Source organism: Microseira sp. BLCC-F43, assembly GCF_041929235.1.
GTDB lineage: Bacteria > Cyanobacteriota > Cyanobacteriia > Cyanobacteriales > Aerosakkonemataceae > Microseira.
The window spans coordinates 1-49,646 of sequence record NZ_JBHFNP010000296.1 but is presented as its reverse complement, the minus strand read 5'-3'; the positions used below and the strand labels follow the sequence as shown (position 1 = coordinate 49,646).

50 protein-coding genes and 2 pseudogenes are annotated in these 49,646 nt (G+C 44.7%); 29 read left to right on the top strand and 23 right to left on the bottom strand.

Annotated elements, in window-relative coordinates; all coding sequences use genetic code 11:
• From ACE1CM_RS39525 to ACE1CM_RS39460, 14 genes are all read left to right on the top strand, one after another.
• The coding region (locus ACE1CM_RS39525) for a zinc ribbon domain-containing protein (RefSeq protein ID WP_374884488.1) at positions 1-534 on the top strand (534 nt) is incomplete at its 5' end.
• A 467-nt stretch (positions 535-1,001) separates the two neighbouring features.
• Entirely contained in the window at positions 1,002-2,078 is a 1,077-nt protein-coding gene (gene hrcA, locus ACE1CM_RS39520) for a heat-inducible transcriptional repressor HrcA (protein ID WP_374884486.1), read from the top strand.
• Between the two features lie 44 nt (positions 2,079-2,122).
• Complete coding sequence (locus ACE1CM_RS39515) at positions 2,123-2,803, top strand: DUF2834 domain-containing protein (protein ID WP_374884484.1); 681 nt, start codon at positions 2,123-2,125, stop codon at positions 2,801-2,803.
• Positions 2,804-3,232: 429 nt separating this feature from the next.
• Positions 3,233-3,901, top strand: coding sequence for a DUF2834 domain-containing protein (locus ACE1CM_RS39510; protein ID WP_374884483.1), 669 nt, complete (start codon positions 3,233-3,235; stop codon positions 3,899-3,901).
• Between the two features lie 6 nt (positions 3,902-3,907).
• Positions 3,908-4,609, top strand: coding sequence for a DUF2834 domain-containing protein (locus ACE1CM_RS39505; RefSeq protein WP_374884481.1), 702 nt, complete (start codon positions 3,908-3,910; stop codon positions 4,607-4,609).
• Positions 4,610-4,872: 263 nt separating this feature from the next.
• Complete coding sequence (locus ACE1CM_RS39500) at positions 4,873-5,790, top strand: heme A synthase (protein ID WP_374884480.1); 918 nt, start codon at positions 4,873-4,875, stop codon at positions 5,788-5,790.
• 109 nt (positions 5,791-5,899) lie between these two features.
• Positions 5,900-6,874, top strand: coding sequence for a heme o synthase (locus ACE1CM_RS39495; RefSeq protein WP_374884479.1), 975 nt, complete (start codon positions 5,900-5,902; stop codon positions 6,872-6,874).
• A 340-nt stretch (positions 6,875-7,214) separates the two neighbouring features.
• Positions 7,215-7,733, top strand: a complete 519-nt coding sequence (locus ACE1CM_RS39490; protein WP_374884478.1) for a hypothetical protein — start codon at positions 7,215-7,217, stop codon at positions 7,731-7,733.
• Between the two features lie 142 nt (positions 7,734-7,875).
• Complete coding sequence (locus ACE1CM_RS39485; RefSeq protein WP_374884476.1) at positions 7,876-8,736, top strand: bifunctional class I SAM-dependent methyltransferase/HIT family protein; 861 nt, start codon at positions 7,876-7,878, stop codon at positions 8,734-8,736.
• Between the two features lie 240 nt (positions 8,737-8,976).
• Positions 8,977-11,871 carry a class I SAM-dependent DNA methyltransferase gene (locus ACE1CM_RS39480; protein ID WP_374884475.1) on the top strand — a complete coding sequence of 965 codons (2,895 nt, stop codon included), beginning with the start codon at positions 8,977-8,979 and terminating at the stop codon, positions 11,869-11,871.
• Positions 11,872-12,036: 165 nt separating this feature from the next.
• On the top strand, positions 12,037-12,597 hold the full coding sequence (locus tag ACE1CM_RS39475) for a Uma2 family endonuclease (RefSeq protein ID WP_374884474.1): 561 nt from the start codon (positions 12,037-12,039) through the stop codon (positions 12,595-12,597).
• Positions 12,598-12,684: 87 nt separating this feature from the next.
• Complete coding sequence (locus tag ACE1CM_RS39470) at positions 12,685-13,320, top strand: Uma2 family endonuclease (RefSeq protein WP_374884473.1); 636 nt, start codon at positions 12,685-12,687, stop codon at positions 13,318-13,320.
• Between the two features lie 290 nt (positions 13,321-13,610).
• Entirely contained in the window at positions 13,611-14,720 is a 1,110-nt protein-coding gene (locus tag ACE1CM_RS39465; protein ID WP_374884471.1) for an AAA family ATPase, read from the top strand.
• Positions 14,711-15,556, top strand: a complete 846-nt coding sequence (locus tag ACE1CM_RS39460; RefSeq protein ID WP_374884470.1) for a hypothetical protein — start codon at positions 14,711-14,713, stop codon at positions 15,554-15,556. Before ACE1CM_RS39465 ends, ACE1CM_RS39460 begins: the two co-directional genes overlap by 10 nt.
• A 183-nt stretch (positions 15,557-15,739) precedes the next feature.
• On the opposite strand, the gene ACE1CM_RS39455 is transcribed toward ACE1CM_RS39460, so the two are convergent.
• A complete protein-coding gene (locus ACE1CM_RS39455) occupies positions 15,740-16,330 on the bottom strand; it encodes a TetR family transcriptional regulator (protein WP_374884469.1) in 591 nt (196 codons plus the stop codon).
• A 192-nt stretch (positions 16,331-16,522) separates the two neighbouring features.
• Here ACE1CM_RS39455 and ACE1CM_RS39450 point away from each other — a divergent pair, with 192 nt between their 5' ends.
• Both ACE1CM_RS39450 and ACE1CM_RS39445 read left to right on the top strand, forming a co-directional pair.
• Entirely contained in the window at positions 16,523-17,512 is a 990-nt protein-coding gene (locus tag ACE1CM_RS39450; RefSeq protein WP_374884467.1) for a Rieske 2Fe-2S domain-containing protein, read from the top strand.
• Positions 17,513-17,956: 444 nt separating this feature from the next.
• Positions 17,957-18,754, top strand: a complete 798-nt coding sequence (locus ACE1CM_RS39445) for a DUF1838 family protein (protein ID WP_374884466.1) — start codon at positions 17,957-17,959, stop codon at positions 18,752-18,754.
• 92 nt (positions 18,755-18,846) lie between these two features.
• Here the strand turns inward: ACE1CM_RS39445 and ACE1CM_RS39440 are convergent, their stop codons facing one another.
• From ACE1CM_RS39440 to ACE1CM_RS39425, 4 genes and pseudogenes are all read right to left on the bottom strand, one after another.
• Positions 18,847-19,071: a type II toxin-antitoxin system HicA family toxin gene (locus ACE1CM_RS39440; protein ID WP_374884464.1), complete on the bottom strand. Its 225-nt coding sequence runs from the start codon at positions 19,069-19,071 to the stop codon at positions 18,847-18,849.
• Complete coding sequence (locus ACE1CM_RS39435; protein WP_374884463.1) at positions 19,071-19,271, bottom strand: type II toxin-antitoxin system HicB family antitoxin; 201 nt, start codon at positions 19,269-19,271, stop codon at positions 19,071-19,073. Before ACE1CM_RS39435 ends, ACE1CM_RS39440 begins: the two co-directional genes overlap by 1 nt.
• Positions 19,272-19,376: 105 nt before the next feature.
• Positions 19,377-19,925, bottom strand: coding sequence for a hypothetical protein (locus ACE1CM_RS39430; RefSeq protein ID WP_374884461.1), 549 nt, complete (start codon positions 19,923-19,925; stop codon positions 19,377-19,379).
• A gap of 15 nt (positions 19,926-19,940) precedes the next feature.
• A pseudogene (locus ACE1CM_RS39425) lies at positions 19,941-21,311 on the bottom strand (NB-ARC domain-containing protein).
• A 193-nt stretch (positions 21,312-21,504) separates the two neighbouring features.
• Between ACE1CM_RS39425 and ACE1CM_RS39420 the strand changes: the two are divergent.
• From ACE1CM_RS39420 to ACE1CM_RS39405, 4 genes and pseudogenes are all read left to right on the top strand, one after another.
• Complete coding sequence (locus tag ACE1CM_RS39420) at positions 21,505-21,675, top strand: hypothetical protein (RefSeq protein ID WP_374884459.1); 171 nt, start codon at positions 21,505-21,507, stop codon at positions 21,673-21,675.
• Between the two features lie 104 nt (positions 21,676-21,779).
• The gene (locus tag ACE1CM_RS39415; protein WP_374884458.1) at positions 21,780-23,159 is read left to right on the top strand and encodes a radical SAM protein; all 1,380 of its coding nucleotides are present in this window, start codon (positions 21,780-21,782) and stop codon (positions 23,157-23,159) included.
• A gap of 39 nt (positions 23,160-23,198) precedes the next feature.
• Positions 23,199-24,374 (top strand): annotated as a pseudogene (locus tag ACE1CM_RS39410) (MFS transporter).
• Positions 24,375-24,397: 23 nt separating this feature from the next.
• Positions 24,398-24,658: a hypothetical protein gene (locus ACE1CM_RS39405; protein WP_374884456.1), complete on the top strand. Its 261-nt coding sequence runs from the start codon at positions 24,398-24,400 to the stop codon at positions 24,656-24,658.
• Positions 24,659-24,697: 39 nt separating this feature from the next.
• Here ACE1CM_RS39405 and ACE1CM_RS39400 read toward each other — a convergent pair whose 3' ends face one another.
• Complete coding sequence (locus tag ACE1CM_RS39400; RefSeq protein WP_374884455.1) at positions 24,698-24,832, bottom strand: hypothetical protein; 135 nt, start codon at positions 24,830-24,832, stop codon at positions 24,698-24,700.
• Between ACE1CM_RS39400 and ACE1CM_RS39395 the strand changes: the two genes are divergently transcribed.
• Together ACE1CM_RS39395 and ACE1CM_RS39390 are read left to right on the top strand one after the other, a co-directional pair.
• Positions 24,831-25,211 (top strand): hypothetical protein, encoded by a 381-nt coding sequence (locus ACE1CM_RS39395; protein ID WP_374884454.1) that lies wholly within the window; start codon positions 24,831-24,833, stop codon positions 25,209-25,211. The genes ACE1CM_RS39400 and ACE1CM_RS39395 overlap by 2 nt on opposite strands.
• Positions 25,174-25,647 carry a type II toxin-antitoxin system VapC family toxin gene (locus tag ACE1CM_RS39390; protein ID WP_374884452.1) on the top strand — a complete coding sequence of 158 codons (474 nt, stop codon included), beginning with the start codon at positions 25,174-25,176 and terminating at the stop codon, positions 25,645-25,647. Before ACE1CM_RS39395 ends, ACE1CM_RS39390 begins: the two co-directional genes overlap by 38 nt.
• A gap of 109 nt (positions 25,648-25,756) precedes the next feature.
• Here ACE1CM_RS39390 and ACE1CM_RS39385 read toward each other — a convergent pair whose 3' ends face one another.
• The gene (locus ACE1CM_RS39385; protein WP_374884451.1) at positions 25,757-25,987 is read right to left on the bottom strand and encodes a type II toxin-antitoxin system Phd/YefM family antitoxin; all 231 of its coding nucleotides are present in this window, start codon (positions 25,985-25,987) and stop codon (positions 25,757-25,759) included.
• Positions 25,988-26,296: 309 nt separating this feature from the next.
• Here ACE1CM_RS39385 and ACE1CM_RS39380 point away from each other — a divergent pair, with 309 nt between their 5' ends.
• From ACE1CM_RS39380 to ACE1CM_RS39370, 3 genes are all read left to right on the top strand, one after another.
• A complete protein-coding gene (locus tag ACE1CM_RS39380; RefSeq protein ID WP_374884449.1) occupies positions 26,297-27,316 on the top strand; it encodes an ATP-binding cassette domain-containing protein in 1,020 nt (339 codons plus the stop codon).
• A gap of 181 nt (positions 27,317-27,497) precedes the next feature.
• Entirely contained in the window at positions 27,498-28,388 is an 891-nt protein-coding gene (locus tag ACE1CM_RS39375; protein WP_374884448.1) for an ABC transporter permease, read from the top strand.
• 202 nt (positions 28,389-28,590) lie between these two features.
• Positions 28,591-28,980: a hypothetical protein gene (locus ACE1CM_RS39370; protein ID WP_374884447.1), complete on the top strand. Its 390-nt coding sequence runs from the start codon at positions 28,591-28,593 to the stop codon at positions 28,978-28,980.
• A 161-nt stretch (positions 28,981-29,141) separates the two neighbouring features.
• Here ACE1CM_RS39370 and ACE1CM_RS39365 read toward each other — a convergent pair whose 3' ends face one another.
• A complete protein-coding gene (locus tag ACE1CM_RS39365) occupies positions 29,142-31,925 on the bottom strand; it encodes a S8 family serine peptidase (protein ID WP_374884446.1) in 2,784 nt (927 codons plus the stop codon).
• Positions 31,926-32,553: 628 nt separating this feature from the next.
• Positions 32,554-32,991: a peroxiredoxin gene (locus ACE1CM_RS39360; RefSeq protein ID WP_226572723.1), complete on the bottom strand. Its 438-nt coding sequence runs from the start codon at positions 32,989-32,991 to the stop codon at positions 32,554-32,556.
• Between the two features lie 166 nt (positions 32,992-33,157).
• On the opposite strand from ACE1CM_RS39360, the gene ACE1CM_RS39355 reads away from it, so the two are divergent.
• The 4 genes from ACE1CM_RS39355 (at position 33,158) to ACE1CM_RS39340 (ending at position 37,339) form a co-directional block, all read left to right on the top strand.
• Positions 33,158-33,565, top strand: coding sequence for an Npun_F0494 family protein (locus ACE1CM_RS39355; protein WP_374884445.1), 408 nt, complete (start codon positions 33,158-33,160; stop codon positions 33,563-33,565).
• Positions 33,566-33,649: 84 nt separating this feature from the next.
• Positions 33,650-35,122 carry a cobyric acid synthase CobQ gene (gene cobQ / locus ACE1CM_RS39350; protein WP_374884444.1) on the top strand — a complete coding sequence of 491 codons (1,473 nt, stop codon included), beginning with the start codon at positions 33,650-33,652 and terminating at the stop codon, positions 35,120-35,122.
• A gap of 104 nt (positions 35,123-35,226) precedes the next feature.
• Positions 35,227-35,463, top strand: coding sequence for a 2Fe-2S iron-sulfur cluster-binding protein (locus ACE1CM_RS39345; RefSeq protein WP_374884442.1), 237 nt, complete (start codon positions 35,227-35,229; stop codon positions 35,461-35,463).
• Positions 35,464-35,947: 484 nt separating this feature from the next.
• Positions 35,948-37,339, top strand: a complete 1,392-nt coding sequence (locus ACE1CM_RS39340; protein ID WP_374884440.1) for a glycoside hydrolase 100 family protein — start codon at positions 35,948-35,950, stop codon at positions 37,337-37,339.
• A 303-nt stretch (positions 37,340-37,642) separates the two neighbouring features.
• Here ACE1CM_RS39340 and ACE1CM_RS39335 read toward each other — a convergent pair whose 3' ends face one another.
• The 14 genes from ACE1CM_RS39335 to ACE1CM_RS39270 all read right to left on the bottom strand — a co-directional run bounded on the left by ACE1CM_RS39335 (position 37,643) and on the right by ACE1CM_RS39270 (position 49,496).
• Complete coding sequence (locus ACE1CM_RS39335; RefSeq protein ID WP_374884439.1) at positions 37,643-38,263, bottom strand: phytanoyl-CoA dioxygenase family protein; 621 nt, start codon at positions 38,261-38,263, stop codon at positions 37,643-37,645.
• A 4-nt stretch (positions 38,264-38,267) separates the two neighbouring features.
• Positions 38,268-39,071, bottom strand: a complete 804-nt coding sequence (locus ACE1CM_RS39330; RefSeq protein ID WP_374884437.1) for an RNA-guided endonuclease TnpB family protein — start codon at positions 39,069-39,071, stop codon at positions 38,268-38,270.
• Positions 39,072-39,139: 68 nt separating this feature from the next.
• Positions 39,140-39,454: a helix-turn-helix domain-containing protein gene (locus ACE1CM_RS39325; protein WP_374884436.1), complete on the bottom strand. Its 315-nt coding sequence runs from the start codon at positions 39,452-39,454 to the stop codon at positions 39,140-39,142.
• Between the two features lie 70 nt (positions 39,455-39,524).
• Entirely contained in the window at positions 39,525-39,830 is a 306-nt protein-coding gene (locus ACE1CM_RS39320; protein WP_374884434.1) for a hypothetical protein, read from the bottom strand.
• A gap of 348 nt (positions 39,831-40,178) precedes the next feature.
• Positions 40,179-41,342 (bottom strand): hypothetical protein, encoded by a 1,164-nt coding sequence (locus tag ACE1CM_RS39315; protein ID WP_374884433.1) that lies wholly within the window; start codon positions 41,340-41,342, stop codon positions 40,179-40,181.
• 23 nt (positions 41,343-41,365) lie between these two features.
• Positions 41,366-42,178 (bottom strand): hypothetical protein, encoded by an 813-nt coding sequence (locus tag ACE1CM_RS39310; RefSeq protein ID WP_374884432.1) that lies wholly within the window; start codon positions 42,176-42,178, stop codon positions 41,366-41,368.
• A 17-nt stretch (positions 42,179-42,195) separates the two neighbouring features.
• On the bottom strand, positions 42,196-42,441 hold the full coding sequence (locus ACE1CM_RS39305; RefSeq protein ID WP_374884430.1) for a hypothetical protein: 246 nt from the start codon (positions 42,439-42,441) through the stop codon (positions 42,196-42,198).
• 46 nt (positions 42,442-42,487) lie between these two features.
• The gene (locus ACE1CM_RS39300; RefSeq protein ID WP_374884428.1) at positions 42,488-44,275 is read right to left on the bottom strand and encodes a RiPP maturation radical SAM C-methyltransferase; all 1,788 of its coding nucleotides are present in this window, start codon (positions 44,273-44,275) and stop codon (positions 42,488-42,490) included.
• Complete coding sequence (gene iscB / locus ACE1CM_RS39295; protein WP_374884426.1) at positions 44,259-45,536, bottom strand: RNA-guided endonuclease IscB; 1,278 nt, start codon at positions 45,534-45,536, stop codon at positions 44,259-44,261. The genes ACE1CM_RS39300 and iscB overlap by 17 nt, the downstream gene beginning before the upstream one ends.
• A gap of 240 nt (positions 45,537-45,776) precedes the next feature.
• Positions 45,777-46,139, bottom strand: a complete 363-nt coding sequence (locus ACE1CM_RS39290) for a hypothetical protein (protein ID WP_374884424.1) — start codon at positions 46,137-46,139, stop codon at positions 45,777-45,779.
• Positions 46,136-47,359 (bottom strand): cupin domain-containing protein, encoded by a 1,224-nt coding sequence (locus ACE1CM_RS39285; RefSeq protein WP_374884423.1) that lies wholly within the window; start codon positions 47,357-47,359, stop codon positions 46,136-46,138. Before ACE1CM_RS39285 ends, ACE1CM_RS39290 begins: the two co-directional genes overlap by 4 nt.
• A gap of 18 nt (positions 47,360-47,377) precedes the next feature.
• A complete protein-coding gene (locus ACE1CM_RS39280; protein WP_374884422.1) occupies positions 47,378-48,259 on the bottom strand; it encodes a phytanoyl-CoA dioxygenase family protein in 882 nt (293 codons plus the stop codon).
• 37 nt (positions 48,260-48,296) lie between these two features.
• Positions 48,297-48,626, bottom strand: coding sequence for a hypothetical protein (locus tag ACE1CM_RS39275; RefSeq protein ID WP_374884421.1), 330 nt, complete (start codon positions 48,624-48,626; stop codon positions 48,297-48,299).
• A gap of 51 nt (positions 48,627-48,677) precedes the next feature.
• A complete protein-coding gene (locus ACE1CM_RS39270) occupies positions 48,678-49,496 on the bottom strand; it encodes a phytanoyl-CoA dioxygenase family protein (protein WP_374884420.1) in 819 nt (272 codons plus the stop codon).
• Positions 49,497-49,646 lie beyond the last annotated feature (150 nt).

Genomic DNA, 49,646 nt, shown 5'->3' with positions numbered 1-49,646 from the left:
AAGTTCCGCGCTCTAAAGAAGTGGGACAAAAAAGAACTCCGATGGATGGATGCCGTCAATCACACCATTAGCAGAAGGATTGTCAGATTTGCTGAATATCTCAATGCTGATGTGGTGATTGAAGATTTAGAATCTTGCCGCCATTCCATGAAGCAGAGCAAAAAGAATCGCTCTGATAGTGGAGAGTCTAGGCATTCTTGGGCGTACTATTCTTTAGAGCAACTTCTTGATTACAAGTTAGCTTTGAAAGGTTTAAAACTAATTAAACGTCCGGCTCCATACACCAGTAAATCTTGTTCAAATTGCGGAACTATTGGTAATAGAAAAGGACACCATTTTAACTGCCCTAACTCTCACTACCACAATGCTGATTTAAACGCTGCTAGAAACCTTTCCAAGTGGGATGGTTTCTCTTGTCAACTAGACCTAAAGAAGGATGCTGCTTTAATGGTTTCATCTGGTTTAGTTGATGGGTTGCTTGGCACAACCCCTAACTTGATGAAAGATATTCCCTCTAGTAGGGAATGTCTGTAGATGCAAGAATCCGCGTCGATTTATCGCGCGGAGTGTCAAAAAAGCGCATATAAGTTTGGTTGTATTGTCAAGCGACATCAGCCTCGGCTTTGCTATCTTAGAAGTAAAGCCATTTATTGTGTTAGCGGTGCATCGGCGCGATCGCCTACCACCATTTTCCCGCTCCTGGGGCGTAATATAGCAGCGAGCGGTTAAAATCTTTGTATAGCTTGCTACCATTGCCTCCCCGCTCGCCAGGGAAAATATAGTAAGCGATCTGAGGATAAATTGGCCTGCAATTTTTGCCCAGTCTAATATTATAGCAAAAAATGCTCTACTTCGATAGATAGAATTTTAATCTGCCCCGCGCTCTATGCGAAACCCTGGGAATTTTGTTATTATCCTATATCAAATTTGAGAAAAGATTGGGCTGTAACGCAGCAATTTTTTAATAATTCGATAAAACGCCACTGCCGCTTGACAAATCTATGCAAATCCATTTGACTGACCGACAACAACAAGTTCTTTGGGCAACAGTACGTCACTACATCGCAACGGCAGAACCCGTGGGATCGAAGGCGTTAGTAGACGAATATAACCTGAGCGTTAGCCCAGCGACGATTCGCAACGCGATGGGCGTTTTAGAAAAAGCAGGTTTGTTGTATCAACCCCATACGTCAGCGGGACGGGTTCCCTCGGACTCTGGTTACCGCATTTATGTAGACCAACTGATTACGCCTTCAGAACCGCTAGCACGTCAGGTGGAACAGTTGTTACAAGATCGGTTGCAGCAAAAAAATTGGAGTTTGGAGGCACTTTTGCAGGGTGCTGCTCAAATTCTGGCGACAATCAGCGGTTATATTACCCTGATCACGATGCCTCAGAGTCGGACTAACAAATTGCGGCATTTGCAACTGGTGCAAATTGAGACGGGAAGGGTGATGCTGATTGTGGTAACAGAGCATTATGAAACCCAATCGGTGTTGATGCAATTACCCCATACCGAAGATAAAGCCCAACTCGATCAGGAAATTTTAGATAGAGAGTTGCAGATTCTGTCTAACTTTTTGAATAGTCAGCTAAGGGGAAAAAGTCTTTCTGAGATTGCTTCCTTAGACTGGACTCAAGTGGATCGGGAATTTCAACAATATGCCGAATTTCTAAAAAATTTACTAGCAGAAGTCATTTTAAGGTTTCAACCAAGCGCTGGCGGCACGCAAATTCTGATTCGCGGCGTATCGGAGGTGTTGCGTCAACCAGAATTTTCCGAATTGCAGCAAGTACAAACGCTGATCCACCTATTGGAAGAAGAGCAAGAGCAGTTGTGGCCTGTAATATTTGAATCACCTGCTACCAAAAAGTTAGGAAAGCGCGTAACGGTGCGAATTGGCGCGGAAAATACTCTAGAACCAATTCGCACTTGTACGCTGATTTCTGCTACTTATCGGCAAGGTGCGATGCCGGTAGGAAGTGTAGGGGTTTTGGGACCAACGCGGATGGTTTATGAGAATGCGATCGCTGTAGTAGAAGCTGCGGCAGATTATCTATCTGAAGCGTTAAGTTAATTTTTTGAACCGCAGAGACGCAGAGAACGCAGAGAAGGAGGAGTGTGGTTAGAAAAGTTGCTTTTTGGTTATTGTGGGTTGGTTTTGTGGGCTACGCTTTTTTGTTAGCGCCTCCGAATCAACCAGATACTCCTGAGTTGATTCAAAATCTTTCTACGGGTAATTGGCAAGGGATTAATTCTTTGGTTGTCTCTCTGTTTAATATTATGGGCGTTTGGCCTATGATTTATGCTTGTCTGCTGTTGGCGGATGGTAGGGGACAAAAGTTACCTGCTTGGTTGTTTACAGGTTTGTCGTTTGGGGTGGGTGCTTTTGCGCTATTACCTTATTTAGGGTTGCGCGAACCGAATCGGGGGTTTGTTGGTAGTAAGAATATTACTCTGAAGATACTCGACTCGCGGTTTACGGGTTTTATTTTAACTCTGGTTACGGTTGGGCTTGTTGTTTATGGTTTGCGCGATGGTAATTGGGGTGATTTTATCCAACAATGGAGGAGCGATCGCTTCATCCACGTAATGAGTTTAGATTTTTGTCTGCTATCTCTATTATTCCCTGGGATGTTAGGAGATGATATGGCGCGGCGAGGCATGAAAAATCCGCTAGTTTTTTGGGGAGTATCCCTGATTCCTTTATTTGGACCTCTTGTCTATCTTTGCTTGCGTCCTTCGTTGCCAGAATCTTCAACAGAGGTAGAAGCAGAAACTGTTGCTAGCACCACACGCTAAGTGGTAAAAGCAAAGGGAGAGGGTTTTTCCTCTCTCTTGTGGTATATTTTTTAAACTTAACTAAAGACAGATATAAGCATTTATAGATTTACTTTATTATTCATTTATAACCTTGCATATGTCCGTTCTCCAGCCTGCGATCGCAAGTCGCAGGCTCCTACTTATAGAGGTTTGCACTCGAATGAGGTACACCATCAACAGCAGTGTGCGGGCTGCCATTTTTGCTGCCGCTACACTTGCCTTGCGCGATAACGCTTTACCTAACGCGGCTGCAAGCCGCTGTAATCAGCCAGCCGGGGCGGGTTTAACGAAATATTTCGTGTTTCCAGTGAATGGTTGGTAAAACCCGCCCCTACTATACACACTCTTTGCTACCGAAAATGATATAATTACTTCCCGATTACCAATTACCCATTACCCATTACCAATATGACTATAAAAATTGCACTGTGGTTGATTTGGATAGGATTTATTGGCTATATTCTGTTTCTCTCTCCCCCTTCTCAACCAAGTACAGTTAAATTGCTTAAAAACTTATTTACAGGAAATTGGTTAGAAATTAATCCAATTATTTTATCATTATTCTCGCTGATTGGCATCTGGATACAAATCTACAGTTGTCTGATTTTCGCTGATGGCAGGATGCAAAAAATTCCGGCATGGCCTTTTGTTTTGGCGTCCACTGCAACGGGAGTGATTGGCTTAATACCTTATTTAGCTTTACGGGAATCGAATCAAGAATTTTCTGGTAAAAAAGACGCTTTTCTCAAGCTGCTAGATTCGCGCTGGACTGGTGTTGGCCTCGCTTTAAGTACGGTTGTTTTACTCGGTTATGCTTTACTGTTTGGCAACTGGGGAGAGTTTTTTTACCAGTTCCAAACTTCTCGATTTATTAATGGTATGACTTGGGCTTTTTGTCTGTTTGGTTTATTATTTCCAACGCTGCTGGGCGATGATATGGCGCGGCGAGGTTTCCAAAATTCGCTACTTTTTTGGACTTTCTCACTGCTGCCTTTAATTGGTTCGGTGGCTTATATATGTTTGCGTCCTCCTTTAGAAGAAACGAGTGCTAAAACTGCGCCAGAAGCTTTCGCATAAAAAATTATGGTCAGGAAACTTGCCTTGTTTTTCATCTGGATAACCTTCGTAGGTTATACAATCTGGTTAGCACCCCTCGACCAACCAGATACATGGCCTATTGTCAAGAATTTGCTAACCTTCCAGCTGGCAAAAGTTAATGCAATTCTGGTGGCAATATTTTGGCTGATGGGCGTTTGGCCTATGATATATGCTTGCCTGATGTTTTTTGATGGCAGAATGCAAAAGTTTCGCGCTTGGCCTTATTTTATTGGCTCGAACGGAACCGGAGTTATCTGTCTAATGCCTTATTTGATTTTACGTCAACCCAATCAAAAATTATCCGGCACAAAAGATAAGTGGCTCGAAATTTTAGATCGACGTTCAACCGGAGTTACCCTGCTTTTAACTACCATTGGTTTGATTGCCTATGGGATAATTGCTGGAGATTGGCAAGATTTTGTCTTGCAGTTTCAAACTACGGCATTTGTTCACCTGATAAGTCTAGATTTTTGTTTGATGTGTTTGATATTTCCCCTCACATCGCTATTCGATGATGATATGGCGCGTCGGGGGATTCACGATGCTAGAATTTTTTGGACAGTGGGACTAATTCCGCTGTTTGGGCCATTGTTTTATCTTTGCTGGCGTCCCTCTTTAACAACAAAACTAGAGATGCGATCGCGCAGCGTCTCCGAACCGGAATCCCTCGCACCTCTAGGCTCTTAAAAAAAACCGAATTTGTAACAATTATACCAGAATTCCTAAAAATGCCGATGGAACTGGTAACGGCTGGGTTTGGCTAGGTATTGTAAAGATATGTAAAAGTTTAAAACTAAAAAAATACGGAAAGCTTTTCGGGAAAACCGTTTAGTCTGACTAAATTGATTATTAGGAGCCAATGGTCAACCAAGTGTGATGCTTGGCTGGGAATGAGTAAATACTCATGACTCGCTTAATACTGTTTGCAAATAACATCCTTGGTATAGCTAATGACTGAATCTGCCTTGCATCAGGAGATACGCACCGAATCGAGTACCAGCCCAAAAGATTGGATTCGTCGCTTTGTGTGGAAGATAGCGATCGCGACGCTACTATTGATGGCAGTCGGCAGCGCGACGCGGGTGATGAATGCCGGGTTGGCTTGTCCGGATTGGCCTTTGTGCTATGGTCAGTTAGTACCTTCGCAACAACTGATGAACCTCCAGGTATTCCTGGAATGGTTTCATAGACTCGATGCGGCGTTAATTGGGGTGAGCGCGATCGCGTTAGTTGGCTTATCCTGGTGGTATCGCCGTCAGCTACCTGGCTGGATGCCCGGTGCGTCAATATTTGCCTTGGGATTGATTGTATTCCAAGGCGTGTTAGGCGGACTCACGGTTACCCAATTGCTGCGATTTGACATCGTCACCGCCCACTTGGGATGTGCGCTATTATTCTTCATCACCCTGCTAGTAATAGGCATGGCGCTACTTCCCTACAAAGGCACCCGAAGTGTTGGTAAGCTACCTTGGATCGGCTTAACCGCCGCGATTTTAGTTTACCTGCAAAGCTTACTAGGAGCGCTAGTAGGTTCGCGCTGGGCGCTGCACCAATGCTTCGGCGCATCGGAGTTATGTGCGGTAATGAACAGCCACATCATCGGCGTGTTTCCGGCAACTATAGCAACTTTGGCAGTAGTAATTTTGGCATGGCGAACCCCCGCACTTCATCCCATGCTGCGTAACTTGTCTAAACTTACCGCTTTGTTGCTAATTGCACAAATAGTTTTGGGAATTGCGACTTTCCGCTTACACCTGCAAGTAGAAATCCTCACAGTTTCTCACCAAGCAGTAGGTGCAGCATTATTGGGTTCCCTGGTGGCATTTACCGTACTAGGACTGCGAGATTTAAAAGAATTTCAGATTTGAGATTTCAGATTTGAGATTTTAGATTCAATTTGCTTCTTAAATCTGCAATCTCCAATCTACAATCTGCAATTCCACAAGTTTTGTTTCACACGAGAAGGATGTAACCGTAATGATAGGGACTAGCTTTGCCCGCCAACATGAAAACTTTCTACAAGTCATTCAAAGCTATTACCAGCTAACCAAACCGAGGATTATTCCCTTACTGTTAATTACAACTTCTGCCAGCATGTGGATGGCGTCGGATGGGCGAGTAGACCCGGTGTTGCTAATAGTAACTCTTTTGGGTGGAACTTTAGCAGCGGCTTCGGCGCAGACGCTCAATTGTATCTACGATCGCGATATTGACTATACAATGGAGCGCACCCGCCATCGCCCGATTCCTTCTGGTAGGGTGCAGACGAGGGATGCATTGTTGTTTGCGATCGCACTCGCTACGCTTTCTTTCACCTTACTAACTGTGTTTGCCAACTTGCTAGCGGCGTTGTTAACAATGTCGGGTATAGTTTTTTACATGCTCATCTACACCCACATGCTCAAACGCCACACGCCCCAAAATATTGTCATTGGTGGTGCGGCGGGTGCAATTCCTGCTTTGGTAGGATGGGCAGCAGTGACGGGTAGTTTAAGTTGGTCAGCGTGGATGCTGTTTGCGATCGTATTTATTTGGACGCCGCCCCATTTTTGGGGATTGGCGTTGATGATTAAAGATGACTACGCCAAAGTTGGAATTCCGATGTTACCAGTAGTAGAAGGTGAAGTAGAAACAACTCGCCAAATCTGGATTTACACCTTAATTTTGGTGCCATCAACCCTATTGCTAATTTATCCTTTGGGTACCGCAGGTGTTGTTTATGGACTGATTGCCGTTACTCTGGGATGGAAATTTATCCAAAAAGCTTGGCAACTGTTGCAAAATCCAGTTGATAACACGTCAGCGCGGTCGGTGTTTAAATACTCGATTATCTACATGATGCTGCTGTGTTTAGGACTGGTGATTGATAGTTTGCCAGTGACTCGCTGCATGACAGCTAGCATCGCTCAAAATGTGGATACGCTAATTAGCACGATTTCGATACTGCAATAGTCAGACGATATTTTATCGTCGCTGTTTCCCGCTTGGTTGTTTACCAAGCGGGTTTTATTATTTGGAGGGGGCGGGTTGATATAAATTGTCGATTATTGGTAGAGATTCTTGGTAAAACCCGCCCCTACAATACACTTGAACAAAATTCCGATAATATCCTGTTGGGCGCGCCAAGTTTTGCATAATAGATGGTGTTGTAGGGGCGGGTTTTACGAGAGATATTTGCCACCAGCGCAATGGATTAATAAACCCGCCCCTCGCTTATGCAACCCATGCACCCGGACATAATATAAGATAGGGTTAGCGATCGCAACCGCAATCCTCACCCGCCAAGGTAGTTATGACTGAAGAATTAGTCCACCTCAGATTGAGCATTTTAGAAAGTAATTTTGAAGAGGCTTTAGCAATTGTAGATCAGTTAGAAGCAATGAGCAGACAGGCAATCTTGCGTAATATTCAATCATTTTTAGATCGAATGATGATGCATTTAATTAAAAATCAAGTTGAGCAAAAATTAACTAATTATTGTGCTGCCTCAATCCTAGCTTCCGTCATCGGCATTAAACGTTTGAATCTCAAGGCGAATAAAACTTTTTACTACATCCAAAGAGATGAATGGGATGCCATCCTGGAAGAATCGCTAAAGCTGGCAATTACTTATGCCAGTGTGGACACGATGAATGGACAATTAAGTCCATTTCAGTTATCAGAATTAGTTGATAAAACTCAAATAAACCTTGCTGCTGAGAAATTGATCGATCTAACTTATGTTTATTCAACTAGAGATTTAGCTGAGATCGTCCCTAATTTTTTAGCACAATTACCTGGTGGAGAAGATTGGAAGCAAGGGAAGCGATGAGTTAGCAGCAACCAATACCCTATCCCCTTGTAGCGAGGAATAAGGCGGGTAGAGCGTTAGTTTTTCACTAAAACGGGGAATTCTATGGAACGAGCGCGAATCACATCGTGCTGTGTCCGATTGTAGTAGAAACCCCGTATCTATGAAAAAGCAACAAAATAAATTCAGTCACCTGACTGCAAAAGAAAGAGTTTATCTGTCATTCCCAGCACAGCTTTTGTTAGATAAAAACCTATTTCAAGGTAAGGTTCTAGACTTTGGTTGTGGATTTGGTAATGATGTGACAATCTTGCAAAATAAAGGATTTGATATTACAGGTTATGACCCTTATTATTTCCCGCAATACCCTAATGAAAAATTCGACACCATTATTTGCTTTTACGTTTTAAACGTTTTGTTTCCTGAAGAACAAGCGAATGTTATCATGCAAATTGCACATCTGTTGAAACCGGGAGGCAAAGCGTATTATGCAGTCAGAAGGGATATAAAAAAAGAAGGTTTCCGAGAACATTATATTCACAAAAAGCCTACATATCAGTGTATCGTTAAACTTCCTTTTAAGTCAATATATTTAAATGAAATGTGTGAAATTTACGAATACATGCATTATAACCATCAAAGAAATTCAACTAATAATTGCATATTTTGTAACCCTTATAAAAATCTAACCATATTAACAGAGTCAGCGACAGCTTATGCGATGTTCGATGGTTATCCTGTGAGTAAAGGGCATGTGTTGATCGTACCGAAGCGTCACGTTGCCAATTATTTTGAATTGCCGTTTAAAGAACAATCTGCCTGCTGGTATATGGCGAATAAAGTGCAAGAGATTTTGACCAAAGAATTTCAGCCTGATGGGTTTAATGTGGGAATAAATATCAATAAAGATGCAGGTCAGACTAGGAAGCACGCTAGCATTCATATTATCCCGCGTTACCAAGGTGATGCGGAGGGTAATAAAGGCGGAATCAGATGTGTGATTCCTAAAAGAAGAAACGAGTAATTAAAAGTGAGGAAGTGAAGAAAATATTCATGATAAAATGTAAGAAATTAGGACTCAACACGCGGGCCAAAAACAAAGGTGATGCATCAATATCGCGACTACAAACCCACGATTTTTCGGCTCGCCCCTTGTTTTTTTGCGTAAGTCCTGAAATTTGGATGCGATCGCCTTCGCGTAACGCACGACGGTTAACCGCACGGCGACTGTTCTATCGCTTCTTTACACTGGTTGTCTATTCCCATGACAGATACATCGAGCAAAATCAAAGCTTTTGTTGACTATGTTTGTTCTTTGAAGGGAGATGAAAAAGGTGAGGCTCAAGTATTTTGCGATCGCCTGTTTCAAGCATTTAACCATGCAGGTTACAAGGAAGCGGGAGCGGAACTAGAATTTCGAGTCAAAGCCAAGGGAAAATCTACAAAATTTGCCGATCTGTTGTGGCGACCAAGGTTACTTCTGGAGATGAAAAAGCGCGGCGAAAAGTTAGAGAAGCACTATCAACAAGCATTTGAATACTGGCTAGAGTTGGTTCCTCAGCGTCCAAAATATACGGTTCTTTGCAATTTCGATGAGTTTTGGATTTATGACTTTGATACCCAACTACGGGAACCTGTAGATCGCATTAGCTTAGAAGAGTTACCTAACCGCTTTACCGCATTCAATTTTCTCTTTCCTGAAAACCGCAAACCCTTATTTAATAATAATCAAGTTGATGTTACGCGCAAAGCCGCTGATGATGTGGCACAGGTATTTAATCGGTTAGTAGAACGAGGGGAAGATACAGCGATCGCGCAACGGTTTATACTTCAGTGTGTTATCTCCCTGTTTGCAGAAGATATTGACTTGTTACCGAGGGGATTGTTTACCGAATTTTTAGAAGATTGTCGAGCTAATAAGTTTAGTTCCTACGATTTAATTGGGGGATTATTCCGACAAATGGGAAGCGATCGCCCTGCACCCAAAGATAGTCGTTATCGAGATGTTCCCTATTTCAATGGTGGCATCTTCTCAACTGTTGAACCCATCTCCCTCACTAGAAATGAAATCGATTTGCTAGCAACCGCAGCATCGCAACGCTGGTCAAAGGTGGAACCTGCTATTTTTGGCACGTTATTTGAGGGCAGCTTGGGTAAAGAAGAACGTCATGCCTTGGGCGCTCATTATACCAGCGAAGCTGACATTCAAAAGGTAGTCTTGCCAACGATTGTACGACCCTGGCGCGAGCGGATCGAGGCGGCTAAAACCTTAAAAGACTTACTGGCACTGCGACAGGAATTAATCAACTTTAAGGTACTAGATCCTGCCTGTGGTAGCGGAAATTTTCTCTACATTACTTACCGAGAACTCAAGCGACTGGAAGCGCAACTACTGGCAAAAATTCACGCAGAATTTGGCGGGCGGAAAGCAGGCAGTATCGGTACGATGTCTTTGGTCAAAACGACTCAGTTTTACGGTATTGACATCAAACCGTTTGCGGTAGAACTGGCAAAAGTAACTCTGATGCTAGGGAAAAAGCTGGCACTAGATGAGGAAAATCAGTTGCTCAACGTAGCGCAAATGAGCTTACCTCTAGAACTCGATCGCGCCCTTCCTCTCGATAACTTGGAGCAAAATATTCGCTGTGATGATGCTCTGTTTTGTGATTGGACAGAGGCAGACGCAATTATTGGTAATCCACCTTACCAATCAAAAAACAAGATGCAACAAGAGTATGGATCCGCCTATGTGCGCCGAGTCCGAGCCAAATATCCCGGAGTACCTGGACGGGCAGATTATTGTGTCTATTGGTTTCGCCGTGCCCATGATGAATTGAAACCAAACAAACGCGCCGGATTGGTTGGTACAAACACCATCCGCCAAAACTATTCCCGCGAAGGTAGCTTAGATTACATTGTGAGTAATGGCGGCACAATTACCGAAGCAGTTTCTACCCAAGTTTGGTCAGGCAACGCTGTTGTCCATGTGTCGATTGCTAACTGGATCAAAGGCGAACAACCAGGCAAAAAGAAACTCTTCACCCAACTTGGTGATGATAAAGACAGCCCTTGGGAAATTGTAGAACTAAATACAATCAATTCATCCCTGTCTGCAAAACTTGATGTTACTCAAGCCAAGAAACTTCTGATAAATGCCAACTCGGACGCTTGTTATCAAGGACAAACACATGGACATGAAGGATTTTTACTGACTCCAAATGAAGCGGCTGCCATGATGCGACAGTCGAAAAACAATATGGAAGTTATTTTTCCTTACTTGATTGGAGAGGATTTACTCTCAGAGAAACCTCCATTACCACAAAGATATGTTATTGACTTGCATCCCCGTGATGTTTTTGCTGCTAGTAAATATTCTGCACCCTTCAATAGAATTCAAGAGCTTGTATTACCAACTCGCCAAAATGCTGCTAAAGAAGAGGCAGAACGCAACAACGAGGCTTTAAAGGATAACCCAAAAGCCAAGGTTAATCGTCATCATCAAAATTTTATGGCAAAATGGTGGTTGCTTTCATATCCTCGGGCTGAATTAATGCAAAAAATTGCCAATTCATCTCGTTATATCGCTTGTAGTAGAGTTACAAAACGACCTGTGTTTGAGTTTATCGATCCTAAAATCAGACCCAGCGATGCTCTACAAGTCTTTCCGCTATCTGACGATTACTCGTTTGGAATTTTGCAATCTGGAATTCATTGGGAATGGTTTAATCAGCGATGTTCAACCCTAAAACGGGATTTTCGTTACACCTCCGACACAGTTTTTGATTCCTTCCCCTTTCCGCAATCCCCCACACTGCCACAAGCTAAAAAAGTTGCAACAGCAGCCGTCAAATTGCGGCAGTTACGATGCCAGGTGATGAAGGAAAACCAGTGGAGTTTGCGCGAACTGTATCGCACCTTGGAATTACCGGGAGATAACCCGCTTCGCAAGGCACATGCAGAACTGGATGCAGCCGTGCGGGAAGCTTACGGCATTAAAGCCAAGGAAGATCCACTAAAGTTTTTGCTCGAATTGAATTTTGAGGTAGCAGCGCGAGAAGCTAAAGGGTTACCCGTTGTCGCTCCCGGTTTGCCGCCTGTCGTGAAAAATGCCAGTGAGTTTATTACAGAGGATTGCGTCAAAATGCCAGAATCATATTAACTAACGTAAGTTGCTAGTTACATCCAACGACGCTGGTAATGGGTAATGGGTAATGGGTAATTGTCAGGGTTCAAGCACCAATGAATCCAATTACCAATTACCTATTACCAATGACCACCGCCAAAGCTTATAACTAGCAACTTGAGTTCACTAGAGGAACCCGCGATGATTGCCACCCCCGAAACCCCACAAAAAATGACCGTTGACGAATACTTGGAATGGGAAGCGAGACAAGAAATTCGTCATGAATACGTCAACGGCGAAATCTTCGCCATGACTGGAGGCTCGATTCCCCATAATGATATTACCCTTAACTTGTACAGAGCCTTACGACACCATCTGCGTCCAAGAGGCTATCGGATTAATGTTTCCGATGTTAAACTCCAACTAAGCAGCAGTAGCGCATACTTTTATCCCGATGTTATTGTCAGTTGCGACCCCCAAGACCTCAACTCGCGCAAATTCATCCAATATCCCAAACTGATTGTCGAAGTTCTTTCCCCAAGTACAGAAGCAAAAGATCGCGGTAAGAAATTCACCTATTGTCGCACCATCCCCACTCTGCAAGAATACGTCTTAATTGAATCAGAAAAAATTGCAGTTGATTGCTATCGTCGGGGAGAAGGCAAAATGTGGTTATACTATCCTTACACTGCTGGAGATATTATTAGTTTAGATAGCATTGAATTGCTGTACGAAGGAGTTATATTTGAGGGTGAGGAGTGAGGCAGCAATCCCAGTACGCCATTTTTTAAGACAATCGCTACAACAAAAATTCGTTATTCTATCGGTGTTCTCAACCCAGATATAGCCATGTACGCCGTAATTTCACGAGACAAAATCCAACTCCCCCCCGGAACCGTGGTGCGAATGCCTGGAACCTGGCAAGACTACTGTGCCTTGCGCGATAGCCGGGGTGATGGCTCGATTCCCCGCATCAAGTATCGCGATGGAGAAATTTTACTTATGAGTCCCATCGCTAGACATGGACGCGAAGCCAATATTCTGGCAGATATTGTTGAAGCCTTACTAGATAGCAAAAATCGTAACTACGAAGCCTTTACCCCTATTACAATGGACATCCCTGAAGAAGGAGGAATTGAGCCAGATTACTGCTTTTATATTGATAATTGGCAAACCGCCGTAGGCAAAGATCGGATTGATTGGCAAACCGATCTTCCCCCCGATTTGGCGATCGAAATTGATGTCACCACCTATACCGCCGCCGCCGATTATCTGCCCTACAAAGTCCCGGAAGTTTGGTTGTTCAAAAAAAGCGATCTAAAAATTTACAGTCTGCAAGAGGAAAGCTATCAACTGCAACCTAAAAGCCGCTATTTCCCAGAAATCGACTTGCCAACAAAGATCGCACAAGTGCTGCAAGTAGCATCCCAACAGGGAACCGGAGTTGCTCTGCGAGAATTCCGCCAGAGATTAACTGATTCATGATTTATTGCAATTATGTGGGTTTTACACAATTCGTGTGTAGTCTATGGAGCGGCGTAAGTTTAGGAATTGAAACCTTGCGGTTTTATCTGCTGTAATGGCGTGTTAGACTGCAACTGCGGTACAATTAATAATTAGACCTACTCAGCCCTGCCACTAATGAATAGTCCCTGTGGATCTACCCCATCAAGCGGGAAATGCTCTAACAGGTTATCTCGTATTTGGTTCCATCTACCAATACCTCGAGTTTGTGTAAAACTTAGATAGAGCTATACTTGCGGTATAGATACTTTATGAAAATAGAATCTATTACAGTTCAAAATTTCAAACGATTTGACAATCTTGAGGTTTCTTTCAAGAATAAGACTCTTCAGGAGGTTACTAATCGCTTCCTTATTTTGGGTGACAATGGCACAGGTAAGACAACTCTCTTACAGGCAATTGCTCTTCCGCTAGCACTAGCTACTAAACAAATTAAAACAGTATCTGAATTTGATTGGATAGGTTTTTTGCCCGGCCGTTTTTGGATTTGGGGTTCTCCACATATTGAACTGCAAATCTCATTTGAGGATGAGGAAATTGAAGCAACACGTTCAGTAGCTAGAAGATGGTATGAGACACAACCAGTTGAATTCCGTTCTCAGGATTTTGTTGAACCTGGTAAGAGGCGTTCACTTAATTTAACTCTAAATGGTGAATATTGGAAAGTAGGAGAAGATAATAACCTTGAAGATCGCTCTCAGTTCCAGGGGCGTTACTATGCTCAAAGATTATTGAGAAGCGATCCATCTATTCGCTCAGAGTTTTCTAAACTACCTGGTATATTCTGGTTTGATCAGTTTCGGAATCTTGGTTCAAATCCACTTCCTGAGAGTAGCGGAGATGGATTAAGAGAACGTAATGCTGGAATTTCATTTGAGCTAGGAGTAGGACGCTTACGCCAGTATTTAATTGAATGGCAGCAAAGGCAACGAGAACCTCAAAGAAACAACTCGGTTGACTATCTGAGACAATTAGAAACTCTCTACAAAAAAGTTTTTCCTGATCGTTCATTTATAGGGATGGAACATCAACCTAGTAATGATTCACCCACTGAAATGAATACTTATTTTACGCTCAATGATGGACATCGAACTTATGACATTGTTGAGATGTCAGCAGGAGAGCAGGCAGTTTTTCCGATGCTCTATGAGATTGTTAGACAACAAATTGCATACTCCATTGTCTTAGTTGATGAAATTGATCTGAACCTTCATCCACCAGCAGCCCAACTCTTAGTTAATCAACTTCCAAAAATTGCTCCTACTTGTCAATTTATATTTACAACACATTCTGAGGCTGTAAATGATGTGATTGGGGAAGAAGAGACTTACCGCCTTCCGGGAGGTTCTCTGTGTCTGTAAATATTCTTTACTCTGAAGGAGGCAAAAATAGTCCTGATATTCGTGTTTTATTAAATATCTTGTCTGGAATATGCACCGTCAGACCTGCTGGGAGTAAATATGGAATTGACCGACAGATTCTCTTTATCAAGCAGGAAAACCTTTTACCTAGTTCTGTCGTAGCCGCTCTCAAGGATAGAGATTTTGATAGTGATGAATCACCACCTGTCAATTCTCCTCGGAATTGGTTAGCCAGAGTTCATAATCAGAATATTCAGGTGGGCTGGTCTTGGGAAAGAAAAGAGATTGAAAATTATTTAATTGATCCTGAAGTTGTATCACATGCACTGGGTTCCAAAGCTCCGCCAATTGAGGACTACCGTGCCGCACTCGAAGAATCAGCCAAAACTATTGCAGATTATACTGCCGCTAGAATTGCACTATCTCTCTCGCGTCAACCACTTTTACCACTTAATAACTGTTGGGGGAATATGGGAGGTCAACACCCATTTCCAGATCGCCTAACTGAGTCGGATTGTCGTGTTGGCATAACAGATGTTGTTCGTCAATATGAGCAAGCTCAGATAATTCGGGAAGATGATGTATTGGGTTCTTTTGAGCAGTTACTTTCTATGTGTCGTGTTGGTGGTGTCAGGTTTCAAAATTTTCTGACGTTCTTCTCAGGTAAAGATTTACTTTGTGGAATGAGATCGGCATTAATAGGTTGGGGTCTGGGAGAACCTTTCGTTTTTCGAGAGCGGATTGTCAAAGGTATTGAAAACTCAACGGAGAACGTTTCTTCTTGGATTCCAGAGTGGCATCAGCTTAGACAAGTAGTTCAAAACTTCAGTCCTTGACAGTTTTGCTTCACATGAGTTTTTAGCAAATACTTGTATGGAAGAAACCGAAGATATCGAAGGCAATTTTATTAGCAATCAACGCGATATCTTTCATAAAAATAGCTCACCTATTCAGTTTTGCAATCATTTCATTCCGAGCATATCCATTCAACTTCCGAAATATTTTCCTGTTGGTTTTCTTCAATCAGAGCGCTTTACACCTGCCAAAATAAATGCGATCGCTTCTTCTGTATGTTCTTCAATCATTTCTGGACTAAGCCTATCTATATCTGGCGTTAAATGTCGCCAATTTTCATGCACTGTGAAGTAAAACAGGCAAACACTTAAAATATAAGTCAGCGCCAAAAATGGTTTCATCTGACGAAAACATCCTTCTGCCATACCTTGTTCTAGCACCTTGAGCAGATGTTCGTGTAAGCTTAAAACGTTGCACTCTTTGAAATAAATTCCTTGATTTTGGCTTGCTTCTTGAAACCACAGCATTTGACGTTGAGGATTCTGCGCTTCGTTTGCGATCGCAAGGCGAACGATCTGCTTCAGCGCTTCTTCAGGAGACAATCCCTCCAAATTCAACTGTCCAAGCTTGGTCTGGACTTCATCTACCGGACGTTGTAAAACTGCCCGATACAAGCTTTCTTTGTTCTCAAAATAGTAGTGAAGTGTTGCAGTTGTTACCTTAGCACGAGAAGCGATCGCACTCATTCGCGCACCGTTTAACCCATGCCGTGAAAATTCTTGCTCTGCGGCATCCAAAATTTGCTGCTGTGTCATCTCGGCATCTCGGAATGGGCGGGTTGATTTCGCTACTCGCTTACTGGGTCGAACCACGGCATCTTAACTCATTGTTTGCCTTTCTATCGTACCAAAAAGCTACTTAAACTGATGATATTCATTGTTATTATTGACAAATTTACAAGGTCTTGATAAACTTACTGATTAATTAGTAAGTTTAATTTTACGGTTATGAAGCAATTGCAAGGCGCACCGTGGCTCTTGGCACATCGTTCCATGCTGAAGCCGAATCAGCCGATGAAAGTTTCTCTATTGGGTAACGATTATGTGCTTTGGCAAGACAGTCATGGCATGATTAGCGCCTTGCCGAATGCTTGTCCTCATATGGGCGCAATGTTATCAGAGGGTTGGTGTGTGAATAAACCCGATGGCAGTAGTGCAATCGCCTGTCCTTTTCATGCATTAGAATTCGATTCTTCGGGTTGCACAGTTTTACCCGGTTCCAATAAACAAACCAAATCGATCCTGCAACCATTAGAGTTAATCGTTCAGGGAGATTTTATTTGGTCTTATGGTGGATATGAACCGAAAATTCCTATTCCCTCAATTATGAATGAAATTGCGGCAGAATACGAGTTTATTGGAGTGACAGGAGAACGCAGTCTGCCAACAGATATTCTGAGTTTGCTGTTAAATATGCACGATTACAATCATCAAAACGGCACTCATCGAGAATTATTTGAAATCGCAGAAGTGCAGGTGAAAAAATTTATCGACGAAGGGTTACATTCTCATGCTTACTTGTCACAACCTAGAAAGCAACCTAAGTGGCGCGACATTCTGAAAAACCCCGGTCAACTGGCGATGCCAAAGGTGCTGGAAGCACACCTAGAAAACTTTTTCCCGTTCATGGGATTGCTGCATGGTGAAGATAAATTGTTGAGCCTGAAGGAATGCCATTTTTACCTTCCAGAAGCCGAGAATCAATCTCGCATATTTGTGTTGATGTATATGAAGGCTCATTCTGCGATCGCGCACTTAATCAAAGGCAATTTGCTGAAGTTGATTGATGTGGTTGTAGAACAAGACGCAAAGATTTTGAGTAAGATTTACGCCAATACACCACAGCGGATAAAGTTGAACAATGAAGTGGGAATGGATTGGGTAAAGCGCAATTTTGATAATTTTCCCACAGTCGTAGAACCAAATTTATCTCGGTAATTGCGGCTCTCCCGTACTTAGTGCGATAATTTTTATAGCAGTTTGCGACTTAGTGGAATACAGCCCTTGGGGCTTTGTTTGTCAAGCGCGCAGCATTAATGCTGCGCGCTTGACAAACAGAGCAACGCAAGACAAGGGCTATTAACTTATGCAAAATAAAGTGTATTCTATCAAGTCGCAAACCGCTATAATCAATAGATTTCGACCATATCTCTTGTGGGATAGGCGACACGAGCAGTCAAAGAGTTTCTTTTTTGGAGAGGTCTATTTCACCTAGTTTGAGTTGAGGGTCGCGAAACCCAACATGGTAAGCTTGGATAGTTGGGTTTCGTACCTCAACCCAACCTACAAGTCTCATGCATAGATGCTAATGGCTAATGGCTAATGGCTAATATCAGGAAAAATGCTATATTAGCAATTAGCAATTAGCAATTAGCAAAATTTATGGATATCTCAGAAGATTATGAATTGAGTAACCTAGATTTTTACAGAAAAAATCATGGGTTACAGCTTTATTACAATTGGGCGGGGGAAGTTTGGTGGCAAGAATCACAAGACTTGCCCAAAGAGAAATTATTCTCCATTATTGGCATGAATGCGACCAAAGTATTCATCAAACCCGATACCGAATCTGGCGAAGTGGGGTATCGGATAAATCGAGAAATCGGTTTATTTTGCGACCCTTTGACGCAAGAAATTATGCATTATTGGCAGCCGCCCCAAGCAAGTCAACCTGTACCTGTGGTTCATATTGCTAACCGAATTGTACAAGGTGCTGTTAAAGAAAAGAAGTTTATTATTCCTGGGGGTCAAGCATATCTCACCTCGGTGCTAGAAATTCCCTTGGAATATCCGCATCCTTTAGCCGGAAATCCTCAATACATGGAGTATTGCCCTGGCGAAAAATTCCAGGGAGTTGAGTATTTTACCTCCCATATTTGCCGCCCCGGTGTTGCGGATATTCCACCTGCTAAATGGGCGAGAGATTGTCCCTGGATGCCTTGGATGAAGTTAGGATACGGTAATCCAGCACGATTGAGATTTGAAACAACCATATCGAGGGTAGAATTATTCGAGCAGTTGCATCCAAAGTTGGTCAATCTTGTGAGGGAAAAACTACCGATTTATGAATTCGCCCCTTCAGAAAGCGATGAACCAAACATGACGAGTACCCTGTATTTTAAGAAACATTTTGATTCGTACTTGAGGGGAGATGTTTTCCCAATAGAAGAAACTGCTTGATTTTAGCGTCGGTTGTATGACGAGGGTTGTCCTTTATACTAATTGTGACTTAGGTGCGATATGTCTCCGGCACGCTACGCGATCGCTTTCGGTCAAGTTCTCCATTCAGAATCAGAAATTTCTGCACCTTGAAAGATACTGCGTAATGTGCCAATTGGTAGGGTTTTGCCTCGATGTTCGGGAACAATTACTTGAAGTCCAAGCAATTCATTCCTCCATTTTCGATGACTACCTTTCTGGGAAATCAATTGAAATCCATATTGGCTCAAAATGCTTTCAACCTCCCTAGCTGTCATCCGACGGATACGACTACTCATTAAACACTAACCTCCAGTGCGATCGCATCTGGGGGTAACTCAATCGGATCGGGTTGTAAATAAAGTTCAATCGCTTCACGAATATTTTCTAAAGCTTCCTGTTGAGTTTCTCCTGCTGAAGTGCAGCCAGGTAACTCTGGACACCAAACTGCGTAATCGCCTGTTTCTGGATCGGGTTCTAGAATTACGCGCCATTTCATAGCTAATTACCATTGATTTTTTCTATTGTACTGGTTGTTAGTGAAGTGCTGGTGGATGAAGGTGCGTTCCCGCAGCGTCGGGTGTGGATATCCCTCCAAGAATCGCTAGCCCAAAATTCCTGATTCAAGCGCAAAATAACGGATATTTTGGAGTATAAACAGGTTATTTTGTTTAATTAAATCTCCTTGAAAAACTACGGGTAGGCGTTCCTGATAAGCTTTAATAGCAAGGATATAATCTCGTTTTGCCAAGGATGTTTTAATCTTTCGCAACTTGTCGAATACTACGCCCAAAAGCACAATGTCTCCTCTCAGCGCCTCGGAATTTGGCGATTCAATTTGTACGATAGTTGCCTGAATTGTCATATTATTGGTTGCTGTAACGAGGTCGCCAATAATATCGAGTTGGGAACGTTTCTCTGTTTTTTCTAAAGTTTCTAATATGACGCTCATAGAAACTGGATCTCCTGGAATTTCACGATTGAGCGGTAATATAATTTGAACAAGTTCGTTTTCTGCCCAATTTTGTTGCCATATAGAAGCTTTATCGGGGATGTGATTATGCTGTTGCCAACCTTGAGAAAGTAAGTAAGCAGCAACTTGTTCTGGTTCGAGCGATCGCAGAATATCGATATCTTTTATAGTGACGTTCATAAGTTTTGTCGTCGGTTATAACCCTTTGATATACTGCCTCAGCACAGGTGGTAGATCGTAAAAACTTCCTTGTTGTTCTATCAAGCAGCGCCGCGATAAAGATTGCAGCGCGTTTAGTAAATCTGATGATGGCATTGTGCCATTTTATAGCAATTTTGCTAGGGTAATTGGTGAGCTTTCTTTTGCCAATAAGGAGAGGACTTGTTTTTCTATTTCGGATAAGCGATCGCACTGCTGCTGTAAAACATCTTTCAAATCTTCTGGCACTAATATGGTATCATCTGGTAATAACTCAGTTACGCATCCTCCCAACTCCTTAATCAAAGTCGCCACGCTTTTTAACCATAACGGATTGCCTTGGTAGCGGAGAATCAGTGCTTCCGAGTAGGCGATTTCTGCTAATCCTTTATCTCTGAAAATTTCCCATCCAGCAGCGGTGTCTAAACCAGCGATCTGTAAGGTACGAATGGGAGTATTTTGGCTTTCGCTTTGAGGAATTTCTCTAGGTTGTTCCCAACCAATTAGCAGAAAGCAACTTTGATGGGATAAATTTTCTATCTGTTTGAATAAAGAGCGATATTCTTCGTATCCTGGTTTATACTTTCCTGCCAATTCGCCGCTACTGAAAAGATTGTGAACGTCATCTAATACGACTAAACAGCGATGTTTTTGCAAATATTTAATTAGAGGTAAAGGTTTTTGGTTAGTTGCAGGTGAATCTGGCTTTTGTGATTCGGAGAAAAACTGTATTAGTTTATGTTGAAATTCGTCTAAGGTGTGGGATTCGTTTAAATTGCACCAAATGACGCATTCAAACTCATCTTTTATTTGTTGAACGAGTTGCACAGCTAGTGTTGTTTTGCCAATACCGCTGATGCCGGTGAGGGCTATTAAGCGACAGCGTTGTTGTAAAATCCAGGTGGTGAGGGTTTCGAGTTCGGGTATGCGATCGTAGAAAGCAGCTAACTCCGGCATTTCGCTTAAATCTTGATGCGATGTTTTAGTTTTTTTTGGGTTAGATAGTTCGTCATTATGTGAGTTTGGTATATCTGGCGGTTGTCTACTTTCTCCACAATAGTTAACACAGCCTATTTGCACAGAGTCTTGTGCAAAATGTGAAACTATCGAGACTTGCAACCTCTCCATTGCTGAGCGAAAATTTGATTTATTGACCTCTTCGCCTAACTCGTCTGAAAGTGTTTGCCATAACTTTGAACCAACATACCTGACATAACTTTCGTTACAGTGACTCTCCTCGGCAATTTGGGTGTATTTCTCACCTTGCATAGTTCCCCGCAGGATCGCCTCTTGCAAATCATCAAGGTGCTGACCCGTCTTGGTAAACACGATATCGTCAGCCAGTTTTAATACTTCTTTAAGATTCATGCATTATCGTGGATGTTGTGATTTTCCTGATTATATCTAACGTTTTCCAACATTTTATGGCATTTGGCAACATTTTTCAATTAGCGAGTTTGAATTGCAGACAAAATTGCCAACAAAATTGAACATTTTTTGAGTATACAAAAATTTGATTGGCAGGGATCATGATATGTGAAATCAAGAAGAGGTTGAACAAATGCAAGTTACAAATGCAGCAAGCAAGTTAAATCAACAATCTCAGACTGACACCCAAACTCAAACCGAGACAAACAAGCAAGAGAAAATCAAAGTATATCTGGATAATCTCAAAACTCCTTCTGCCGGCGATACTTTTAAAGCTCGTGTTACCTGCCAACGGCGCAATTAGAAATCTAGCTTCTGAGATTTCGTCAACAATTTTGAGCTTGCTGTAGCGACAACTTTCAATGTTGTTGTGCTGTTTGTGCTGTTCGTTATTAGCGGTAAAAACTGATGATGACTAAAGAAACCTTGTACAAAAAGTCAGACTATGTGCGCGTTCTAGGTGATGACGATCGGTTTTTGATCTATCATTCACTGTTCAACAATCCGCTAGAAACGAACAGCACGATTGTAGAGATGATGGAAATGTTTTCCACTCCGATGACGATTGGTAAACTCTCAGAGCTTTATGAAGGTGATCTAGAAGAAGTTGTTTCTAGGTTGGTCAATCTGCATTTGATAGTGCCTATTGACCAGGATGAAAGGGCTGTTCTTTCTAGTCTTCATCAAGGGTTTATGAAAGAGGTGCAGGCTGGAGAAAAGCTTTCAAGGCTAGAACTAGCCATCAGCAATGCTTGTAACTTTGGTTGTCAGCATTGTATGCACTTCCTAAACAATGAAGTCCCATCTCGAATAGACCCTTCTATGCACATGAGTGCTGAAACAGCCAAACAAAGCATAGACACCTTTGTTGCTCAGGTTAGAAAAAGTGGCAACAATTCTGTGAGGGTTCACTTTGGTAATGGTGAACCGTTGATGAACTGGGCGACGCTCATCTTTGCTTTGGAGTATTGTGACTCAATTACAGATATTAGTTTCTCCTATGCCATCAACACAAACCTCAGCCTTCTTGACGAAAAAAAGGCAGAGTTATTGAAGAAATATAATGTCAAAATTTCCACCTCGCTTGATGGGTTGAAAGAAGCAAATGACTCTATTAGAGTAGATCAAAGGGGGCGCGGCACGTTTGACATCATAATGAGCAAAATTCAACTGCTCAAATCGATTGGTCATCCAATTGATGGCTTTACTGTGACTGTGACTGACAAAAACTTTCATTTGATAGATGAAAGCGTCATTGATCTCGCCAAGGAGATTGGAGTCAAAGACATGACGATGGATTTTGACTTGGTTCGCTCAATCGGGATTACTACGGAATCTTGCGTTGAGAAGATTCTCCTCTTGAGACGGTATGCCCATCAAAAGGGTTTGAATTTTTATGGTACATGGGAAACCCCATATCGGAACTTGATGTCTAATTCTTGGTTAGATACTCCTCATGCTTTTTGCCCCGCAATGGAAGGTAAAACTCTTGAATTTAACGTGGATGGAAGTCTGAAAACCTGTGGTCACACCAATACAATAGTTGGATCGTCAAACAAATTTGAAGATTGCTTTACACCTGACAGCAAATATTCTCAGCTCATAGAAAGCCGACTTCCAGGCAACAACGACTTTTGCAAGGGTTGCGAGATAGAAGGTTCCTGTGCAGGTCAGTGTCATGTCACCTTAGAATCTTCTAGAAATGATAATCAATTAGTTGGCAAGATGTGTCAACTGATGATTGCTGCTACACGGAGTTTGATTCATGAGTATCTAGAAGGTAGGTAAAACTCTGTGTCTATTTCTCTGAGAAATTTAATTTTTTTCATGGGATTGTTTTACCTGATTCAGACATATACAAACAATCCAGGAATATCTGCTTTACCTCAATCCCTATATCTTAAGGAGACTCTTGGGTTATCAGCAACTACAGTAGCCAAAATTGGTGGAATTATTTCAATCCCCTGGATGATAAAGCCTTTATGGGGACTCATTGTTGACAATTTCCCCATTTTTGGTTATCGCACCAAAGGTTATTTGGTGATTTGTTATTCGGTAGCTTTAGTAGTGCTTTTATGGTTGGGTAGTTTAGGAAATTACACGAGTTTCACTCTAACTCTTGGAGGAGTAATAACTTCCATCTGCATTGCTACTTCAGATGTTGTTGCAGATAGGCTGATGGTGACGCAAGGAAAAGCTCTCAATCAGGTGTCTGTCTTACAATCTGCTCAGTGGACTGCCCTTTGCTTTGGTGAAGCACTGATGTTTTATTTGGGCGGATTACTTGCCAAGCTCACTAACTTGTCATTAGCTTTTACTGTCAGCGCATTTGTGCCTATGATTGGCTTGTTAGTTACTCTTTTCCTGTTCAAATAAAAAAGTGTAAATGGCAATATACCTTATTTTAACTTTTCTCTAGAGGTAAGGATTAAAACTTTAGTAAAAGCTATTCTATCTCGCCAATTTATAGCCGTAATTTTATTCATCGCTTTTCTAAGATTTAGTCCTGTACCACCGTTGTTATTTTATTTCCGTGACACATTAGGATTTTCAGAAGACTTATTGGGTTCTTTGAGTGCAGTAGGTTCAATAGCCTCAGCTATCGGAGCAATTACATTTGGAATTTTCTCGGCTAAGATATCAAGACGTAATCTACTAAATTTAATTATAGGTTTAAGCGTATTATCAACACTCTGCTTTATCTTTATATACAATCCTCCAAGTGCTATTTTGATTCAGAGTATGAGTAGTTTTTTCAGCATGATTGCATTTATTGGAGTTTTAGAAATATCAGCACGTTCCTGTCCAAAGGGATTAGAGGGAACAGCGTTTGCGTTATTAGCTTCAGTTTCTAATCTAACGCTCTCCTTGGGAGATATTTTTGGAGGTTGGCTGTATGATTCTCATATTCCGTTTCCATTGCTGATTTTTATAAGTAGTGCGTTTACTGCTCTGTCCTGGGTTATAATACCACTCTTAAAGCTTGACATTTACAGTATTTAAATAACCGTAATAAGATCAAAAACATGAGTTATCCCAAAATTTTTGCAGAATTTCATAACGCAGATGAACAAGGTCGCCTGCGCCTAAATTGCGTTGGTACGATTGAAAATTTGCTCTGCCAAAATATTAAGTTGCAAGAGGGTCAATTGCTAACTTTATATAGCGAAGAATTAGAAGTGGATGGCGTGGTGCAATATTCCCCAGACGAAAGTCTTTGGGTTGCAGCAATTGATTGGGAACAAATTAGAGAAGTAGTGGATATTATTGTTCAAGCAACTGTCTAGGTCGCACACGCGACACAACAAATCGGAGTTTGGTAATAGCTATCCCGTAGTTTGGGTAGAGGGACGAAACCCAACATTCATCGGCGTTTGGTGAGGCTTTGGTGAAGAGCGATCGCTATCTGCGTTACAATAAAGGTAAAACTCACGCTCGCTCGGTCTTTCAAAAATTAACATGATGAACCTAGACTTATCGCAGTCCGATTCATTTACCAACCTCAAAGTCACACTCCTGCTAGAAGCACTGACATCCGGTCAAGTTGCGGCATCTGTTTTAGAGTTTCCCGACTGTCGAGTCAAAGCAGAAACAAGAGAAGCGGCGATAATGCTCCGCATCGCTATCGCGAACGCACAAATTCAAGCTACCTTTCTAGAACGGCTAAAAAATATGGAAGCGATTTCATGGAACGTGCCGATTCAAACTTCAGAACCAAGCTGGATTAAATTTGCAGGTGTCTTTAAAGACGATGCCGATTTTGCAGCAATTATGGACTCAATTCGCGCCGAACGAACCTCAGATGATGACTCGGAAGTCGATCCTTCCTATTACCTGTAGAGGCGGCGTTTCGTGTGTAAATATATTCAAAGATACTGATTGCGTTTCACTGATTCTCTACAATCATCCGCAAGTTACCGCTAACGCCGCAAAGCATCGGGTTGCAGTCACGATTATCACGGTTCAAGAATTATTCAATGGCTGGAGTGGCAGGATTAACGATCCGTCGCTGGTACATAACCTACCTGCACTCTATTCAAAACTTTGGACAACGGTAAAATACCTTCAAACTATTGAGGTACTGGACTTTACACCAGAAGCTGATGCTTGTCTCAAGCAACTGTTAAAAGATAACCCGCCCTTGCGGAAAAATCGCCTGCAAAAAGATATGCGGATTGCAGCCATTGCCTTGTCCATCGGTGCTACCGTCGTCACTCGCAACCAACGAGACTTTGGTCAAGTTCCCGGACTTTCAATCGAAGATTGGACGCTGTAGTAAGTCAGGGATTGTAAATTACTGAGTGCGATCGCTATTTGCAGTTGGAGCGACAGGCGTTGGTCGCCGAGTAAATACCAAAGCTAAATGTGAGTATCGAGTAAAAGTTTCATTCTAAAACATCCCAGGATTCTGCGTAAGGAGCGATTAAATCTCCTAATATTTCACCGCTTCTTTTCATGCCGCCAAAGGTAGGTCGTGGAACTTGGGTAGTAGCAGGATAGATAACCACTAATGGTTTTCCTTCATGAATGACGGTTAGAGGAGCTTTGGTACGTTCGACCTCTATCAATAGAGTCTGGAGGGTTTGGGGTAATTCAGTCGTGGTAATTTGTGCCATTTTTTCATCGGAAAGGGTTTTTGATAGCGCGATCGCACCTTTCTTGATTCAGTCCGCGCAGGCGGACTTCGTTTGTGTAGCCCCAGGTTTCAACCTGGGGGCATCTGGGGGATCGGGCATCTGGGGCATGTGGTTTCAACCTGGGGGCATCTGGGGGATCGGGCATCTGGGGCATGTGGTTTCAACCTGGGGGCATCTGGGGGATCGGGCATCTGGGGTATATGGTTTCAACCTGGGTCGTCTGCCTCGTCTTAGAATAAAAGAAAAGATTGTATAGATTTGTATCCAACCCTCAACCATAACAGAATCATGGCTGCTGCCGTATTGATCGAAAAACTCCAGAAACGCTACGGCAACGTCGAAGCCGTCAAAGACGTATCCTTTCAAGTACAACCGGGGGAAATTTTCGGCTTGCTTGGCCCCAACGGTGCTGGTAAAACTACCACCATCCGCTGTCTGTGTACCCTCGCCGCCCCAGATGCTGGCAAACTAGAAGTCTCCGGTATCTCCGTTACCGCTAACCCGAAAGCAGTCCGTCGGCGATTGGGTTACGTCGCCCAAGAAGTCGCCATCGATAAAATACTCACCGGGCGAGAACTACTGCAACTGCAAGCGGCACTCTACCACCTTCCCGGCGCTGTGGCGAAAGAACGGATTAACGCGATGCTGAAATTGCTGGGATTAGACGAATGGGCGGATAAAAAAACCGGCACTTATTCCGGTGGCATCCGCCGCAGGATAGATTTAGCCGCAGGATTGTTGCACAAACCCGATGTGTTGGTTTTGGACGAACCCACGGTAGGTTTAGATATCGAAAGTCGCGTGGTGATGTGGGATGTATTGCGCCAATTGCGGGATTCTGGTATTACCGTTTTGATGACGAGCCATTATTTAGAGGAAATCGACGCTTTGGCGAATCGAGTGGCAATTATTGATAAAGGCGTGGTGATTGCTTCTGGGACGCCTAATGAGTTAAAGGATCGGGTGGGAGGCGATCGCATTACCCTCCGCATCCGCGAATTCACTCCCCCGGAAGAAGCAGCAAAAGCCAAAGACATGCTGCAAGCGCTACCTTTCGTGCAAGAAGTCATCCTCAATAGCGCCCAAGGTAACTCGCTAAACTTAGTCGTAAAATCTCAAAGCGACGCCCTTTTAACTATTCAGCAATCTCTCCGCGATGCTGGATTACCTACTTTCGGTATTGCCCAATCTCGCCCTAGTTTAGATGATGTTTATTTAGCAGCAACGGGTAGAACTCTAATGGATGCGGAACTCGCCGCCGTGGGTACTCGCGATCCAAAGGCTGAGAAAAAACAAAACATGAGATAGCCTTCTCAATTGTGGGGTAGGCATCCTGCCTGCCCTAGATCTCCAAGAGATCTCCAGAAAATCAAGTCGAAGGATCTCCAGAAAATCAAGTCGAAGGCGGGCGAGACGCCCACCCCACAAGAGTTTTTGGAGAGATTTATTTTAAACGCGCGTCAGCGCTAGTACACGAAGGAAAAGAAAGATGACTACTACGAATTCTTCTCCATCTGAAATTAAGTGGCAGCCAGAGTCGGCGACTCAATCTAATGTGGCTGCACCTAGTTTTTTTGGGGAATTGGTGCAAGAAACTATGGCTTTAACTCGTCGCTTGTTTATTCAACTCCAGCGGCGACCTTCGACTTTAATTGCTGGAGTAATTCAACCTCTAATTTGGTTGGTTTTGTTCGGGGCGCTGTTTCAGAATGCACCCAAAGGCATGTTTGGAAATAGCGTCGATTACGGACAATTTCTCATAGCTGGGATAATTGTTTTTACCGCTTTTAGTGGGGCGCTGAATGCTGGGTTGCCGGTGATGTTTGACCGGGAATTTGGCTTTCTCAATCGCTTGTTGGTTGCGCCTCTAGCGTCCCGGTTTTCGATTGTTTTCGCTTCGGCTATCTTTATCGTTACCCTCAGCGGCATTCAAACGGCGGTAATTGTCGCAGCGAGTGCGATGCTTGGTGTGGGATTGCCCGATCCGATTGGTTTGGGTTTGATGGCGCTGATTGTTTTGTTGTTGGTTGTAGGGGTAACTGCTTTAAGTTTGGGTTTAGCTTTTGCCCTTCCCGGTCACATTGAATTGCTGGCGGTAATTTTTGTGACAAACTTGCCTTTGTTGTTTGCCAGTACTGCGCTTGCTCCTGTTTCTTTTATGCCCAATTGGTTGCAAACAATTGCTACTCTCAATCCATTAACTTACGCAATTGAGCCGATTCGTTACGTCTATCTTCATAACAGTTGGGCATTTAGTAGTGTAGTAATGCAAGCTCCTTGGGGGACTGTTTCTTTCGGCGGGGCGCTGTTAATATTGTTGGTGCTGGATGTGGTGGCTTTGCTGAGCATTCAACCCCTGTTGCGTCGATCTTTTGCTTAAATTACCACAACCCCACAAATCAGTAGGGGCACGGCGTAGATAACTTTTGATTTTTAACCAAAGATTTTAAAATGCCGTGCCCCTACTTTTGATTTCTACCCAAACATTCTCAAATGTTCCCTACAGCTGGAAATTTATTTCAAGGCTTCTGGTGCGAAGTGTAAACTTAACCTAAGCCTTCTCTATTTGTGAGGAGTCACCCATGATGTATGTAAAATTTTTGACCAAGTTAGCGCTGAGCTTTGTAGCAGGAACTGCGATCGCATCCCTTCTTCTCCCTCAACCAACTTCGGCACAATTCACCGATACCCAGCCCCTGCAAGACTGGCAGCAAAACCCAGAAAGTAACCGCGATCCGTTTTCTGGCAAAGGAGATGGCGGTGAAGCACCTTTCGACGTGTTTAATATGATACATAGAGCCAATCTCGGCCCTACGCGCAGTCTGGGTGAATTTACGGAAGAACAGCAGGAAAGTCTCGATGCTGCTGCGGCGGAATTTCGCAAACAACAACAACAACGGCTTCAGTCTCCGAATGGGGTAGTCCCTGCGATCGGGGGAGAGGCGATCGCACCACCCCAATCGGGTAACTGACGCCCAGATGGCAGGACGCTCTCTTGGCAAAGAAACCGGGTTTCTCCGAAAAATCGTTGGTTTGTCAACTCTCTCGCAACTCAGAAACCGGGTTTCTCCGAAAAATCGTTGGTTTGTCAACTCTCTCGCGACTGAGAAACCGGGTTTCTGGCATGGATCGCTTAGCCGAAAATGAAATTGCTCGGATCGTTGAACCGATCTACACTCACCCCCAGAACGGTTAAGAACGACACACCGCTATTGTTACCGCTAAAGCCATTGCGATCGATGGTTAAGATCGTGTCTAAACCCCTCTCCTGAAAGCGGACGTGCCCTGAAGCAATCGGATTGGTTCCCCAGTAGCGAATATCGTCAAGCACGTTAGTTAGGTCAATTTTGTCGCTACCAACAACAAAATCAGTAATCGTGTCGCCTTTGTCGGCAAGGCGTCTGTAACGAAACACGTCATTGCCAAACCCACCTGTGAGGATATCCCGACCTTGAGAGGCAATGAAAGTGTCGCTACCATCGGTTCCTACCAGGGTTTCCCGACCGGGTTTTCCCTGGATAATCCTGCCCGGACGAGTGACACCGATGTTGTCAAACGCAATACCGTCGGTTGTCTCTAAAGAATTCGAGAACTGCTGGAACTTAATTCGCACATCGCAACCCAAGGTCAAACCCTTTGATTGGGCGAACTCGCTGAGGTTGAAGGTGTAGGGTTGAAACTTCTTCGTGGCGTTGTTTCCAGTTAAGCTGACCAGACGGTACCAGTTGGTGCCATCGACGCTGAGGGCAACCCCATCCGCATTCACCGAACCCTTGAAGGTTTCCGGCATGGGATTATCGGTATCGCTGTTTGTCTCCTTAACGACAAAGCTGAGTTCTACCCTATTCGCGCTTGTGCCATCAATGTGCAGGATGGCTTCGTTGAGGGAATTTCGCTGCTCATTTAACAAGTAATCGTAGACAGCCTGAGAGATGCCATTGCCCGCACTGTCTAGCCGCAACTGGCGCGTGACAATGGCATTATTCTCCGTCGTCACCTGAATCCGTCCGGCTCCGGTAGAATTGGTTTCAAAGGCACGGGGCAAGTCGCCATCTTCAAAGTTTTCGATGAAATTGAGTTTAGCGGGAACGGGAGGGCCGAATACAGCTCGGTAAGCGTCGATCAATCCGTATCCAGTCAGGTTGTCATAACCTGGTGCGCCGATATCTTTTGCCGTTGAGGTCAGGCGGTCATAGATTTGCTGGGGGGTGAAATTGGGGTTGGCTTGTTTCACCAAAGCCGCAATGGCAGCCGCATGAGGGGCAGACGCAGAAGTGCCGGGGAAGTTGGGGAAGCCATCGCCCTCCGGATCGCGGGTGATGCGATCTAAATCCCCAAAGAAGCTAGTGTTGGTGCGTTGCACGGCGGCGGCTGTGGGTTTCTGGCGGATTTCTGGGGTTGCCTTGCGGGTGCCATCCGGGTTAAACAGAATCTCCACCGGACCAGCAGAGGTGAAGAACGCGGGTTCGTCTTGAGCGAAATAGTCCGTGGCTCCTACCGTAAAGCTATTGACTGCACCTTGATGCCCGAAAATGGTGGGACTGTTGGTGGCATATTCCTGCACTACCTTTTCACCGGGTGGAAGACCGGCAAATGGCAGATATTTGATCCGTCCCGGTGCTTGGGTACCGGGGCGTAACGCGATCAGCAGCTCGTAATCTGCCGTCTCCCCTGTGGAGTTGAAGTTAGATAAAGAGGTAAATGGAGATTGCGACAAGGTGCTGTCATCCACAAACGCGGCTACATCTCCTGTAGCAGCGTTCAGCAGATAAACGTCTAAATCCGTATCGACTCCATTGGTCGTGAAGAAGGGGTCGTCCCATTGCAACCAAAGCGACGAGGAACCAGCAGGTAGTTTGATTGGCTGGAGAACGTCTACACCCGGACCGGGATCGAAGTCATAAAACTGTGGCAGCTGATTGTTGTAGACTAATTCGCCCAACTCTTCCCTGAGCAATGGCAAGAAAATATCAAAATTTTCATTGGCAGTGGTTGGGGTGGAGACAAAGTTAATCTCCTTGGAGTCGTAAGCAGTATTACCGAAATTCCCCGCTGCCGAAAAGTAAGCCACCCCCTTCTGGGTCACCACCTCATTTACCGCAGCGGCGATGACGCCATCTTGAAAAAACGGCTCGTTAAACCAAACAATATCATCCACAATAATGTCTGCCCCAGCATTCGCCAGTGCGCGAATGTTATCAGCCATGAGGCTAGGACCGAACTTGCCCGTGGTTCTGGATGCGTTTCCTGTGGCAAAGGCAAGGGAAGCACCCGGAGCCAGGTCGTGGATCAGTTGCATCATGGCGCGACCTTCATCCCGCACTAAAGCATTAAAGCTCAACCCCGGGTCAATCACCTCAATGTTAGCGGGCAGTTCGCCATTGGCAATATTCTGCTGGAGTGTTGCAAAGCCTGTTAATCCAAACGCATCCACAACGTCATGGCTATCGCTGACGACACCAATCTTTACCCCAGTGCCGTCAAAGCCTTTGGGCAAGGCAGTCCGGACGCGATCGCTTTGGTGAATAAAATCTGCTTGGCTGAGGGCAGGACCGGCACTAGCGATGGGACGGGGAACAGACAGCACCCCCATTAGCCCTTGTCCGACGAGGGAATCGATCTGGGACTGCAACCCTGAAATATTGGCAATCGGTAACCAGCCTTCCACAAAATGGCGGTTTTGATCTACTGTCGATGCTTGGAAGCCCAAGGGTGTCAGACTGGGCAGCAAGCCGTTAGGATCGTTAGCCGTGATTCTGACACCGACTCTTTGCTGATTCTGATCGACCATCAGGAAATCGCTCAAACCTGACGAACTTTGAGCGGGGGCTGCTCTTCTTAAGCCGGGATTTGGGGCGCTCGATTCCGCCAATTTCAGCAAGTTGGAATCGATCCGGTTGGAAGTTAATAAATTCATGATTGGTTTCCTTAAACGTAATGAAAAAATTGGGTATCCTAAGCAACCCGGTTTCTCTAAGAAACCGGGTTGCTTGCTGGCGTATTTACGCCTAATATCCTGGGAAATAACCTCGGAATTGTACTCAAATAATAGATGTAACTTTCTATTTAATGCCAGTGTTTAGACGCAGAATTTATGATAATTACACAAACTCTTCATCGAAACTTTATTTTTAATTTTTGTAAAAAAAACAGTAATAAATCAGCGAGATTGATACTTTAACAGGACTGACGCCAAGAAACCGGGTTTCTAGGAAAAATAGTTGATTTGTCAACCAGAGATTTACGAAGAAACAAACGTGATGGCCTCGGAAGAACGTAAGTCCTGATATCTTCTCTGCTGGCATTGCGACCCAGAGGGATTTGATTAGGACTTACGCACGACAAGCCTAGAAACCCGGTTTCTTGCTGCGATATCTCGTTTCGTTTCCCAAGGATTTTTCCGAGAAACTTTGGTGTTTGCGTAGTGATTTGCGTAAGTTTTGTTGATATTAAAACAAAAGAAAACACGCCTTGCTTGTAGCAAACTGCGTGTTGGATGTCAGAACGTACAGTTGTATTTGTGCGTTCGCGCTATCTTAGCTCACTTATGCGCCCACAGCTGCCAGCACATCCTGAGCGTGGGTATCGGTTTTAACAGTGTTAAACACATGAACAATCTTGCCACTGCCGTCGATGATGAAGGTGACGCGCTTAGCATAGCCGCCGCCATCCACATCGTAGGCTTTGGTAATCGCACCGTCGGTGTCGGCTACCAGCTGAAAGGGTAAACCGTACTTTTCGGTAAATTTCTTGTGGGAGGCTTCGTCGTCCATGCTAACGCCCAGCACCACCATGTCTTTACCTTGAAATTCCGGGTAGGAATCCCGGAAGCTTTGGGCTTCTTTAGTACAGCCTGGGGTATCGTCCTTGGGATAGAAATACAAAACAACGGTTTTACCGGCAAAGTCAGACAAGGAGACGGTGTTGCCGTCGGTGTCTTTGGCAGTAAATGCCGGTGCTGTTGTACCAACCGATAAAGCCATAGCTAAGATCGTCCTGTTAGCTTTACATTTTCTTTACATTTTACCTTAGTTGTTGTTTGTGAGCTGCTGGTGGGCGGAGTTGGCTACTATCTCCAGCCGCAAAAAATGCTTAATATAAGAGCAACGAAGCGTTTATGTTTCAGGCTAAACTGGCGTAACAAATCTGATGACTGTAACCAAACCGCAAGAAGCTAAATCCCTAACTTATCCCAAAAAAACCATAGAACGCGCCACCAGAGCGCTGCGCTGTTCTCCGTTTCAGATGCCGTTATTTGCGACCATGGGTCGGCAAAGTGTCGATATGGGGGCGATTGCATCCACAAAAGGTGCTAATCTTCAATACACCCGACGCCCCCTATCCGAGTTGGCAGCTGAAAATGCCTTGATGTGGCTGATTCAAGTAGGCGTGCTGCGGCGAGAAGTTGATGGACAGGGAATTACAGATAGTTTTCGCCTAACGCCTCTGGGACATCAGATAATAGAACAATGGCAGGCGCAAGGGCAAGTCGTGCCGCCCCCGACTTGGCGCGATCGCATCTACAATGCCTTAAGTCGCTGGCTACGAATATTCTGAATCGGTAATCGGTAATGGCTCATTGGTAATGGGTCATTGCTCGTTCTCAATCAGCCCCTCAAGCTCGTTACAAACGAATTTCTTATGAAAGCAATTATGGTGGTGGGGACTACGTCCCACGCTGGAAAATCGCTCCTGACTACTGCCATTTGTCGCATTTTGGTGCGGCGTGGCTGGCGCGTCGCCCCGTTTAAAGGGCAAAATATGGCTCTCAATGCTTACGTCACGGCTAGCGGTGGGGAAATTGGTCACGCTCAAGCGGTGCAAGCTTGGGCATCTGGAGTCGCGCCTTCTGTGGAAATGAACCCGATTTTACTCAAGCCCCAAGGCGACATGACTTCCCTGCTAATTATCAAGGGTAAACCAGTGACCAGAGCCAGCGCCCTAGAATACTACGAACAATATTTTGACGTAGGCTGGCAGGCGATTACCGAATCGCTGCAAGCGTTGGGGGCAGAATTCGACCTGATCGTCTGCGAGGGGGCGGGGAGTCCGGCAGAAATTAACTTAAAACACCGCGATTTGACCAATATGCGGGTGGCTCGCCATCTCAATGCCCCGACGATATTGGTAGTCGATATTGACCGGGGCGGCGCCTTCGCTCACGTCATCGGCACTTTAGAATTGTTGGAACCCGCAGAACGCAACTTGATTAAAGGTATCGCGATCAATAAGTTTCGCGGGCATAAAAGTCTGCTCGATCCGGGTATCCGCTGGTTAGAAGAACGCACCGGCATTCCAGTAATTGGCGTTATTCCCTGGATTGACCAAATCTTCCCCGCCGAAGACTCGCTGGATTTGTTTGAGCGGCGCGATCGCAATCCCTCTGGCGACGTTAACATTGCCGTGATCCGCCTACCAAGGATTTCCAACTTTACCGATTTTGACCCCTTGGAAGCAGAACCCAGCGTTAACCTGAAATACGTCAGCCCTAAACAATCTTTAGGCTATCCAGATGCGGTGATTATCCCCGGTTCCAAAACCACGATCGCCGATTTGATCGTGCTGCACCAAACAGGGATGGCAGATACCCTGAAAGACTATGTGGCGTCAGGCGGTACTGTTTTAGGCATCTGCGGTGGTTTCCAAATGCTCGGTCAATTGGTCGCCGATCCAGAGGGAATTGAAGGTCAAGAAGGACGCAGCGAAGGGCTAGGATTCTTACCCACCAAAACCGTGATGACACCCCAGCGCGTTGCACGTCAGCGCCAAGTAACTTCTAACTATCCCCAACCAGGGTTACCCGTCACCGGATATGAAATTCATCAAGGTCGAACCCGAATTACCGAACTTGATGGCACTCTACCTTTGTTCGACGATCCGACTTTAGGTGTGGTTGACTCCGGTCAATTTGTTTGGGGTACCTATCTCCACGGTATTTTTGATAATGGCCCCTGGCGACGCGCCTGGTTAAATCGCCTGCGCCAACAACGCGGTCTTCATTCTTTACCCACAGGCATTTCCAATTACCGCGAACAGCGAGAAGCCATGTTAGATGCACTGGCAGATAAGGTGGAAGCTTACATCGATTTAACGCCGATTTTGCCCAATAGCTAATGGCTAATCGCTAATGGGTAATAGCGTCCTCACAGGGCAGTTTGAGTTTGACCAATTACCAATTACCCATTACCAATTACCAATTACCAATAGATTAAGTAAAAATGCCTAAAATTCGCTTTTTACCGGATGATGTGACGGTTGAGGCAGAAGTCGGAGAGCCGCTACTGGATGTAGCTTTTCGTGCTGGGGTTTGCATTCCCACTGGTTGTCTGATGGGTTCGTGTCACGCCTGCCTTGTGGAACTAGAAGATGGAACGGCTATCCGTGCTTGTATTACGGCAGTTCCACCCAGAAGGGAACAGTTGACAGTTAATCTCTTCATCGATCCAACTTGGTAATCAGTTTGATACTGACCGCTCAAAAAACAAAATTATGCTTGCCTCGTGATACAATTTGTACTTTCGTGGGCTATATATTATAGGGAGTGGCAATCGGTTAAGCGGGAATATATCAAGGGGAAAGCGGTAAATTGTCATCGGCATCGCTCAAAGGCAAGCTTATTGCCACCTATGACGGATAACCAACAATCCGCGACTCGTAACTCGTGACCCCACGCCCTTAACCCCGTGCTTGCTGCGATCGCAAGCATTCCAGAAATCCCATAACCAATGGTTTTTCCTCTGTGCTTGTTTTTAATAAAAGCAAGCACGGCAAACCCGTTATGCCTAAACAATACCTCCGGGGAAATATCGCCAGAAAAAAGATTAATCTCTATAACCAAACCGATAATTTTTTTATTGGTCGATATCTCCCTTTTGGTAGTTGAATAATACATTCATCTGCATTTAAGTCAACAGTTCCTATTACTAAAGGAGGAAAATAGTGAGAACAGAACAGTCTCTAGCCCAAGAAGCATGGCAAGCCCTGGAAAACTCGATTATTTACTATCAAGGGCGTCCGGTGGGAACGGTAGCCGCCCGCGAACCGGATTTAATAGCACTGAATTACGACCAGTGTTTTATTCGCGACTTTGTTTCTTCGGCGCTGGTATTTCTAATTAAAGGAAAATCAGAAATTGTCCGTAATTTTTTAGAAGAGACGTTAAAATTACAACCCAAAGAACGGCAATTTGATTGTTCAAAACCGGGTCGGGGTTTGATGCCAGCCAGCTTTAAAGTAGACGTTAGACAAGGGCAAGAACGTCTAAAAGCAGATTTTGGCGAACATGCGATCGCTCGCGTAGCCCCCGTAGATTCCTGCCTTTGGTGGATGATTTTGTTGCGGGCATATGTCAAGGCAACCAACGATACCGAACTAGCCTTCCGCGAAGATTTTCAAGAAGGAATTCGGTTAATTATGGACTTGTGTCTAGTGGCGCGGTTTGATATGTACCCCACGCTGCTAGTCCCCGATGGCGCGAGTATGATTGACCGTCGCATGGGTTTATACGGACATCCTTTAGATATTCAATCCCTGTTTTATGCTGCCTTGCGCGCCGGTGGGGAACTATTGATCCCAAATAAAGAAAACGAATACCTAATCCGCGCCCTCCGCAGCCGACTCAATCCTTTAATTCGTCATATTCGCGAGAATTATTGGCTAGATCCTCAGCGTTTGAATGCGATCTACCGCTACAAGGTCGAGGAATATGGCGAGGAAGCGCTCAATCAGTTTAATATCTATTCCGATTCAATTCCCTTTCAACGGTTGACCGAGTGGTTACCCGAAGACGGCGGTTATTTAGCTGGTAATATAGGGCCATCTCAGATCGATTGTCGCTTCTTTTCTCAAGGCAATTTGATGGCAATTATTTCTTCTTTGTCGGATGAAAAGCAGTCCCACGGAATTTTGAGACTAATTGAAGCCCGTTGGCATCATTTGGTGGGAGATATGCCGATGAAGCTGTGTTTCCCAGCGTTGGAAGACATCGAATGGAAAACCCTCACCGGCTGCGATCCGAAAAACAGACCTTGGTCTTATCATAACGGTGGCAGTTGGCCGGTTTTACTGTGGATGATCGCCGCCGCAACTCAAAAAATGGGCAAACCGGAACTCGCTCACAAAGCGATTAAACTGGCTGAAAAACGCTTGAGCAAAGACGAATGGCCTGAATACTACGATGGTAAAACAGCCCGATTGGTGGGGAAACAAGCGCGTCGCTATCAAACTTGGACAATCGCCGGTTATTTATTAGCTTTAGAGCTAATGGAAAACCCCGAACACTTAAAATTAGTTTGCTTCGACGAATATCCTCAAGAACTTCCTGCCAAATAGCATAAGTTTTGCGATTTGTCAAGCAGAAGTTTAATAGACGCGATATGCCTCGCTGCCGCGCTGGCAGCGAAAGCGGGCGCAAGGTTTTGGTTGACCAAACAGCGATAGGGAGGAGGCAACAAAAGAGAGATCGCTCTTCGATCATCGTTGTAATACGATTGGTACCCAGCCATAGTTTGTTTTCCTTTTCCTTGAGGAGTTACGCAAAAAAACCCGGTTTCTCGGAAAAATCGTTGGTTTTGAAACCAGAGAGCCAGGAAGAAACCGGGTTTCTTTTCTCGTCGTGGGTAAGTCCCGTCCTTTTTAAGGACGCTGGCGACGGTAAACTAATGGATTCATCGGCGTAACGGCTAAGTCACCCGGTTGCAAGCCCGGAAAGCAGGTTATTCGCGTTTGTCGGCGGGCATTTTCAGCAAACTGTTCTGAGATGGGCGCGTCAGCCGCCAACTCTCTCGGCGGTGCGAGGCGAGTACCATCGGGGTAGTAAACTGCCACTAACGATTCCCGCGTGCGTGAGCCAAAGTTATCGGTTGTGCAGTGCAGCAACCAACCGTCAATAAACTCGGCGTCTCCAGCTGCATACATTCTGCAAGTGGTCAGCGGATACCCTTGCTCGAATAGGGACTCGCCAAATTGGCGCATTTCCTCCTCGTCGCGCGACGTATTTCCTAAAGAACGTTCCTCACGATGGGTGCCGTTGGCGAAGATCATCATGGCCATCTTGGGAGTTACGTCAACCAGGTGCAGCCACAGGGTAACCGTTTTTTTAGCATCAATCGGAAAAAAGTGGGCATCTTGATGCCAGGGCGTTCTAACGGCTCCAGGTTTCTTGAAAATCACCTGGTTGCGATACAGCCGGACGGCATCTACACCAAGCAAGTCGGCTGCGATTTTAGCGAAGCGAGTGGCGAGGTTGACACTCACCGCCCTAGAAGTGCGGTGATTCTTGCTTCACAGAACAATGCCTTGTAAAAGCAGTGCCTCTACTTGGTCTTACTCGTTCTCGACAAGCTGACACGGTATGCCCTACCGCCAAAATTCGTAAACCTTCATCTCTAATATTCAAAGCAGCGTTAATGTCCCTATCGTGCTTGCTACTGCATTTAGGACATCTCCACTTCCGAATATCTAACGGCATTTCTGTAACTTGATGCAGACAATTATTGCAGGTTTTGGAAGAGGGGAAAAATCTATCTACCTCAATATAGATTTTTCCTGACCATTCTGCCTTATATTTAAGCATGGTACAAAACTGTCCCCATCCCACATCGCTAATTGATTTAGCTAACTTGTGGTTCTTTACCATGTTTTTTACCGCGAGATTTTCCACCACTATGACTTGGTTCTCGTCAACTAATTTACGACTTAGCTTGTGGAGAAAATCTTCTCTGCATCTAGTTATTTTTTGGTGAACCTTAGCAACTTTTCTCCTCTGTTTGTCACGATTTCGAGAGCCTTTTTGTTTTTTAGCTAACCTTTTTTGTTGCTGAGCTAGTCTGTTTTCGTATTGGCGATAATACTTGGGATTGCCGTATTTACTGCCATCGGACGTAATAGCAAAATGATTTAATCCTAAGTCAACACCAATAGCTTTACCTTCACTTGTTGGGTCAGGTAATTCTTGACCATCATCAAAAAGGCAAGATGCGTAGTATTCACCCGATGGATTTAAAGACACTGTAACTGACTTTAAACTTCCCTCTGGCAACCCTTGAAACTTGGCAATATACATCTTTGATCTTGGGTAATCTTAAGACATTACCAGTGAGTTTACAGTGCTGGGGGAATCGAATAGATTGCCTATGCCTGTTTCTTTTTGAAACTTGGGTATTTAGCCCGTTTCTCAAAGAAATTCAAAAACGCGCTCGACAAATCTAGAGCTACTTGCTGCAAACATTGAGAGGGAGTTTCTGCGAGCCACTCATAGTCTTGCTTCAAAGATGGCAGTAGTTTAATTATTTCATTTCTACTCAATCCCTTGCCTGTTTTTTTGTAAGTCCCAGATGTTAAGTCCAGAGCGTAGTTGTAGAACCATCGACAACAACCAAAAGCCTTAGCTAGTAAGACTTTTTGCTCTGGCGTCGGGTAAATTCTATATTTGTACGCTTTAAACATTTAACAAACTTAACGTGCTATGGTAAAATAGTAGCACAGTGACAAAAGATATGTCAAGATTAAAGCCGTCCTAGAAGGACGGGGTTTTCAACCCAATTTTTCTGATAAAGCGACCGACAATCGCGTCGAGACTCCATAAATTATCGATATAGATCCAGTTCTCCCGCTTGGCGTTCATTAACTGTTCGGTCGAGAGATTGTGGTCTTGATGCTGGTGTACAGCGGCTAAAATATGCGGGCGGTAGACGTCAATTTCGGGTTGGGTAACGAGACTCGGTAAGAGAACGTGACCCCATTCCCGGTATTGTTGTATCTGCTCAGAAGTCAGGGGATAGTCGGCTGACAAATCGGGCAAGTCTAACGCTATATCTGTCATGGCATTTTTCCTTACATTGAACTAGCTTTTAGAGCAAAGCCAAAGAAATAAGCAGGAATTCTATACGCTTGGGCGAGCGGGTTTTACAGCTATTTTCAGGTAAATGAACCACATTTTTTCGGTTCACGCAAAGATACATTCGCCTTTAGGCGTTCGGTGCTGGGTAGGCGCAAAGAAGAACGCACTCGTTGTGGTCTAAATATCTGAAAACTGCTGTAAGCCGCAGCGATATCAGGACTTACGCACTTCAAAGGCCAGAAACCCAGTTGCTTCGTCGATCTCAGGTTACCAAACCCACGATTTTTCATATCACCCTTGTTTGTTTGCGTAAGTCCTGGATATGCATCCTCAGAAAGTTGAACTATCAGCTTTCCAAATCTGAGTAAACGACTCAAAGGCTAAGCGGGCACTCTGAGATTCAGCCTCATCTTGATCGACAAAATTAGCGAGCAGGTAGGCTTTAGCTTGTAAACCTGCCAGCGGTTCAAAAACAAGCTTCAGGTGGCTCAAGTTTGCCTCACAGGCAGAGTAATTTGACAGCCATCCCCCATCGGAATGCGGTGGTATTGGCACAGATGTGTCACTGTCCCAACCGAATAGGGCTTGCGCTTTTTGCCTGCTGGCTAGCGATCGCTCCTCCAGCCAAGCTGTAAACGTAGCCAGCCATCTACTGCCTTGTTGGCTGGAACTCGCATCTTCCATTGCAGTTGGGTAGCACTCCAGACCAATTCTCGGACCGATGGATGCAGCGATATCTAAAGTAACGATCGCCCTACCTAATAGATTGGGAATCTGCTCAATTACCTTGGCAAGTTCCGCCGCAACGGTATTGCAGCCCATAATTTCTAGCCAAGCAGCTATATCCCCTACTTGTTCCCATCTACCAAAGTTGACTCTGATCGAAGATACAGGAGCAGTTCCTTCCTTCCTAGAAAGCATGACACCAAAATGAGTGCAACAGACACCTTCCGGCAGTGTATTGAGGAGATTTTCCAGTCCTTGGTGCGTGGAGTCAGGAACCTTTTTGCCCCTGAGTATCGAAGTTGCCCGACATAGTAACTGGGCAAGCAAACTCTTGTTTTCAGGCTGGGATAGTTCCGGGGAGACATCAAGAAACACCCCTGGTATGGGAATAGGTTGAAGCATCTGATCGCTGTCGAACTCGAACCAGAATACATGACTGCCAATCGACCCTGCCAACTCTCCACCTGTTTGGCAAGCGCGATGCAAAGAAATAATTCCGTCCCAAGGATAAAAACAACTCCATTCTCGTGCTTGGGAACTGAAATTTTCGGGAAAAGGTAGGGAAAGGTCGAGAGTTGAATCCGACTCCAACATTCTCAGTTCAAACAACAAGGAATTTGTCAGCGGTAGCTTTGCCGTCAGCGAACGGATCAATTCCAGAGAATGGGGTGGGAACAGAACCGGATCGAACTGTTCCGGCGCTGCATCTAGAAGATTCACAAGCTGGGGTTGCTGTATCAAGCCAAGCGATCGCGTGTTGTCAGACAAAGTTCGTACTCCTGTAATCGCATTCAGCTAAAGTAATAAAGCGTTTCGTCATCTTTCGAGAAGCTGATAAATCCGCCAATAGTAATGCGCGGGATTGTCCCCTTAACCTCGGAAATCTGATGCCAAATCTGTCCGGCATTGAAAATTATCAGGTCTCCTTCAGAAATGGAAATTGGGGTAGGGTTGCAGTGGGACTCTAGGTATTTTGGGTTAGTTTTATTCCCGACTCCATTACCATTTTGGTTCTGCCAATTGAAATCGTAAAGAACAAGTTCTCCTCCAGCTTCAGGCTTCGTCATTACCATAAAGAAGCTAAATATGGTGTCTGCTGCTGCAATCCGATCGATCAGCTTGAATGACAGCGTTCCAGCCTTGAAATAAACTTTTTCGCAGTGAGGTGCGATCGCTCCACCCGGATCTACCCACCTAATGGTAGCGGGAGAGTAGGGATTACCACCGGAACCAACGGGCAACGATACTGTTCTGCCGCCTGCTATTTTTGAGAGTAATTGCGCCAACTGAGTCTCAAAACTCTCTTGGGAACCAAAAAATTGCTCGCACTCAGTTCTAAATACCTGCGCGTCCTCAAAATACTGTTCGGATTGGTTGCCTATACCGATAATGGTGCGTGCATAAATGCGACCGTAGGGACACGAACTGCTGAGCATCAACGATGGATTTTCCATCAAAATTTTGCCCCGTGAAAGGGCGATGTTTGGTGATATAAACTCCTTAATTAAGATGCCATCAATTTGTCCATTGCGGATACTGCCCATGACATCACCGCACTCATCCAAGGCACGGGAGTTCATTTCTAATAGTTTACACGTACCCATTTTTCACCTTTTTATCCTCAGATTTTATCCTCTTCAATATTCTCTCGAACGACACCTATTTTAAACTTGGTTTTTTTGATTTTAATATTCTTAGTAAAGCCAGCTTCCCCTGAAGCTTTATCTAACGCTAATCTTGCTATTTCTGGTATTTTCGTTTCTCCGGCAAACTTTGGTTCTAAGGATTGCCACAATTCAGCCAATTCCTCGTAATTTTTAGGTTTTGGGCTTGGTTCTATTCGAGTTAATAACTCTTGTTTCTCCATAAATGTGCCATTCTTTTAATTAGATTTTTTGACAAGTTTGCCCTGTTTAGTTTGTTTTACAGGTTGCTGCTGCACTCAGATCTGTGCGTTCAAGTTGGTATTGGACAATATCGATATAACCACCAGGCGATTCGGCGGGTGTATTGGGTATGGGAGCGACTGGTTGTTTGACAGCCAAGCTGAGAAATTTACCATTGAGTTCTAGCAATAGTTTGTCGTTTCGCAGTTTATCAATCGCAGGTTTGATGTCGTCCCAAGACATATCGGACTGGTATTCGTTGCGTATGGCTTCCAGCAAATTCCGAGAACTGCGAGCCCGGTCACAAAGGCGGTATATCCAACTCTCAAGTCCCTGCAACAGGTACAACATCTTAACTGCTACAGGTCTGGTGTCTAGAATCTTGATTTGCTGACCATCGTCGGTTTGGCTCAATGTGGGAGCCTTCTGTTTAGTCTCCGAGTCGCCAAATCCTAATTGACTCCATAGTTGATTCCACCGCACAACTGCCGCTCTAGCTGCTCTCAAACCGGGTCGTTTTTTGAGTTCAGCTGTCATGGAGTCGCGATTTTTATCTTCAAAATAATAGGCGAGGTCGGTTAACAAATCTGGGGGTAGCGGATAGACATAGGCATAAGTCCAATAAGGCTCTAAGTCTAATCCAAATTCTTGAGGGCGTTGGAAGTAAGGACTAAAGCGGTGATACTGAATCCGACCAAAACCAGGGGGTTGGAGATGGGTAATCAGTGGTAGCCATTGAGCCATTTCGGCATACCATTCATCTTGCTCTTTGGGCAAACCCCAGAGAAAATTCCAACCCACGAAAATCCCCAATTCCCTAGCCCATTTGAGAAACTGCACATTCATGATGGCTGTAGTTCCTTTATCCATCAACTTCAGCACTTCATCGTGCATACTCTCAATACCGGGCTGGATGTGGCGAATACCAGCGGCGGCTAACGTTGCCATTTGTTCTCGCTGCAAATTAACTTTTGTTTCAAAAAAGAGCTGGTAAGATTGGTCAGCTTTAGCTAGTTCTGGTAAAACAGTTTTGATGTATTTTAAATCGAGAATATTATCGACCACAATAAAATTAGTGACGTTGTACCTTTTTGCCAGATAATCGAACTCCTGCACTACGCGATCTGGTGATTTCGAGCGATATGCCATTGACGCGCCATTGAGTCCGCAGAATGTACAGTGATGCACCTGCCCCCACCAACAACCTCGTGATGTTTGTACTGGCAATCCGGGGTGAATGTAAGCACTAATTTGCGAGGTTTGGATAGCTTCAAAGTAATCGTCGTAGTCGGGGATGGGCACTCGATCCATATCCCAAACAGAAGCACGGGGAGGGGAAGACTTCCCATTCATATTACCTACTCCTATCGCACCTTCTGGTAGTTCCGCAGCGCTAACGTTGCGACCAAAGTCAAGTAGCTTGCGGCAGAGGTCGTAAAACAAGGTATCGCCTTCCCCTGAAAAGACAAAATCCACCCAATCAAAGGCTCGCTTAGTTGCCAGTCCCATAACTCCTTCGCAATTGGCTCCCCCGATCAAGGTAATTACTTCTGGTGCTAGTTCTCGAATTCGCCTGAGTAAGGCAAGCGAAGCCACGTGTTGACCAAAAGTTGAAGTACAACTAACGATCCGTGGCTTTTGTGCCAGAATCGCTTGCGCTACCCGATCGACAAAGGCAGGAGCTTTTTCACCGAAAATAGGGGGTTTGGGGGACGATTTGCCCACAGCGTAGGACGTGGGGAGGGATAGTCCCCCAAGGCAGGCGAATCCCCCAAGGGTGGGGGTGAGACTGCCAGATTCAGAATGCATAGGCATACCCATCGTTTTTATGAATTGATTTGCAATATTTGTGGCTAATTCCCGCCACTCTTCCAGTCTTGGTAGCGATGTCGAAACTGCCAGATGCGCGACAGAGAACCCGACCCACATAGGAGCCAATTTTCTTTCCTGCCGTAACTGTTGCAGCAACAATATCGCCAGTCTGGAAGCCTTTGTGTATTTGCACTCGCGATCGATGGCGGGTTGGAAATCCGTATTTATCAGTGCCGCACATCTGGCGTATTCCATGCCCTTTTGCGGCAATAAGCAACGGTTTTGACGTCAACACTTCGAGCGATTCCAAATTGCCAACGCAAGCAGCGTCTAACCAGTGCGATTTAGGTAACTCTAATCGAGTCCGGTTGAACTTGGTTTGTCCACCCGTGCCAGTGCTGACAGGCAATCCTGTTCGTTTGAGTGCATTGAACAATGCCCATCGAGTTGAGTTGACCGCTGCGGCATCTTTGAGCGGTGATTTCGCCTGTTTGAGAATTCGATTCAGCAAGTCAGGCTTGCCTGATAAAAAGTCTAGAATGTCCTGATTTCCCTTCGCCTGATTGCAGGGAGTGCAGGCTAAAGCAAGATTAGAAACGCGGTCAGAGCCACCTTTAGAGCGTGGCTCAATATGCTCCACCTCTAGGGGGACGTTTTTAGCACCACAGTAAACACATTTGGGTTCCCACTTGGCTAAAAGGTACTCGCGCACCTCGTACCCTTGTAATTCGCCTTGCTGATATTCAACGCCTGAGATTTCAGGGTTCTCTATCTGTTGCAGATCGAATCGAACCAACTCCTGAGTAATGCTCTTAATGGGTGTTAGTCGCATGAATTTGCGTACCCATGTGAGTGTCGTCAATACCCGATGCTGCAAGGAAGGAGCAAGCCAACCTTCAGGACGAGTCCGATTCAAAAATCGCGCTTTCCGATAGCGGGTTTTGCGATTTCGCCTTCCACGCCGCAATTGACGACGAGACAACAAAGTATCCTTAATCTGCTGCCCTCGGTGTTGCAATTCGGCTCCAAAAATGATTTTGTTGCCTTGTTTAATTGCAATTCCAGTTACCTTGGAACCTGGATCTAATTTAAGTTCCAAGCATTGAACGGGAACATCGGGACGAGCTTCTTTCAGGATGATTGTGAACGGATAGCGCCGAAACACGGCAGCTTTCCCGGCATTGAGAAGATGACGTGCAATGCAAGGATGAATCGGGTCTAGTGGTCGTTTGTAGGTGTCAAGGACAAATACAAAGTTGGACATTGAAAGTCTCCATTTCTGGGTAATGTTCGCTTCGCCAATGTTTTCAAGGCAAGTCGTGCTGACTGCACTTCCTTAACCCGTTACAGATGTTTAACAATCAGCGATAGAGCTACAAACTAGCGACGCATTTGTAGGTATCGTGACCCTGAAAACGTAGTCTCTGAGAGACTGAGGCTGGTAAGGTTCGGCTCTCTTAACCCGCCCGCCCGAAGGGTCGGGGAGTCTTGAAAGCCCCTGCCTTTAGGCATGGGGTTCCTTACGTACTTTCCGAAATTGCTCCGGCAAATTTTCCCGTTCCAGATCGAGGCGTTCGTACAGCATATCCCGCGTTGCCAAGGGTTGGCTGGGATAGATGGTATCATCAGGTTCAAAGTCTGGGAAGGCAGCTTTACCAAAGGTCCACTCTCCAATCAGTTCCTCGTTCTTGCCCTCAAACAGAGCAATATAGGTATCCAGCCCAATTTCTTGGGCAAACCAGATATTGGGATAAAGTACGCTTGCTTTAATTTCTGTTTCTTTCAGTGCGCCCTTTAGCAATCCTAAAGCAATCGAAGGACCGTTGAGCGATGAGTATGGCATTGACACCAAACATATATCTGTCATGACCAATCTCCTGAATCTTTGACTGTTCTCTCTTCGACGATTGTTAAAATCCCGCTCCCAATCATCCGCTGCACCAATTCTAATTTGGCATCATCATTTAGCAGCGGTAAGTCTTTGATGGTAAATTTGCTATTGGTATTAATGTAATCTAAAGCTGCTGCAAATTTTTGCGACATCTCTATCTTGGTGCTGAGGTACTTAACCGTGAGCGAATTTTCGCTGGTTACTATGCGGAATATAGTACCTTTTCTTTTCTGTACAATAGTCTCCAAGTTGATCTTACTGAGATGGTCGAGCCGCCGGAAATATCCATCCGGCAAGGGATTTTTCATATTTTCTAGAAGACTATCAGTGAGTTTTTCGCTCCCCGATTCCAGCTTGGCTTGGGTTGCTAAATATTGCAGTATTTCCTGAAATTGTGCTTCTAGGGATTGTTTGATCTCGCTGTCGCGGATAAAACCTGGTGGCAATGCACGGCGAAAGGCAACATCTTGTTTGGATAGCGATCGCAACATTCCAGAAAGCAAATCGCTCCAGGTATAAATAAAGATGCCCACTGTCAAATGCAACGATGAGCAGTTGGATGTTGAAACATTGTGACCATAACCGCGAGGCAAATACAACAAGTCTCCCGGTTGCAAACAAATATCGGCTACCACAGGCGGAAGTTGCTCTTTTGGTAATGACTGTTCGCCGCCGGCAAATTCCTTATTAGGTAGTTCGACAATCGGTTCGTAAATCCGCCAGTTTTTTGTTCCCTCAATCTGAAGAATAAACACATCATGGTCATCAAAATGGGGTACAAAAGCCTGGGAATTCTTGGGTGTCAAATATAAATTGATCCCTACAGGATGGTTTAGAAAACATTCTAATTCCCTGGCGAATGCTGACAATGGCATCCAACGTTTATGTAGGTCTAAAAGAATGATAGAGTAGCCTTGCTGGTAAGCATTGTAAAGTTGAACAATGTTAGCAGAACCGTCAGGGTGCATAAAGTTTTGGGCAAAAAAGCCCCCCTGCTTGACGAGGCGCAAGGTTTTCCAATCTGGCTGAAGACTGTAGATAATCAAATCAATATCTGCCATCGTCAGCAGATTGGTGTAATAGTCTGGCGTTTGCCTGGAAACAACTAGGGGGCGTTTTTCCCAATATTCATCGAAGAATGTATCTACTGGAATCTCTGCGATCGCTTTGGCAAAATCAAAGTCTGTGCTTGTCACTTCTGTTTGATGCTATTTTCAAGTGTTTTTGCGGTAAATCAGCGGATTCATTGGCGTCACCGCCAAGTCTCCTGGTTGTAGCCCTGGAAAGCAGCTATTTTGTGTTTGTTGGCGCATCTGTTCGGCGAAGCGCTCTTGGAGTGGAGCTTGGGAATCCAATTTTTTGGGTTGGGCGATGCGCGCGCCATCGGCATAGTAAACTATGACGAGGACTTCGCGATTGCGATCGCTTTTGTTGCTGGGCGCGCTATGCAATGTCCAGCCAGAATGAAACGTGACATCCCCCGCCGCAAAGGTTCCGTAGGATGTTATTTCATACCCTCGCTGGATAATTGACTCGGCAAATTCCTGCATTTTTTCTGGCTGTGGCGTGGAAGTGCCAAGGTATTTCGCCCCGCGATGGCTCCCAGTGACAAAGCTCATGGGAGCCATTTCTGGTGTTACGTCTACAAGGGGGAGCCACAGGGTAATAATTTTGTCTGTATCCAGAGGCATAAAGTACCCATCTTGATGCCAAGGAGTATCAGTACCACCGGGTTTTTTAAAGTACGTTTGATCGCGAAACAGCCGCACAGCATCCACACCCAATAGTGAGGCTGCAATTTGCCCGAAGCGAGACGCCAGAATAAAACGACGGGCGACAGCATCAAGCCGCCACAAATTGTCGATATATATCCAATTCTCTTGATTGCCTTTAACTAGCTTTTCAATCGCATGATTTTCCTCTAAATTCCCTTCAATGGCTTTTAAAATGTACGGGCGATATGCCTCAATCTCTGCTTGAGAAACTACGCCACGCAACAAAATATGACCCTGTTCTTGAAATTTTTGGATTGGCTCTGTTGAAACTGGGTATTCGCTTGACAGTTCTGGCAGATTGACTTCAATGTTGAGCATCATTACACTCCTATTTTCTTATTTACTATCCGGTAATATTTCAGTCAAAAATCTCTTTGTATTGCTCTGCTATTTCAGTTCTTAATACGGCAACTGTAGAATCATCTAGTTCACCTGCTGTTTGCATCTCATATACTGCTACTAGCCTATGTCTCCCATCCGAGGTACGTATCCGTGTTTGTCCATCTTCATCCACAAATTTTTCAAATATTATCGGGTTAATTTTTTCTCCCGCTCTTATTTTTGTTTTATATTCATCAACAGCAGGTCGATGAATATTATTATCTCTTTGGGAACTCTGCCAGTTTGACCACAGTTTTCTTGTATCTACTAATATTGTTGGTTCATCATCTACCCACTTGACTCTCATTTTTACCTCAGCATTTAGCTACAGAAAGTTTGCATATTATCCAAACACTTCCTATTTGTTTTTTTGATATACGACGGGATTAGTAGGGCTGCAAGCCAAATCTCCCCGCTGTAAACCAGAGAAGTACTCTTTGAGAAAATGCTCGCGATATTTTACCGATTGCAATGCCTGGGAAGATGACAAATAAAAGTTTTCTGGTTCGCCAATGCGAGCGCCATCGGCGTAGTAGCTGATGGCGATGACTTCGCGCATTTGATTGCTCAAATTCTTGGGGGCGCTATGGAGGGTAAAACTGCTGTGGAAGGAAACATCGCCAACAGCCATACTTCCTACGCTCGTTAACCGCAAGCCTCGTTCTTGGAGCATCTGCGCGATACGTTCCGGAGAATATTGGTTGTTGTTGGCTTCCTCGCAGAAACCCGCCCGATGGGAGCCGCTAGCAAAGGTTAGGGGACCCATATCTGGGGACAGTTCGACCAAGGGTATCCAGGCGGCTATTACTTTATCGGTATTTAAGGGAATGTACAAGCAATCTTGATGCCAAGGCGTTCCCAACCCCTGTGGCGGCTTGAAAAAACAGTTGTAATGCAGCAGTCTGACACTATCAACTTCCAACAATTCGGCTGCTATTTTGGCGATGGCAAAAGAGGTGATAAAACGCCATACAGCCTGATGTACTTGTCGCAGATCGTAGACAAATCTGGAACCACTGGTTCCTACCGCTCGTTCGCAGTCATTGAGCTTTGCCAGTTCTCGGTTAGCTACCTCGACGAGAAAGGGACGATAGGCGGTGACATCGTCAGGAGCCAAGGCTTGAGGTACGACGAGATGACCATCTTGACGATACTGTTCGACCTGTGCGGGCGACAAAGAACATCTTTGACACTCCGCGAGCTAAAGCTGCGCGGATTCTCCAGATTTTCTGCCGTATTTGCTGGATTTCCGAATGTCAGCAACAGTATACTGAGTTAAGTCGAACAAACTTAACTGAATACTTGTTTGCTCATAGGCATGGTTCCT

Excerpts from the sequence above, each read along its gene's own strand:
- hrcA (WP_374884486.1), top strand. The coding sequence starts at position 1,002 with ATGCAAATCCATTTGACTGACCGACAACAACAAGTTCTTTGGGCAACA.
- ACE1CM_RS39510 (WP_374884483.1), top strand. The coding sequence starts at position 3,233 with ATGACTATAAAAATTGCACTGTGGTTGATTTGGATAGGATTTATTGGC.
- ACE1CM_RS39375 (WP_374884448.1), top strand. The coding sequence starts at position 27,498 with ATGACTACTACGAATTCTTCTCCATCTGAAATTAAGTGGCAGCCAGAG.
- ACE1CM_RS39485 (WP_374884476.1), top strand. The coding sequence starts at position 7,876 with ATGAAAAAGCAACAAAATAAATTCAGTCACCTGACTGCAAAAGAAAGA.
- ACE1CM_RS39355 (WP_374884445.1), top strand. The coding sequence starts at position 33,158 with ATGACTGTAACCAAACCGCAAGAAGCTAAATCCCTAACTTATCCCAAA.
- iscB (WP_374884426.1), bottom strand. The coding sequence starts at position 45,536 with ATGTCCAACTTTGTATTTGTCCTTGACACCTACAAACGACCACTAGAC.
- ACE1CM_RS39360 (WP_226572723.1), bottom strand. The coding sequence starts at position 32,991 with ATGGCTTTATCGGTTGGTACAACAGCACCGGCATTTACTGCCAAAGAC.
- ACE1CM_RS39320 (WP_374884434.1), bottom strand. The coding sequence starts at position 39,830 with ATGACAGATATAGCGTTAGACTTGCCCGATTTGTCAGCCGACTATCCC.
- ACE1CM_RS39435 (WP_374884463.1), bottom strand. The coding sequence starts at position 19,271 with ATGAAATGGCGCGTAATTCTAGAACCCGATCCAGAAACAGGCGATTAC.
- ACE1CM_RS39290 (WP_374884424.1), bottom strand. The coding sequence starts at position 46,139 with ATGACAGATATATGTTTGGTGTCAATGCCATACTCATCGCTCAACGGT.
- ACE1CM_RS39470 (WP_374884473.1), top strand. The coding sequence starts at position 12,685 with ATGTACGCCGTAATTTCACGAGACAAAATCCAACTCCCCCCCGGAACC.
- ACE1CM_RS39280 (WP_374884422.1), bottom strand. The coding sequence starts at position 48,259 with ATGATGCTCAACATTGAAGTCAATCTGCCAGAACTGTCAAGCGAATAC.
- ACE1CM_RS39450 (WP_374884467.1), top strand. The coding sequence starts at position 16,523 with ATGAAGCAATTGCAAGGCGCACCGTGGCTCTTGGCACATCGTTCCATG.
- ACE1CM_RS39365 (WP_374884446.1), bottom strand. The coding sequence starts at position 31,925 with ATGAATTTATTAACTTCCAACCGGATCGATTCCAACTTGCTGAAATTG.
- ACE1CM_RS39420 (WP_374884459.1), top strand. The coding sequence starts at position 21,505 with ATGCAAGTTACAAATGCAGCAAGCAAGTTAAATCAACAATCTCAGACT.
- ACE1CM_RS39345 (WP_374884442.1), top strand. The coding sequence starts at position 35,227 with ATGCCTAAAATTCGCTTTTTACCGGATGATGTGACGGTTGAGGCAGAA.
- ACE1CM_RS39400 (WP_374884455.1), bottom strand. The coding sequence starts at position 24,832 with ATGTTAATTTTTGAAAGACCGAGCGAGCGTGAGTTTTACCTTTATTGT.
- ACE1CM_RS39390 (WP_374884452.1), top strand. The coding sequence starts at position 25,174 with ATGATGACTCGGAAGTCGATCCTTCCTATTACCTGTAGAGGCGGCGTT.
- cobQ (WP_374884444.1), top strand. The coding sequence starts at position 33,650 with ATGAAAGCAATTATGGTGGTGGGGACTACGTCCCACGCTGGAAAATCG.
- ACE1CM_RS39415 (WP_374884458.1), top strand. The coding sequence starts at position 21,780 with ATGATGACTAAAGAAACCTTGTACAAAAAGTCAGACTATGTGCGCGTT.
- ACE1CM_RS39305 (WP_374884430.1), bottom strand. The coding sequence starts at position 42,441 with ATGGAGAAACAAGAGTTATTAACTCGAATAGAACCAAGCCCAAAACCT.
- ACE1CM_RS39370 (WP_374884447.1), top strand. The coding sequence starts at position 28,591 with ATGATGTATGTAAAATTTTTGACCAAGTTAGCGCTGAGCTTTGTAGCA.
- ACE1CM_RS39505 (WP_374884481.1), top strand. The coding sequence starts at position 3,908 with ATGGTCAGGAAACTTGCCTTGTTTTTCATCTGGATAACCTTCGTAGGT.
- ACE1CM_RS39395 (WP_374884454.1), top strand. The coding sequence starts at position 24,831 with ATGATGAACCTAGACTTATCGCAGTCCGATTCATTTACCAACCTCAAA.
- ACE1CM_RS39325 (WP_374884436.1), bottom strand. The coding sequence starts at position 39,454 with ATGTTTAAAGCGTACAAATATAGAATTTACCCGACGCCAGAGCAAAAA.
- ACE1CM_RS39445 (WP_374884466.1), top strand. The coding sequence starts at position 17,957 with ATGGATATCTCAGAAGATTATGAATTGAGTAACCTAGATTTTTACAGA.
- ACE1CM_RS39310 (WP_374884432.1), bottom strand. The coding sequence starts at position 42,178 with ATGGGTACGTGTAAACTATTAGAAATGAACTCCCGTGCCTTGGATGAG.
- ACE1CM_RS39480 (WP_374884475.1), top strand. The coding sequence starts at position 8,977 with ATGACAGATACATCGAGCAAAATCAAAGCTTTTGTTGACTATGTTTGT.
- ACE1CM_RS39490 (WP_374884478.1), top strand. The coding sequence starts at position 7,215 with ATGACTGAAGAATTAGTCCACCTCAGATTGAGCATTTTAGAAAGTAAT.
- ACE1CM_RS39440 (WP_374884464.1), bottom strand. The coding sequence starts at position 19,071 with ATGAGTAGTCGTATCCGTCGGATGACAGCTAGGGAGGTTGAAAGCATT.
- ACE1CM_RS39380 (WP_374884449.1), top strand. The coding sequence starts at position 26,297 with ATGGCTGCTGCCGTATTGATCGAAAAACTCCAGAAACGCTACGGCAAC.
- ACE1CM_RS39300 (WP_374884428.1), bottom strand. The coding sequence starts at position 44,275 with ATGCCTATGCATTCTGAATCTGGCAGTCTCACCCCCACCCTTGGGGGA.
- ACE1CM_RS39385 (WP_374884451.1), bottom strand. The coding sequence starts at position 25,987 with ATGGCACAAATTACCACGACTGAATTACCCCAAACCCTCCAGACTCTA.
- ACE1CM_RS39430 (WP_374884461.1), bottom strand. The coding sequence starts at position 19,925 with ATGAACGTCACTATAAAAGATATCGATATTCTGCGATCGCTCGAACCA.
- ACE1CM_RS39455 (WP_374884469.1), bottom strand. The coding sequence starts at position 16,330 with ATGACACAGCAGCAAATTTTGGATGCCGCAGAGCAAGAATTTTCACGG.
- ACE1CM_RS39465 (WP_374884471.1), top strand. The coding sequence starts at position 13,611 with ATGAAAATAGAATCTATTACAGTTCAAAATTTCAAACGATTTGACAAT.
- ACE1CM_RS39275 (WP_374884421.1), bottom strand. The coding sequence starts at position 48,626 with ATGAGAGTCAAGTGGGTAGATGATGAACCAACAATATTAGTAGATACA.
- ACE1CM_RS39500 (WP_374884480.1), top strand. The coding sequence starts at position 4,873 with ATGACTGAATCTGCCTTGCATCAGGAGATACGCACCGAATCGAGTACC.
- ACE1CM_RS39405 (WP_374884456.1), top strand. The coding sequence starts at position 24,398 with ATGAGTTATCCCAAAATTTTTGCAGAATTTCATAACGCAGATGAACAA.
- ACE1CM_RS39475 (WP_374884474.1), top strand. The coding sequence starts at position 12,037 with ATGATTGCCACCCCCGAAACCCCACAAAAAATGACCGTTGACGAATAC.
- ACE1CM_RS39495 (WP_374884479.1), top strand. The coding sequence starts at position 5,900 with ATGATAGGGACTAGCTTTGCCCGCCAACATGAAAACTTTCTACAAGTC.
- ACE1CM_RS39330 (WP_374884437.1), bottom strand. The coding sequence starts at position 39,071 with ATGTATATTGCCAAGTTTCAAGGGTTGCCAGAGGGAAGTTTAAAGTCA.